52 protein-coding genes and 4 pseudogenes are annotated in these 56,294 nt (G+C 63.1%); 29 read left to right on the forward strand and 27 right to left on the reverse strand.

From position 1 onward, the window contains the following. Nucleotides 1-388 precede the first annotated feature (388 nt). From ACVWY0_RS12085 to ACVWY0_RS12135, 11 genes are all read left to right on the forward strand, one after another. A complete protein-coding gene (locus tag ACVWY0_RS12085; protein WP_485836906.1) occupies nt 389-910 on the forward strand; it encodes a hypothetical protein in 522 nt (173 codons plus the stop codon). Nucleotides 911-1,905: 995 nt separating this feature from the next. Continuing rightward, entirely contained in the window at nt 1,906-2,334 is a 429-nt protein-coding gene (locus tag ACVWY0_RS12090; RefSeq protein WP_485836907.1) for a hypothetical protein, read from the forward strand. Between the two features lie 64 nt (nt 2,335-2,398). After that, nucleotides 2,399-2,746, forward strand: coding sequence for a DUF3846 domain-containing protein (locus ACVWY0_RS12095; protein ID WP_485836908.1), 348 nt, complete (start codon nt 2,399-2,401; stop codon nt 2,744-2,746). Between the two features lie 825 nt (nt 2,747-3,571). Beyond that, on the forward strand, nt 3,572-4,933 hold the full coding sequence (locus ACVWY0_RS12100; RefSeq protein WP_485836909.1) for a ParB/RepB/Spo0J family partition protein: 1,362 nt from the start codon (nt 3,572-3,574) through the stop codon (nt 4,931-4,933). A gap of 775 nt (nt 4,934-5,708) precedes the next feature. Further along, the gene (locus ACVWY0_RS12105; protein ID WP_485836910.1) at nt 5,709-5,987 is read left to right on the forward strand and encodes a glutaredoxin family protein; all 279 of its coding nucleotides are present in this window, start codon (nt 5,709-5,711) and stop codon (nt 5,985-5,987) included. Between the two features lie 54 nt (nt 5,988-6,041). After that, entirely contained in the window at nt 6,042-6,590 is a 549-nt protein-coding gene (ssb, locus tag ACVWY0_RS12110; protein ID WP_485836911.1) for a single-stranded DNA-binding protein, read from the forward strand. A gap of 78 nt (nt 6,591-6,668) precedes the next feature. Beyond that, nucleotides 6,669-7,298, forward strand: coding sequence for a DNA-binding protein (locus tag ACVWY0_RS12115; RefSeq protein ID WP_485836912.1), 630 nt, complete (start codon nt 6,669-6,671; stop codon nt 7,296-7,298). Then, nucleotides 7,295-7,558, forward strand: a complete 264-nt coding sequence (locus tag ACVWY0_RS12120) for a ParB family protein (RefSeq protein ID WP_485836913.1) — start codon at nt 7,295-7,297, stop codon at nt 7,556-7,558. Before ACVWY0_RS12115 ends, ACVWY0_RS12120 begins: the two co-directional genes overlap by 4 nt. Before the next feature lie 2 nt (nt 7,559-7,560). Further along, entirely contained in the window at nt 7,561-7,848 is a 288-nt protein-coding gene (locus ACVWY0_RS12125; protein WP_485836914.1) for a helix-turn-helix domain-containing protein, read from the forward strand. Continuing rightward, on the forward strand, nt 7,848-8,105 hold the full coding sequence (locus ACVWY0_RS12130; RefSeq protein WP_485836915.1) for a chemotaxis protein: 258 nt from the start codon (nt 7,848-7,850) through the stop codon (nt 8,103-8,105). Before ACVWY0_RS12125 ends, ACVWY0_RS12130 begins: the two co-directional genes overlap by 1 nt. Nucleotides 8,106-8,110: 5 nt before the next feature. Next, nucleotides 8,111-8,593: a hypothetical protein gene (locus tag ACVWY0_RS12135; protein WP_485836916.1), complete on the forward strand. Its 483-nt coding sequence runs from the start codon at nt 8,111-8,113 to the stop codon at nt 8,591-8,593. Here the strand turns inward: ACVWY0_RS12135 and ACVWY0_RS12140 are convergent. Continuing rightward, nucleotides 8,537-8,968, reverse strand: coding sequence for a hypothetical protein (locus ACVWY0_RS12140; protein WP_485836917.1), 432 nt, complete (start codon nt 8,966-8,968; stop codon nt 8,537-8,539). The genes ACVWY0_RS12135 and ACVWY0_RS12140 overlap by 57 nt on opposite strands. Before the next feature lie 460 nt (nt 8,969-9,428). Between ACVWY0_RS12140 and mobF the strand changes: the two genes are divergently transcribed. Then, nucleotides 9,429-13,904, forward strand: coding sequence for a MobF family relaxase (gene mobF, locus ACVWY0_RS12145; protein ID WP_485836918.1), 4,476 nt, complete (start codon nt 9,429-9,431; stop codon nt 13,902-13,904). A gap of 1,011 nt (nt 13,905-14,915) precedes the next feature. Here mobF and ACVWY0_RS12150 read toward each other — a convergent pair. From ACVWY0_RS12150 to ACVWY0_RS12170, 5 genes are all read right to left on the reverse strand, one after another. Beyond that, nucleotides 14,916-16,094, reverse strand: coding sequence for an MFS transporter (locus tag ACVWY0_RS12150; RefSeq protein WP_485836919.1), 1,179 nt, complete (start codon nt 16,092-16,094; stop codon nt 14,916-14,918). Further along, a complete protein-coding gene (locus ACVWY0_RS12155; RefSeq protein WP_485836920.1) occupies nt 16,091-16,252 on the reverse strand; it encodes a hypothetical protein in 162 nt (53 codons plus the stop codon). Before ACVWY0_RS12155 ends, ACVWY0_RS12150 begins: the two co-directional genes overlap by 4 nt. A 469-nt stretch (nt 16,253-16,721) precedes the next feature. Further along, nucleotides 16,722-17,897 carry a cupin domain-containing protein gene (locus ACVWY0_RS12160; protein ID WP_485836921.1) on the reverse strand — a complete coding sequence of 392 codons (1,176 nt, stop codon included), beginning with the start codon at nt 17,895-17,897 and terminating at the stop codon, nt 16,722-16,724. Between the two features lie 39 nt (nt 17,898-17,936). After that, a complete protein-coding gene (locus ACVWY0_RS12165; RefSeq protein WP_485836922.1) occupies nt 17,937-18,917 on the reverse strand; it encodes an ester cyclase in 981 nt (326 codons plus the stop codon). Nucleotides 18,918-19,028: 111 nt separating this feature from the next. Further along, entirely contained in the window at nt 19,029-20,024 is a 996-nt protein-coding gene (locus tag ACVWY0_RS12170; RefSeq protein WP_485836923.1) for a LacI family DNA-binding transcriptional regulator, read from the reverse strand. A 127-nt stretch (nt 20,025-20,151) separates the two neighbouring features. Between ACVWY0_RS12170 and hisD (ACVWY0_RS12175) the strand changes: the two genes are divergently transcribed. From hisD (ACVWY0_RS12175) to ACVWY0_RS12185, 3 genes are read left to right on the forward strand one after another with little or no spacing between them, the layout of a single operon-like run. Continuing rightward, entirely contained in the window at nt 20,152-21,483 is a 1,332-nt protein-coding gene (hisD, locus tag ACVWY0_RS12175; protein ID WP_485836924.1) for a histidinol dehydrogenase, read from the forward strand. Next, entirely contained in the window at nt 21,480-22,238 is a 759-nt protein-coding gene (locus tag ACVWY0_RS12180; protein ID WP_485836925.1) for an SDR family NAD(P)-dependent oxidoreductase, read from the forward strand. The genes hisD (ACVWY0_RS12175) and ACVWY0_RS12180 overlap by 4 nt, the downstream gene beginning before the upstream one ends. Continuing rightward, on the forward strand, nt 22,235-22,999 hold the full coding sequence (locus ACVWY0_RS12185; RefSeq protein WP_485836926.1) for an HpcH/HpaI aldolase family protein: 765 nt from the start codon (nt 22,235-22,237) through the stop codon (nt 22,997-22,999). Before ACVWY0_RS12180 ends, ACVWY0_RS12185 begins: the two co-directional genes overlap by 4 nt. Nucleotides 23,000-23,095: 96 nt before the next feature. Here ACVWY0_RS12185 and ACVWY0_RS12190 read toward each other — a convergent pair whose 3' ends face one another. The 6 genes from ACVWY0_RS12190 to ACVWY0_RS12215 all read right to left on the reverse strand — a co-directional run bounded on the left by ACVWY0_RS12190 (nt 23,096) and on the right by ACVWY0_RS12215 (nt 29,460). Further along, entirely contained in the window at nt 23,096-23,818 is a 723-nt protein-coding gene (locus ACVWY0_RS12190) for an alpha/beta fold hydrolase (RefSeq protein WP_485836927.1), read from the reverse strand. Nucleotides 23,819-23,839: 21 nt separating this feature from the next. Continuing rightward, nucleotides 23,840-24,730, reverse strand: coding sequence for a carbohydrate ABC transporter permease (locus ACVWY0_RS12195; protein ID WP_485836928.1), 891 nt, complete (start codon nt 24,728-24,730; stop codon nt 23,840-23,842). Beyond that, nucleotides 24,727-25,599, reverse strand: a complete 873-nt coding sequence (locus ACVWY0_RS12200; protein ID WP_485836929.1) for a carbohydrate ABC transporter permease — start codon at nt 25,597-25,599, stop codon at nt 24,727-24,729. The genes ACVWY0_RS12195 and ACVWY0_RS12200 overlap by 4 nt, the downstream gene beginning before the upstream one ends. A 91-nt stretch (nt 25,600-25,690) precedes the next feature. Next, complete coding sequence (locus ACVWY0_RS12205) at nt 25,691-27,007, reverse strand: ABC transporter substrate-binding protein (RefSeq protein WP_485836930.1); 1,317 nt, start codon at nt 27,005-27,007, stop codon at nt 25,691-25,693. Nucleotides 27,008-27,085: 78 nt separating this feature from the next. Then, entirely contained in the window at nt 27,086-28,438 is a 1,353-nt protein-coding gene (gene hisD, locus ACVWY0_RS12210) for a histidinol dehydrogenase (protein ID WP_485836931.1), read from the reverse strand. A gap of 146 nt (nt 28,439-28,584) precedes the next feature. Further along, on the reverse strand, nt 28,585-29,460 hold the full coding sequence (locus ACVWY0_RS12215; protein WP_485836932.1) for a carbon-nitrogen hydrolase family protein: 876 nt from the start codon (nt 29,458-29,460) through the stop codon (nt 28,585-28,587). 223 nt (nt 29,461-29,683) lie between these two features. Between ACVWY0_RS12215 and ACVWY0_RS12220 the strand changes: the two genes are divergently transcribed. Together ACVWY0_RS12220 and ACVWY0_RS12225 are read left to right on the forward strand one after the other, a co-directional pair. Continuing rightward, a complete protein-coding gene (locus ACVWY0_RS12220) occupies nt 29,684-29,998 on the forward strand; it encodes a hypothetical protein (RefSeq protein WP_485836933.1) in 315 nt (104 codons plus the stop codon). Nucleotides 29,999-30,164: 166 nt separating this feature from the next. Then, on the forward strand, nt 30,165-31,391 hold the full coding sequence (locus tag ACVWY0_RS12225) for an ATP-binding protein (protein WP_485836934.1): 1,227 nt from the start codon (nt 30,165-30,167) through the stop codon (nt 31,389-31,391). A gap of 398 nt (nt 31,392-31,789) precedes the next feature. Here the strand turns inward: ACVWY0_RS12225 and ACVWY0_RS12230 are convergent, their stop codons facing one another. Then, nucleotides 31,790-32,704 (reverse strand): LysR family transcriptional regulator, encoded by a 915-nt coding sequence (locus ACVWY0_RS12230; RefSeq protein ID WP_485836935.1) that lies wholly within the window; start codon nt 32,702-32,704, stop codon nt 31,790-31,792. Between the two features lie 142 nt (nt 32,705-32,846). On the opposite strand from ACVWY0_RS12230, the gene ACVWY0_RS12235 reads away from it, so the two are divergent. The 5 genes from ACVWY0_RS12235 (at nt 32,847) to ACVWY0_RS12255 (ending at nt 37,632) form a co-directional block, all read left to right on the forward strand. Beyond that, complete coding sequence (locus tag ACVWY0_RS12235) at nt 32,847-34,142, forward strand: cytochrome P450 (RefSeq protein ID WP_485836936.1); 1,296 nt, start codon at nt 32,847-32,849, stop codon at nt 34,140-34,142. A gap of 29 nt (nt 34,143-34,171) precedes the next feature. Further along, nucleotides 34,172-34,495, forward strand: coding sequence for a 2Fe-2S iron-sulfur cluster-binding protein (locus tag ACVWY0_RS12240; protein WP_485836937.1), 324 nt, complete (start codon nt 34,172-34,174; stop codon nt 34,493-34,495). Between the two features lie 17 nt (nt 34,496-34,512). Next, nucleotides 34,513-35,751, forward strand: a complete 1,239-nt coding sequence (locus ACVWY0_RS12245) for an NAD(P)/FAD-dependent oxidoreductase (RefSeq protein WP_485836938.1) — start codon at nt 34,513-34,515, stop codon at nt 35,749-35,751. A gap of 95 nt (nt 35,752-35,846) precedes the next feature. Next, a complete protein-coding gene (locus ACVWY0_RS12250) occupies nt 35,847-37,232 on the forward strand; it encodes an MFS transporter (protein ID WP_485836939.1) in 1,386 nt (461 codons plus the stop codon). A 229-nt stretch (nt 37,233-37,461) separates the two neighbouring features. Then, nucleotides 37,462-37,632, forward strand: coding sequence for a hypothetical protein (locus ACVWY0_RS12255; protein WP_485836940.1), 171 nt, complete (start codon nt 37,462-37,464; stop codon nt 37,630-37,632). A 203-nt stretch (nt 37,633-37,835) separates the two neighbouring features. Here ACVWY0_RS12255 and ACVWY0_RS12260 read toward each other — a convergent pair whose 3' ends face one another. Continuing rightward, nucleotides 37,836-39,002: an AAA family ATPase gene (locus ACVWY0_RS12260; RefSeq protein WP_485836941.1), complete on the reverse strand. Its 1,167-nt coding sequence runs from the start codon at nt 39,000-39,002 to the stop codon at nt 37,836-37,838. 137 nt (nt 39,003-39,139) lie between these two features. On the opposite strand from ACVWY0_RS12260, the pseudogene manB reads away from it, so the two are divergent. Then, nucleotides 39,140-39,415 (forward strand): annotated as a pseudogene (manB, locus tag ACVWY0_RS12265) (phosphomannomutase/phosphoglucomutase); the annotation flags it as partial. A 131-nt stretch (nt 39,416-39,546) separates the two neighbouring features. Here the strand turns inward: manB and ACVWY0_RS12270 are convergent. The 4 genes from ACVWY0_RS12270 to hisD (ACVWY0_RS12285) all read right to left on the reverse strand — a co-directional run bounded on the left by ACVWY0_RS12270 (nt 39,547) and on the right by hisD (ACVWY0_RS12285) (nt 43,306). After that, nucleotides 39,547-40,413: an amino acid ABC transporter ATP-binding protein gene (locus ACVWY0_RS12270; RefSeq protein WP_485836942.1), complete on the reverse strand. Its 867-nt coding sequence runs from the start codon at nt 40,411-40,413 to the stop codon at nt 39,547-39,549. Next, the gene (locus ACVWY0_RS12275) at nt 40,406-41,059 is read right to left on the reverse strand and encodes an amino acid ABC transporter permease (RefSeq protein ID WP_485836943.1); all 654 of its coding nucleotides are present in this window, start codon (nt 41,057-41,059) and stop codon (nt 40,406-40,408) included. Before ACVWY0_RS12275 ends, ACVWY0_RS12270 begins: the two co-directional genes overlap by 8 nt. 90 nt (nt 41,060-41,149) lie before the next feature. Beyond that, the gene (locus ACVWY0_RS12280) at nt 41,150-41,962 is read right to left on the reverse strand and encodes an ABC transporter substrate-binding protein (protein ID WP_485836944.1); all 813 of its coding nucleotides are present in this window, start codon (nt 41,960-41,962) and stop codon (nt 41,150-41,152) included. A 24-nt stretch (nt 41,963-41,986) separates the two neighbouring features. Next, nucleotides 41,987-43,306 carry a histidinol dehydrogenase gene (gene hisD / locus ACVWY0_RS12285; RefSeq protein WP_485836945.1) on the reverse strand — a complete coding sequence of 440 codons (1,320 nt, stop codon included), beginning with the start codon at nt 43,304-43,306 and terminating at the stop codon, nt 41,987-41,989. 246 nt (nt 43,307-43,552) lie between these two features. On the opposite strand from hisD (ACVWY0_RS12285), the gene ACVWY0_RS12290 reads away from it, so the two are divergent. Continuing rightward, a complete protein-coding gene (locus tag ACVWY0_RS12290; RefSeq protein ID WP_485836946.1) occupies nt 43,553-44,476 on the forward strand; it encodes a LysR family transcriptional regulator in 924 nt (307 codons plus the stop codon). A 31-nt stretch (nt 44,477-44,507) separates the two neighbouring features. On the opposite strand, the pseudogene ACVWY0_RS12295 reads toward ACVWY0_RS12290, so the two are convergent. From ACVWY0_RS12295 to ACVWY0_RS12325, 7 genes and pseudogenes are all read right to left on the reverse strand, one after another. Next, nucleotides 44,508-44,669: pseudogene (locus ACVWY0_RS12295) on the reverse strand (acyl-CoA thioesterase); the annotation flags it as partial. Nucleotides 44,670-44,804: 135 nt separating this feature from the next. Beyond that, a complete protein-coding gene (locus ACVWY0_RS12300) occupies nt 44,805-45,149 on the reverse strand; it encodes a DUF202 domain-containing protein (RefSeq protein ID WP_485836947.1) in 345 nt (114 codons plus the stop codon). A gap of 2 nt (nt 45,150-45,151) precedes the next feature. Further along, nucleotides 45,152-45,550, reverse strand: a complete 399-nt coding sequence (locus ACVWY0_RS12305) for a YidH family protein (protein WP_485836948.1) — start codon at nt 45,548-45,550, stop codon at nt 45,152-45,154. Between the two features lie 32 nt (nt 45,551-45,582). Beyond that, entirely contained in the window at nt 45,583-46,581 is a 999-nt protein-coding gene (locus tag ACVWY0_RS12310) for a formylglycine-generating enzyme family protein (RefSeq protein WP_485837014.1), read from the reverse strand. 103 nt (nt 46,582-46,684) lie between these two features. After that, nucleotides 46,685-47,237, reverse strand: a pseudogene (locus ACVWY0_RS12315) (GMC oxidoreductase); the annotation flags it as partial. Nucleotides 47,238-47,465: 228 nt separating this feature from the next. Beyond that, nucleotides 47,466-49,820, reverse strand: a complete 2,355-nt coding sequence (locus ACVWY0_RS12320) for a sulfatase-like hydrolase/transferase (protein ID WP_485836949.1) — start codon at nt 49,818-49,820, stop codon at nt 47,466-47,468. Nucleotides 49,821-49,878: 58 nt separating this feature from the next. After that, nucleotides 49,879-51,261, reverse strand: a complete 1,383-nt coding sequence (locus ACVWY0_RS12325) for an MFS transporter (RefSeq protein WP_485836950.1) — start codon at nt 51,259-51,261, stop codon at nt 49,879-49,881. 599 nt (nt 51,262-51,860) lie between these two features. Here ACVWY0_RS12325 and ACVWY0_RS12330 point away from each other — a divergent pair. Further along, nucleotides 51,861-52,676: an IclR family transcriptional regulator gene (locus ACVWY0_RS12330; RefSeq protein ID WP_485836951.1), complete on the forward strand. Its 816-nt coding sequence runs from the start codon at nt 51,861-51,863 to the stop codon at nt 52,674-52,676. An 18-nt stretch (nt 52,677-52,694) separates the two neighbouring features. Here the strand turns inward: ACVWY0_RS12330 and ACVWY0_RS12335 are convergent, their stop codons facing one another. Next, the gene (locus tag ACVWY0_RS12335) at nt 52,695-52,820 is read right to left on the reverse strand and encodes a hypothetical protein (protein ID WP_485836952.1); all 126 of its coding nucleotides are present in this window, start codon (nt 52,818-52,820) and stop codon (nt 52,695-52,697) included. Here ACVWY0_RS12335 and ACVWY0_RS12340 point away from each other — a divergent pair. From ACVWY0_RS12340 to ACVWY0_RS12355, 4 genes are all read left to right on the forward strand, one after another. After that, nucleotides 52,819-53,019, forward strand: a complete 201-nt coding sequence (locus ACVWY0_RS12340; protein WP_485836953.1) for a hypothetical protein — start codon at nt 52,819-52,821, stop codon at nt 53,017-53,019. The two genes, ACVWY0_RS12335 and ACVWY0_RS12340, sit on opposite strands and share 2 nt — an antisense overlap. A 360-nt stretch (nt 53,020-53,379) precedes the next feature. Next, the gene (locus ACVWY0_RS12345; RefSeq protein ID WP_485837015.1) at nt 53,380-54,480 is read left to right on the forward strand and encodes an ATP-binding protein; all 1,101 of its coding nucleotides are present in this window, start codon (nt 53,380-53,382) and stop codon (nt 54,478-54,480) included. A gap of 33 nt (nt 54,481-54,513) precedes the next feature. Beyond that, nucleotides 54,514-54,948: a hypothetical protein gene (locus ACVWY0_RS12350; RefSeq protein WP_485836954.1), complete on the forward strand. Its 435-nt coding sequence runs from the start codon at nt 54,514-54,516 to the stop codon at nt 54,946-54,948. A gap of 468 nt (nt 54,949-55,416) precedes the next feature. Continuing rightward, a complete protein-coding gene (locus tag ACVWY0_RS12355; protein WP_485836955.1) occupies nt 55,417-55,584 on the forward strand; it encodes a hypothetical protein in 168 nt (55 codons plus the stop codon). 154 nt (nt 55,585-55,738) lie between these two features. Here the strand turns inward: ACVWY0_RS12355 and ACVWY0_RS12360 are convergent. Continuing rightward, nucleotides 55,739-56,042: pseudogene (locus tag ACVWY0_RS12360) on the reverse strand (DUF4193 domain-containing protein). Between the last annotated feature and the right edge of the window lie 252 nt (nt 56,043-56,294).

Genomic DNA, 56,294 nt, shown 5'->3' on the forward strand with positions numbered 1-56,294 from the left:
CACACCGACACTGGCGCTCACCCACGCCAATCGGGATTCCGACCACGGCGCTCACCCGCACTACCTCTGGACCCCCTGAAGGCCAATATTCACCATAAGAAGCTACATCAGTAGCGTTATGGCTTGAGAGAAGGTGTGCCGCGCCTGTATGCGGTCCACTGAGCCGTCTCCGGCTTCAGCAGCCAAGGTAACTTCCACTCAAAGGGGCGGCTTGTGAAAAAGTGAAATATCCGACGCTAGAGCGATATTTCGCGAGAGACGAACGGTAGTCGCGAAGTTCGAACCTATCGCGCTGAGTATCAGGAAGGAATCGAGTCAGTCGAGAACCAATGCCCTGGACCCCGCGGGCCTACGTTCTGAGCGCGCACCCGCCGGTAGGCTTCGAGGCGTGAATGATGCGGAAGTTTTCTGGCAGGCTGTGGCCGCCTCCGTGGCCGCGGCCACTGCCCTCAGTACCGGACTAGCTTGGGCCATTGGCAACTGGGCGCGGAACAGGTCACGGGCGGAAGCAGACTGGGCATATACGGTCCACGCTTACGTCATCACTAAGGGAGCCAACAACGACTACGGCACTGACGGCGACATTTCTGTGAAAGGAAGCTTCGCTAACGCTGGCGATGCCAAAGCTTTCCGCCTCACTATGACCCCAAGCTCTGGAAAGGGCGGCCTAATCACGCCAAGCGGGAGCATGTTCGGACCCAACTCCCACGAGTGGATGGCGGTCATGGACCCGGGGATGCAAGTCAATTTCTGGTGCGAAGTTCCGGCGGACGACTGGCAGGACTTCGAGATAACACTTGACTGGATCACGACTCCAACGCGGTTGAAGAAACACATCCAGTTCGTGTTGAAGCCCAGGGAGATCCTCCCGACCCCTCAACGGATCAAGGCCTGGTCTCCAGAGGGCTGAGCTGCTCTTACTTTGGTGTTGGCTTGTGAACTCGTCGAATATCCGACGCTGAGCCGTGGGGCGTCCGGTAACGATCGTTCGCAAGACACCGTTTGAGATCCCTCCCAGCCCAAGGAACACAAGGGCTCGCCGTGTAACGGTTGCCGCGAACGCACCATCGCAACGGGCACCTCCCTTTGCGATACACCAAATCCGCGAAGGACTTCTTGGCTACGAACCGGCCCGGTCGCCAGGGCCGACGGCTGATTTCTGGTGAATACTCGCGCTAACGTCGGATATTTCACTTTTTCACAAGCCGCCCCTCAAAAGCCATTGGGGGGAGTCTCGACTTCCGCTGGGTCCAGTTCGGGTCGCGCACGCTGAAACGTGAGCGGGTGCCTGAATGACCCGGCCCGAAGGTTGACAACTATAGAAGGGTCAAACGCCCCCGAGCTGGAACTCGGAAGCGTAAGCGTAAAGCAAGGAAGGTGTACAGGACTAAGCCGGCCCGGCCGGGCCTGCCCACCACGGCAGGCCCGGCCGCCGGGACGTCCCAGTGGCAGGATCCTCGCTCTGCGGATCCGTGGGTAGTAGTGCAGGCTCGCGGGGGGCTCACCCTGGGTTTCGCTTCGCTGCACCCAGAAGATGGTCGTCCGCTAGCGCTCCCGCCTGTTGGGTCCAGGCCCGGGCGTCGCAGAGCTCCGCCGGTCCCGGCCCTGTTGTCTACGTCTTCGACGTTTTTTGGTTGCTGTCCTTCGGATTCTAGGCGTCCGCTCCACCCCGTCTAGCCCCTCCTTCGTCGGGGCCTGCGGCCCAGGAATTGCCCCAACGCGCTCGTTCCTCGCTTATTCCGCCGGGGAATTTCCTGACCCTGGCCCTGCGGGTAGACAGGGCTCCGTCGGCCGCCGAGCAAGCGAGCTTGCCAGCAACCAAAAAACAACGGGGGAGAAAGAGGGGCAGCTGGCACGGTTACGCCGTCCCCTCACCCCCACGTCTCGGACAAAAGGACACACACCATGAACGCGATCACCACCGCAACGATCACCACCAAAGACACCGCCGAAGTTCTCTTCAACGTCCCGGTGTTGGGGGATTACCACATGAACACCGGCTACGACTGGATGGAGGACATCGAACCCGCTGGCTGGGTTGTCCTCCCCTCGTGGGGCTGCGATGGCTGGGACGTTGGCCAGTGGCCTTATGTGATGTTGGCGCTGCTGCGCACGAACGACGCCGAGGGTGAACTGTTCGCCATGGCCACCTACACCGAGGGCGACGTGAAAACCACGTACTACAGGTCCCAGTCGGCCCAGTGGGCCGCGATCACCGCCTACGCCTTCTGGCAGTGGAAGCACGGACAGGCTCAAGGCCCGGCAGACCTCCCGGAAACGCTCGAGGAACTGCCCAACCAGTACCGCACCCCGTACACGGTCACCGGCCACTAACCACCCCCAACCGGTGGGCGGCCCACGGGCCGCCCACCGCCCACACTTTTTCAGGAGACAAACCATGAGCACCTGCCATGCCCTCATCATCCCCGCCGACCAGGCCCAGCCCGCCCGCCTCGAAACCATCGACACTGACCTGGAGACCCTGCAGACTCTCGTTCACGGCAACATCGAAGCCGTCAGCGGGAAAGACTGGCACTCTTACCTCAACGAGGAAGGCAAGATTCTTGGTCTGATGCCCAACGTCCGTGCCGCGTCCCTGGTGTGGGAACTGACCGGTGCCCTCACGGATGTTTACTGTGGTGACGTCGTGTTCCTGGGCGACGACGCCCAAGGCGAGGAAGCCGATCTTCCCGCCTACGTGATCGCCATCTGGGAACAGACCCGAATCGACCAGCCCACCAGTTAGCCACGAGGGGAGCGGGGCAGGGAGTACCCGCCCCGCTCCCTTGCCCGTCCCGCCGAAAGTGCGGGCGGACCACCGCCAACCGTTCCCGGCACATGTGGTGGTCACCGGACGGCGGCCCGCCAATCACACCTGTCCCATTCCCCGGCCCGGGGTGCCGTGCTGCGCCCTGACAGACCGGACAGCTAAGCTGATAACCGTTCCCTTTCCAGCGCGGGAACCCGAGAGCCGGCATAGCCCCCTGTGCCGGCTCTCCACCTAAAACAACCAGCTGCAGCAAGGACGCTGCAAGCCATCAAAGTTTCCTTTGTCCGAGGAAAACGGTTGAGGCCGGCACCCCACCAGGTGCCGGCCTCTCCGCTCTTAAGCGGGCCGGGATCCCGGTGCACCATGTCAGCGCCGGCCTGGTGCAGGCTCGCAGGGGCTCGCTCTGGGTTTCGCTTCGCTGCACCCAGAGAATGGTCGTCCGCTAGCGCTCCCGCCTGTTGGGTCCAGGCCCGGGCGTCGCAGAGCTCCGCCGGTCCCGGCCCTGTTGTCTACGTCTTCGACGTTTTTTGGTTGCTGTCCTTCGGATTCTAGGCGTCCGCTCCACCCCGTCTAGCCCCTCCTTCGTCGGGGCCTGCGGCCCAGGAATTGCCCCGACGCGCTCGTTCCTCGCTTATTCCGCCGGGGAATTTCCTGACCCTGGCCCTGCGGGTAGACAGGGCTCCGTCGGCCGCCGAGCAAGCGAGCTTGCCAGCACCCAAAAACAACGGGGGAGTCAGGGAGCAGCTGGCACGGTTACGCCGTCCCCTCACCCCGAGTCGATGAAACAAGGAGAACCACCCAATGACTGCAATCGCAGACAAGCCCGTTGCCACCGCGACCGTGCTGCCGACGCTCGAATGGCTGGACCCGGCCACGCTGACCGTGGAGACGAACGTGCGCAAGGACGCGGCCCTGACACCTTCGTTCATTGCCAGCATCAAGGAACACGGCGTACTCGAACCCGTCATTGCCCACCGCAAGGAGGACGGGACCGTGCACGTGTTGATGGGCCAGCGCCGCACCCGCGCCGCCGTCGAAGTCGCCCGGCCACTCATCCCCGTCATGGTAATGGACAGCCCCGAGGAAGCTGAGCGGATTCTCACGCAAGTTGTGGAGAACATCCAGCGCTCGGCGCTGACCGAAGCTGACGAGGCCGACGCTTACCACCAGCTTTCGCTGATTGGTGTTTCAGCGGCCTCGATCGCCAAGAAAACCGGACGGAACAAGACCGCCGTCGAGTCCGCTCTGAAAGCCAAGTCCTCCGAAGCCGGGGCCGCCGCCCTGGGTAAGGGCTACACCATCGAGGAAGCTTTGATCATGTCCGAGTTTGAAGGGAACGAGGACGCGACCGAGGAATTAGAGTCCGTCATCATGGATGAGCCCGATCAGCTCTTTCATGTCGCCCAGCAGTTGCGGGACCGCCGCGACCGCGCCGAAGCCCTCACCGCGCTGATCGCAGAACTCGAAGCCACCGGCAAGGCCATCGTGGAGGACGCCGGACATTACGCAGGCGAGGAAAACCTGTACGTCTCGGCCGCCCGCCGAGCTGACGGGGAGGAAGCGACCGACGAGGACGCAAACGCCTACGTGATTGCCACCAACTGGCAGGGCGAACACACCGCCAAGCCGGTGATCACCGGGTGGGAAGCGCTGGGATTTACGGCCAAGCACGAACGCTACGACGGCGGGACTGCCGTACAGAAGGGACCGAGGACCGATGAGCAGAAAGCCGAACGGCGGACCCTGATCGAGAACAATAAATTGATGAGTTCAGCCACGACCGTCCGCCGGGAATGGGTGGCGTCCCTGCTGGCGAAGAAGCAGGCCCCCAAGGGCTGGCAGTACTTCACCGTCCACGCCATCACCCACCATTCAGAGGTGGCCAGTGGCTACGAGGGGAAAGTAGCCACTGACATGATCGGGGTGAAAGTCGAAACGTCCGATGCGTGGGCGTGGAACCCGCTGAGGGACCACGTAGCCAAAACCACCACCCGGCCCGAGTTCGCCCTGATCGCCCTCGTCTGCGCAGGGTATGAAAAGACCATTTCCAAGGATTCATGGCGGACACCGCGCCAGAGCCACCGGGACTACCTGAACCAGCTCGTCACGTGGGGATACACCGCATCCGAGACTGAACAGATCATCATCGACAGCGGCCAGTAACACCCACCGGACATAGAAAAAGCGCGGACCCCAGATGTTCGTAGTATCTGGGCTCCGCGCTTTCTTCTCCCCACATTCTACCGGGAAACCTTAGGCAGAACCCAAGACCCGCAGGGTTCGGGGGAGCGGGGCCCCGGAACCGCTGAAAACGCGGGCGGTCCGCCTCACCAGGTAGCAGCTCCCAGCCTGGTCACCACCGGCGGACCGCCGTCCCAACGCGACCACCGCTTAGCCCGCCCTGGGTACAGCGCAGCAGGCCCCCGGGGGAATGCTGCTCACCACTGAATGACCCCTCGCCCACATTTGCACGGCACAAGCTCAACCTCCGGACTTTCCCGCACACACCTGGATGACGGGACCTACACTGACCGGCTGACCACAACCGCCAGGTCGCCAATAGCCGGCACGTCACCAACGAAACGCCGGCGATCATGGACAGCCTCCACCGCAGCGGGTACCGACCAGGCCAAAGACCCAAAACTTCAAAAGCTGCCGTGGACCACACAGTGAAGGTTTAGGGGCCACCAGGTGCCGGCTTGCTACGCCGGGACGCGGGGCCGGCTCTTAGGACGGCTCTATTCCGATGACCAGGAACGGGCGGCTGACGCCACTCTGCTGACGGGCCCGCCAGAGAAACCAGCTACAAAAATTGACTAAAAAACCCCTAGAATATAAGGCGAAAGGCCTATTCATTCACTTTAATGATTGGTAGAATTGAGGTAGCAAGTCAGCCAGTCGAACCTAACTAAGAGTGATACGAAACCGAGGACTGAAAATGACTCTCACCATCTACACCAAGCCCGCCGGATGCTTTGGCTGCAACAAGACCAAGCAGAAGTTCGCAGCGGCCGGCCTCGCCTTCCGTGAAGTGGATGTCACCTCCAACCCTGCCGCGCTGGAGTACATCGCCGAGGAGCTTGGCTACACCCAGGTCCCTGTTGTGGTCTACGACAAGGACGGCACCGAAAACCACTGGTCCGGCCTGAACCCGGTGCGGATCGAGCAGATCATCAGCATCGAAACCGCATCAGCAGCCCGGGCCCGTCAAGCGTAAACAAACCACCCACCTGAACCGCCCATACGAAACCAGCAGAAAAGGTACAAAACCATGTCAGGCGAAACGTCCATCACCGTAATCGGCAACCTCACCAGCGATCCCGAACTCCGCTTCACCACAGTGTCCCGTGGGTTCGGTAATTCTGAAGGCACACCCGTCGCGAACTTCACCATCGCTTCAACTCCCAGAACGTTCGATACCCAGGCCAAGGAATGGCAGGACGGTCAGACCCTGTTCCTTCGCGCCACGGTGTGGCGCGAAGCGGCGGAGAACGTCGCCGCGTCCCTGACCAAGGGCTCACGTGTCGTCGTCACCGGCGTCTTGAAGTCCCGGACCTATGAGACGACGGCGGGGGAGAAGCGCACCGTCATCGAGCTCGAGGTCGAGGAGATCGACGCCTCCCTCCGGTACTCGAGCGCGAAGCTCACCCGCACCCCCACCACCCGCCAGGACAACAGCACGGACGGCGGGGATGACGCCTACCGGCCCATCGGTGAACCGGCACCGCAGTACGCCGATGACGACGCCTGGTTCGGGCTGCATGCCAACCCTGACGGCCGTATCACCGTGCCGGACGCGGCCGCAGAGCCTGCGCGCTAAAGGGCCGGCGACAACACAAAGTAGTAGGAGTAGTATCGTTACTACTCCTACTACTTCCGATTTCGATGAGGATGGATCATGACGCAGAGCGTGAAAGACCGCGTGTACGCCGCCGCCGAGCAGATCAGCGCCGAGCGCCGCCCGACCGTCTCGACGGTTCGCGCGGCCGCGGGGGTGAGCAACGCCGACGCGACGCGGTATTTGAAGGAATGGACGGAGGAACGGCAGGCGGCGGGCAGCCAGTTGGCCGCAACACCGGCGACGTTGCTGGAGGCGGCGGCACGCCTGGCCGGCACTGCCTGGGCTGAGGCCGCCGCGTTGGCGGACGACCGGCACGCGGGGGTGGAAGTGACGTGGGCGCAGGAACGCAAAGACCGAGACGCGGAGATCGCCGAGCTCGTCGAAGATCTGGACCAGCTGACCGGGGAGAAGGACAAGGCCGTGTCCGGCCTGAACTCCCAGGTCGAGGAGCTGAAGTCACAGCTGACCGCGCTGGCCGGCGAGCTGGAGGAATCCCGGGGCGCGGAGCGGTCGGCCGCCGCCGCAGCGGCGGAGGCCGCAACGAAGCTCGCTGCCTCAGCCGCCAGGGACACCGCGATGCAGGCAGCCTATGATGCCCTGCTGGCACGCATCACCCCGCCGCAGGCCCCCGTCACCGCAGGCCAGGCAAGCGCCGGGCAGGACAAGGACCAGGCCGACGCACCATGACCATGAAAAAGGTCGCCGCGTTCACGCCGTACTACACCGAGGACCAGGCAGGGCAGGTCCGTGCCGCGTTTAAGGCGACCGGGCTTCTGGAGGGGGACGCGAGTGTGTCGGACCTGATCGTTCGGGCGAGCATGCGGGAGGTTAAGCGGCTGCAGCGCAAGTACAACGGCGGCAAGGCATGGACCCCGGTGCAGTCGGGGGAGCTGCGCCGGGGTCAGCGAACCAGGGATGAGATCCAGCACCGAAACGAGGACGCATAAGCATGGCAAAACCTACCGATGACCTGACCAACAAGACCACCGTTCCGGCTGGCACGAGGTTCCCGAAGATGCTAACGCTGGACCAGGTCCAGGAAATCCTGAACGTCGGCAAACCCATGGTCTACACCCTGGTGAAGAGCGGCGAGCTTCGCGCTGCGCAATTCAGTGGAAGGGGCATCTGGCGGGTGAGGGAAGATGACCTGGCAGCCTATATCGATGCCGCGTATGAAAAGACCGCCGAACGCATCGCGACCGGTCAGTTCTCGGCGGCCGAAGACAGCGAAGACTGATGTTCATCTTTATCTTCCTCGCAGCTTTCGCAGCTCTGTCGCTCGTCGGCTGGATCATCTTCGCCCTGACCCATCCCGTCGTCACCGGACAGGGCCTATTGATTTTCTTTTGCAAGGCAGCCGGCGTCATCGCGCTGCTCTCCGCGTTGGGCTTCTGGATCGGCCAGGGCTTCGCCCCGGCCATCCCAGGGTTCTTGTTCATGGCAGGGTTCTTCTTCGCAGCGAACAAACTCGAAGCGCGCTGGCGCAGCTGGTGAGACTGATGGAGACCACCCCCGAGGACCGGTTCTGGTTCAAGGTGATCAAAGGCCCGCGCCCGAATGATTGCTGGCTCTGGACCGGGGCTGTCTCCGATGACGGATACGGACGCTACTGGATCCAGACAGGGGACGGCGGGCAGCGCGCGGTCCGCCCACAGAGGCATGCCCACACCCTGCTGACTGGTGAGCAGCTGGCGCCGGAAACAATTCTCATGCACTCCTGCGACATTCCCCTGTGTGTCCGGTCCACCGGGGGCAGTGACAGCCACACCTACCCAGGGACGCAGGCGGATAACCTGGTGGACCGTTCACAAAAGAGACGCCACGCCAACGCCCATACATGGCGTTGGCGTGGCGTCGGCCGCGCCAACTTCGCCGCTCAATCGCGCCAGCTGCGCGACGCGCTCAAAGCGCACGGCTGGGACGAGTCAGTGATCCGACCCCTCATGTCCGGCCACGACCCCGACGCCCCAACTCTCTTCTGACCCGGCCACATCCGTGCCGCCCTGGTCACCGCCTGTCTTCTTTTTGCCCGCTGCTACGTCGATGCTGCGCACATAGGAGACGCTGACGTCCAGGAGCTCGGCAACGCCTTGGCGCGTCTCACCGGTAGCGAGCATCTTGACCACCGTCGCCTTCGCGTCTTCGCCGGCGGATTCGGCCTCCCGTTTGGCTGTTGCGATCAGCTCCGCAGCCTGCTTCTCCGCATCCTCAACCATGGCATCGGCCGTCAGCTTTGAGGCGTGGTAGTCCGTGGCAAGGGCTTGCAACGTCGCCTCACGCTCGCGCCGCTTCGCCGCCAGTTCCTCCGTCTTCCGACGTGCCTGAACCATCATCGAATTGCGTGTCTTGACTGCCATCACGGCCCCCTTGGTGTGGTGTGCGTTGAAACTTCCCTTGCTGCCATTCTGGCAGAGAACCCCGACCTTCGGCACCTAACGGTTACACGGCCGACTTCCGGCGCTTGAGCCAACCGGGCCGGGACGTGCGGTATCGGTCCGAGGGGGTGCGCAAGTACCGATCACGGAGCGGACGGGAAGAACACCCGCGCCTTCCCAGAAGCAGTGAAGGCTCAATCCACAGCTTGCCCAGGGCGGGAATCTCACCAGAGTCATTGATCGAGTTGTGGATTGAGCCTTCAGCGAGTTCCCACAATCAAAGCGATGCTTCTCATGATGGAAACTCGCATCCTCACTGATGGACCAGATATGACGTTTTTCGAACCCTAATGCTCGCCAGCTCCCATCAGCTCAAAATCTCATATCCAGTCACACCTCTTGCATTTCGAATAAACGAGGCCGAATCCGCTAGAATCGGTCCATGATGTCGCTGCACGTACTCAGTGCTGGCACCGGTTACCTGTACTACACGCAGGAGACCGCCAGCGGTGACACGCTGCGCGCAGAAGACCGCCAACTGGGCGACTACTACACCACTGAGGGTCTTCCCCCGGGCCAATGGGTTGGCCGCGGAGCCGCCGCCCTGGGTGTGAGTGGGAACGTCACAGAAGCGCAAATGGCCAACCTCTTCGGCAAGGGCCGGCACCCGGAATACGAACAGATCCTTGAAGAGAAGCGCGCCTCCGGATTGCCCGAAAAGCAGGCCACCAAGGAAGCCGATAAGGCTGCCAAACTCGGCCGGAAGTTCTACGAATACAGCCCCAAAGACAACGCCCTCGCACAAGCCATCAGCGTCCGCGAGAGCGACTTTGAGCGGATGAAGCACCGCAAGCCCACAGCAGAAGAACGGCACCGCATACGCGCCACCGCAGGGGCTGTGATGTTCCGCGAGGGCCACGGACGCAACCCTGCCACCAAGGAAGAACTGGGTAAGTTCATCACCGCCCAGCTCCGCCCCCAGCAGGACGCCGTTGCCGGATATGACCTGACCTTCACCCCCGTCAAAAGCGTCTCGGTCCTCTGGGCACTGGGAGACGCGGACACCCGCCGCATGGTCGAAGACGCCCAACAGGCAGCCCTTGCAGACTCCCTCGACTACCTCGAACAGCACGCGCTGGCCACCAGGTCAGGAACCAACGGCATCGCCCAGACCTCCGTCAGCGGGGGCCTGACAGCAACGAGCTTCCGGCACCACGACTCCCGCCTGGGAGACCCCAACCTGCACCACCACGTCGTGGTCTCCAACAAGGTCCAGGACGAGGCAGGGAACTGGAAGACCATCGACGGCAAGCTCCTGCACCGTTCGGCGGTGGCCGTCTCGGAGAACTACAACACCCGACTCCAAGCCCACCTTGAAACAGCCGGCGTCCAGTTCGAGGCACGCACCGTCAACGGATCCAAACAGCCCGTCATGGAAATTGCCTCAGTCCCCAGGGAACTGACTGCCATGTTCTCCAAGCGCAGCGAAGGCATCCGCGCGAGCCTCGCCGAACTCCGCAAAGCCTACGAGGAACAGCACGGCCACGCCCCCGACACGGCGGCCCTGATCAAACTCGCGCAGGCCGCAACGCTCAACACCCGCCCCGACAAAGAAGCAGCCAAAACCCTCGAACTGCAAGCCCGCCTGTGGCGCGACGAAGCCCACACGCTCTACAGCGAACAGGAACTCGTAGCGCTCACCACTGCCCGGACCAGGCCGGCGCTGGCCACTGCCACGGGCATCGACGTGCACGCCGCGGCCCGGAGCATCGTTGCCGCCGTTTCGGATAAGCGCTCGACCTGGACCGCGCAGAACGTCATGGCAGAGACCAACCGGTGGGCCAAGGAATACGCGTCCGCCCACGGGCCGGTGCCGGCCGATGCCCTCGAAGATGTTGTGTCCGCGAGCCTGGGAACCGCGTCAGTACGCATCACCCCGGACCAGGTACACGGCCGCTTTGAAGCACTGACCCGCAACGCCGGAACAGCGGACTTCAACCACCGCACCGACACCCTCTACACCTCCACCAAGATCCTCGAAGATGAAAACCTGCTCCTGCGGGCAGGAACAACAGACGTCATCCCCGCAGCGTCCATGGAAGACTTTGAGAGGGCCGTTGCCGCCCACAACCACGCCGTGGCCACCGGCGAAAAATCCCACCCACTGGATGAGGGACAGATCGCCCTTTCCCGCGAATTCGTCACGTCCTCCAAACTCCTGGCCGTCGGCATCGGCGCAGCCGGCACCGGCAAATCAAGCTCCATGGGACTCGTCCGCGCCGCCATCACCGGCGCCGGCGGCCGCGTCATCGGCCTGGCACCCTCGGCCGTCGCGGCAGCGAACCTGGGCGAACAGCTCGGCATCACCGCAGCGACCACGGACAAGTTCCTGCACATCAACCACGGCTCCGACCCCGCGCACCCGCCAGCGTTCCCCGGACCGTTCACCGTTACCCCCGGCACCCTCGTCATCGTTGACGAAGCCGGAATGCAGGGAACCGGCAAACTCGCGGACGTCGTCCGCGAAGTCCAAGCCCACGGCGGCCTTATCCGCTTCCTCGGGGATGACCGGCAGCTTTCCGCCGTCCAGGCCGGCGGGGCACTGCGGCTGCTGATCAACGAAATCGGCGCCACCGAACTCGAAACCATCCACCGGTTCACCAGCACCGAGGAAGCAGAGGCGTCCCTGCTGCTCCGCACCCCCACCGAGAACGAAACAGACCCGTTTACCTGGTACAAAAACAACGGCCGGGTCCAGGCCGGGAACATCGAAACGATAGAAGGCCTCGCCTTCGGCGTGTGGCAGGAACGCCTCAACGCCGGCGACGCGGCCGTGATGATGGCACCCACCAACGAAAGCTCACAGCGGCTCTCCGAACGCGCCCAGGCCTACCGGATCGAAACCGGCGACGTCGCCCGCGCCGGAGTATCCGTGCAGCTGCGCGACGGGTCCACAGCCTGGAGGGGGGACACCATCGTGACCCGCTCCAACGACTCGACCCTGAAAACCAAGCGCGGCCGGGACGTAGTGAAGAACGGCGACCTGTGGGCCGTCGAAGAAGCCCACGAGGACGGGTCGCTCTCCGTCTCACACCTTGGCCACGGCGGCAAGGTACGGCTCCCGGCAGAGTACGTCACCGACCACGTTCACCTGGGCTACGCCCTCACCACCCACCGCGCCCAAGGCATGACCAAAGACGCCGGTATCCCCATCCTCGACGCTGCCACCACCCGCGAAAACGCCTACGTCGCCGCCACACGCGGCCGGGACGAGAACGCGCTCTTCGTCGCCGTCGAAGACGGGCAGGACCGGGACACGGTGCTGGCCGCCATCGCCAACAACCACAGCCGCGAAACCTCAGCCCACGAAGCCCTGGGCACCGAGTACGAACGCATCAACAACCCCCTGACCCTGGCCGACCAATACCGCTACATCACCGAAGAAGCCAACAAGATCCGCATGGCCGCCATGGCACGCGAAGTCCTGGGCGAGGCCGCCGAAACCTTCGTGGCCACCGAATCCTGGGGAGCCGTGGCCACCAACCTGGCCAAAGCCGAGCACGAGGGCTGGGACCCAGCGAAGCTCCTGACCAACGCGGCGACGCAGCGCGAGTTCGACGGGGCCGAAGACAAATCAGCGGTGCTGTCCTGGCGGATCGAATCCATCGTGGACAAGGCCCCCGAAGTCCTCGCCGCAGCCGGCGAGAGGCCCCTGGCCAACCTCACCGATGCTCAGCTGGCCGCCCTCAAAGCAGACGTGGCCCAAGCCGGCCAGGACCGCGCGAAGGCGCTGGCAGCGGCTAAGGCCACCGAAGGACCCCAGCCGGCCGATCACTGGACGAACCGCCGCCACGGGGCCCTCACTGACGGCGAGCTCGAACGCCGCATCTTTACCTCCCGTTTCACCGCCCGGGAACAGGAAGCCATCAACAACCCGGCCATCGCCCGCCGGAACCAATACCGGCTCCGCGCCCTCGTCGAAGAGCAGAAGATCCGCACCGAGCAAGCCCGCACCGGTCAGAACCCGACAGAGGCGGCCGAACGCGGTCCGCGCAGCCAGTACGCGAAGAACGCACCAGGTGTGGCCACCGAACAAAGCCGCGCCCTCTCACACCAGGTCATCGCCGCCCGCGTCCGTGCAGAGGAACGGTTGCGCTCCCTGACCCCCGGCACGCCTGTACCTGCCGGGACGGCGGACCGGTTGCCCGAATGGCTCGCACCGGCACGGCCCGCAAACAGCGCATATCTGCCGCAGGAATGGCGTGAAGAACTCACCACCCGCCGTGAAGTCCTCACCGCCCGCCTGGACGAGCGAGGCCACCTTCTCGCGGCCGAACCGCCCGTGTGGGCGCAGCAACTGGGCCCCGTCCCCGAAAAGCCCGAAGCCGCGCAGCAATGGCGCGACACCGCCGCCGAGCTCGAAATGTTCCGTGCCCGCTACAACGTCCCCGAAACAGAGCAGGTACCCGTGCCCGAAAACCTCCGCGCCGAAGAGATTGGCCGTGACCTCCACGACCGGGCCGTGACCGTCAGCAAACGCTCCCGCGCCCTCGCCGACCACGCGACCGAACAGGACCGCCTCCAGGCGGCAGCTGAGGCGCTGGAACGCAACAAGGACACCCACGCCCCAACCGCCCCGGCACAGGAAGCCACAGACAAGGACCGCCAGACCAACGCGCAGGAGCAGGCCGCCGTCACACCGGTCCAGGTGGAGAAGCCCCGCGTCATGACCCGGCTCCAGAAACTCGTCGCCGAGCAGCAAGCCAAGAAAGCCGCCGAGCAGGCACCAGTGCAGAAGAAGCCAGAGACAGATGCCCAGCGCCAATCACGGCTCGCGGCCGAACGGGCCCAGCGGGAACAGCGGGAACAGCAACGAACCGCGGCCGAAGATCTGCGCGGCCCCGGCCTAGGACTATAACTACGCCTCTTGGCACCAGCCATTGCAGCGCCGGCCACGGTCCCGTCGACGCGCCTGAGAATGTCAATCTGGTTTGAGCCCAGGTTGGCGGTAAATCGCAGTCTCATTCGGACCCAGGTCATAGGGTCCGGAGATCGCATCCGGCTGGTGGAGCGTTGTCATCCGGCCCAGTCATGGCTTCGATTGGAGTCGGAGAAAACCGCTGAACCCCGCGGCGCAAGGCGCCTCGAACGCATGGCACGGAATTCCGAGGGAGAGGCTGCATGATTTATCTGATGAGATACGCAGAGTACAAGCTTCACATATGCGCTGTTATCGGCGGAAAGGTGAAGCACACGCACGTCAATGAGCTCGGGCTGGCAATGTCGACTGTCCGATTTCATCTAAGTTGACGCAGATTCACTACATCTGACGCATTCTCATCGATTGTTCATTACATCTGTCGCATCGCAGGTCAGGAGGTGGGTCCACCAGGGAGCCCGTGGATGGATATTGAGAGACCGGGCCGTTTCACTACGGTTGTCGCATCGCAGGTCAGTGGCCTACAGCTGCGTCAAGTTAGATGGATACGGACATCGACTCGGCCCCGAGCTCCGATAGGTATTTTCTTCCAACCGCCGCTCTAGCCACAATCTGAGCTCCTCCTGATCAACCCGGCGATGACCGGGTACGCCTGGAATGGCCTTCCGAGGTTGTCACCGTAGCCCACGACGCCGGCGGGGTCATCGATCCCAATGGCTACCTCGCCCCCGCCGCGGTCATGGAGGGGGCCGCCGAAGACGACTAAGAGCGCCATCAATAGGTTCGGAAATGCCGCCGTCAGGCACCCAGGGTCGGCAATTGAATGCCGCTGTCACACTTCGTCCCGGGAAGGCCAAGGGCACCGGCGGTATCGACGAGTCGTTCCATACCCATAGTTGAGTCAACGGTGGACTGGGAACGCCTGCTGTAGACGCGGTCGCCGGGCTGGACGAGGCTGGAGCTCATTTCTTCGACCGAGTAGCTCGTCAGTTAGTCGATGTGCTGCTGCTGCATCGGCTTGATGAGAGCGACGTCTTCCGGGAGGTCGCCGGCGACGGCGTCGATGAGGCGGTTGTCCGCGGTGAGGTGCAGGCCGTTTGGTGAGAGCGGTCTGGCGGCATGGGTGGTCAGCAGCGAGGCGATGACCACGATCCCGATGGCCAGCAGGGCGTAGCGGATGGTGAAGTGGTCGCCCAGAAAGCCGAGCAGCGGCGGCCCGGCCACGTACGCCGCGTACCCGATTGTGGACACGACCGAAACACGGGAGGCGGCCCGAACCGGGTCGTCGGCGGCGGCGGATATGCCCGTCGGGAATCCGAGGGCCGCGCCGGCTCCCCAGAACACGGCTCCCAGCCCGGCCAGCCAGACGTTGGGACCCAGTACAAACAGGAGCAGGCCGGCCAGGGCCGCTCCCAGGCTGGCGTAGAGCACGGGAACCCGGCCGAAGCGGTCGATGAACCGGCCACCCACAAACCTAAACGTGGTCATCGACGCCGCGAACGCGGCATACATCAGGGCCCCGGAGGCTTCGGTGGTGTGCATCCCGTCCACCGTGGCCTTGGCAAGCCAGTCATTGGCGGTGCCGCTAGTCAGGGCCGCGCCCAGGACGACCAGGCCGACCAGGAGAGTACGCCCCTCTTTCCAGGCGTTGGGTCCGCGCGGCTTCGTCCTGCCCGCAGGCTTCGGCGGGGAGTGCGGGTGCTCCGGCAGATAGTAGCGGGTAGCCACCAGGACCAGGGCAATCACGACGGCGGCAACCCCCATGAGTTGCATCGGCAGCCCGATGTTCAGGCCCGATAATCCGGTTCCTAGCAGCGCTCCTACGAAAGCGCCGCCACTGAAGGCGGCGTGGAACTGGGGCATCACGGTGCGGGCTAGTTGCCGTTCCACCTCCGCACCCTCAATGTTCTGCGCCACGTCCCACAGTCCGATCCCCGCGCCGAAACAGAACAGCCCCAGGGCGGTCAGGGGCACCGAGGCGAGCAGCAGTGCCACCGAGATGATGATCCCGCCGGCCGCGGCCACCATTCCGCCGGTTCGGACGGTGTTCGCCGTGCCGACATGGGATACCGTGCGTCCGGAGAGCGGGAGGGCCACCACGGAGCCGGCGGCCCCGATCAGCAGCACGGCACCCATTTCACCGGTGCTGAGGTCCAGGATCCGGGTCACGGCTGGGATCGGGCGGCCCAGCTGCCGAAGGCAAGGCCATTGATGCCGAACACCACAAACGTGGCCACCGAAGCGCCACGGACCTGATCCGCCCGTGTACGTGGTGCGGTGGTCCCATTGCCGGTGAGACCGGGTCGTTCAAGGTAGCGGGACATCATGGGATAACTTTCACGGGGCTTCTGCGATGGAGTTCGTGCGCTCTATCTGGTGTTGACCGAAATTTGTCGGCGAGGGGCTGATAGAGGTCGTGTGCCGATCAAGTAGGGCATCGTCGAACTGGCTATGGAGGGTTCGTTGCTTTTCTTCCATGAATGGCTCGCCGGACACGGCACGCGGGGCTTTTCTGTCGACGACCCGGCCCTGCTCGTCAGCGATGCATGAGCAGCGCGTCCACCAGCAAGGAACGACATGCAACGATCAGATCATCCGCCGACCACCCGGTTTCAGTGCAGTGCTCGCCGGTGCGCAGGACGTGCCCGGGGCTGCTTCCCGGGCGGATAGTAACTGGAAGTTGCATGGCTGTTCCTTGCGCGGGTCTGGTGAAGAGGCCGAGAGCAGCTGGGCCCCGGCTGCAAGGGGGAGGCCGCCGTAGACCGCGGCGGCCTCCCCCTTTCGATCGGTCTGGCGTCAGTCGTCCTCGGCGGCGCCTTCCATGACGGCGGTGGGTGCGACGTAGCCGTTGGGGTCGATGACCCAGCCGGCGTCGTGGGCCGAGCCTGCCACGTCGGGCGCCCAATCAAGGCGTACGCGGTCGTCGCCCGGGTTGATCACCAGGAGCTCACCGGTGCCGGGCGTGGCTGCGGACTCGCCGCCCTCAAGGCAACGGAACGCCCGCCAGGCGTTGGCAGGAACGGAGAATGAATCGGACGGGCCCAGCTCCAGCGTGGTGCCCTCGTCCCCGTTGAGCGTGACGGCCCAGCGTCCGGACTTAACTAGCACCACCTGCGGCCGGTCGTGGCGGTGCCGAAGCATGCCTTCGCCTGGCTGAGCCCGCAACCAGGCAAGGTTGAAGCTGTGCGGCTCGTGGATCGGCGGGACCTGGCGGCGGTCCTCGGACATTCCGTAGCCGATCACGGGGCTCAGTTCCGCGCCGCCGCCCGGCAGCGCGTTGCACAGGAGCGCATGCCGGCTGTACGTGCGGTCCCCGGGCTGGACCACGCGGGAGCGCATCTGCTCGGGAGAGTAGGTGGTGAGCTCATCAATGAAATGCTGCTGCATCGGCTTGATGAGTGCCACGCCTTCCGGAAGTTCGTCGCCGGCGACGGTGTCGATCAGGCGGTTGTCTGCCGTGAGGTGCAGCCCGTACGACTCGGCTTCCCGAAGCACGGACGGCCCCCAGATGATGCCACCGGTATCGTCCCTGCCCAGAACGGTGTAAAGAAGCCCCTCGTCGGGTCCCTCGTTGGTGAAGCCGCGGAAGATCCAGGTCGGGACGGAGATGATGTCGCCGTCCTTGGCGACGTACTCCCCCTGCTTGCCATCGACACCCCAGCGGAGGCGGAACTCCCCGCCAAGGTTGATGAATACCTCGGCGGTGAAGTGCAGGTGGAGGTTGTTGCTGATGCCCTTGGGCATCCCGGCCGCTCCGGTGTTGAAGCCGTGCGGCTGGGTCAGGTTGACGTACTGGTTGGGGTTCTGGGACACGCCGGGGCCGATGAAGGCGTAGTTCTCCTTCATATCCGATCCCGGGGTCCGGCAGTCGATGAAGGCCGCGTTGCATGCGACCCAGTCAGTGCGGCGGATGGTCCGCCGCTGGATCTCCTGACTGTCAATGGTCAGTTCGGAGGCGGTGGTGCTGGTCATGATGGTCCCTTCCTCGAGGAAGCTGCTTGCAGGGCTGGGTCAGTAGATATTGGCGGACGGGTCCGGGCCGTCGCCGCGGGTGGCATTGATCTGCGCCCGGAGGGCGATGTCGTCCCAGAGCTTGACTTCGTTGACGATCCGGCCGTCCTGGACGAGGAACTGCGAGATACCCAGAACGTCCACCGGCTTGCCGGTGACGGCGCCGTACCGGGCGTGGCCGATGTAGTCGCCCGTGAACTTCCACGTCACGGCAATCCGAAGGCCGCCATAACGCGGGTCGTTGTGGGTCTGGATGTCGCGGACCTCGAACTGGCCGCCGGGGAAAGCATCCAGGAATCGCAGCAGCTGCCGGCGGTAGCCTTCGGGGCGGATGATGAGATCGTTGCCGACCGTGTGCAGCGTCAGGTCCCGGACAAAGAAGCCGTCCACCTTCTTGAGGTCACGGTCGTTCCACACCTGCTGGATCATGGCGAGGACATTCTCGATCTCGCCGCGGTAGTTGTCCGGCCGCGGACCTGAGTCGCCCACGGCGATGACGTCTGCCGGGGCCGGCTGGGTGAAAGAGCCGGTGTAGCCCCGGAAAGCCTTAGTCCGCGCGACCTCGTCGGGGTCGAGTCCGCGGCGGAGGGCGTGGGCAAGTTCGTCACGGACCACCCATTCTTCGACCATTCGGCCACGGCGGTACAGGCAGTTGGCGATCGTAGAGCCGACAACCTTGAAGCCTTCCTCACCGGAGAGGACAAGGTGGGAGCTGAGGAATGCGTCGTTGCCCCGGCCTTCCCAGATCACGTCGCCGGCCTGGCCGATGTGCTCCGGAGCCTGTGAGACGCGCATCAGGCATCCTTCGATGACTTCCTGGCGTGTTGTCGACGTTCCGTAGGAACCATGAACGATGGAGTCGGGCTCGTAGTTGTCGCGGATGAAGCCGATCTGGCGTTCGACCCAGATGAAGTCGGTGACCTCACGGATAAAGTCGTCGGGGTCGCTGTAGGGCTGGTAGGCAACGGGGTCGAGGGACACGCTTGCACTCGCTTTCAGGAGGACTGGTTTCGCTACGGATGTAAGCGAGTGTATGCGTATGCACAACGCGTTGGCAACCCCTTTTTGCTGAACTTTTCCGTCAGCGACGGGTCAGTGGATGCGTCCGAGCGTGTCGCGCATGACCAGCCGGGACTGGAAGGCGGACTCCTCGAAGGGCCGGCCGGGGCTCTCGATCCGCTCGATGAGCAGGTCGGCTGCCCGGCGCACCATGGCATCCAAATCGTAGGAGATTGTGGTCAGCCGGATGATGGGCCAAGAGGCGGAAGGAAGGTCGTCGAAGCCGACGATCGACACGTCATTGGGGACATCGGCGCCCGCGCTGCACGCGGCATTGAGGGCACCGAAGGCGACGACGTCGTTGCCGCAGACGATGGCGGTGGGCGGCTCGGGCGTGTTCAGGAAACGCTCCGTGCCGGCCTGGCCGGTGGCCGTGTCGAACGGACCTCGATGGACATAGTGCGAGGGGATCGAGATGCCATGCTGGGCGAGTGCCTCGCGCAGTGCAATTTCGCGGTTAATGGCGGTACTCGTGTTGGCCGGACCGAGGATTGCAGCTATCCGGCGGTGGCCCCGCTCGAAGAGGACGTGGGCGGCCTCGCCCATGCCCTGCGCGGGATCCACCACGGCCGAATCAGCCTGGACGGCCGCGGATGTCCGGTTGAAGTAGACGAAGGGAAGACTGCGGTCACGCAGCCTGAGCGGCACCACAGAGTCGATCGTGGAGGTCGCCAGGATCACGCCGTCGAGCCCGTTGGAAATGAGCCGCTCCGCGACAACGTCGTTATCCGCCGCCTCGGTGTGCAGCATGAGCTGATAGCCGCGCGACTCCAGCTGGTGGAACGCGGGCGCGATGATGTGCGGATAGAACTGGTTTTCAAGGTCCGTGAGCAGGAGCCCGATCCGCCTGGTCCGCCCGCTGGACAGGGCCCGTCCGGCGTCGCTGGGAACATAGCCGAGCCGCTCGGCAGCCGTGCGGACGCGCTTCTTGGTGGCTTCGGAGACCCGCGGATCGTCCCGCAGGGCGCGGGACACGGTCGGCTGTGAAACGCCTGCGAGCTGCGCGACATCACGGCTGGTGACAGTCATCTACTTCTCCCTCCGCTCTTTGGCGCCACGGACGCCGCAAGGTTCTATCGAATCAGACTATTGACCTCCGTGTTGGCCCACTCCTAGTATAGACATACGTATGCAACAACGAGGAGTAATTGTGGTCATGTATCTGAAGCAAGCACCGTCCAAGTCCTTTGCGGATTCGAGCCACGCCGACGTGGCCGAGCGCGTCAGTCAGATCATCGCGGACATCCGGGCGGACGGCGACGTCGCCGTCCGCAAGTATGCCGAACTGTTCGACAAGCAGACCCTTGATTCGTTCCGGCTCTCGGACGCCCAGATCGAAGAGATCATGGGAACGCTCGACCAGCAGGTCATCGACGACATCGCCTTCGTCCAGAACCAGGTCCGCACGTTTGCCCAGGCGCAGCGGGACTCGATGCAGGACGTCGAGATCGAAACCCTGCCGGGTGTCTTCCTCGGCCACCGGCACGTTCCGGTGCAGGCCGCCGGCGCGTACATCCCGGGCGGCAAGTACCCGCTCACGGCGTCGGCACACATGACGATTATCACCGCAAAGGTTGCCGGCGTCCCCCGGGTCGTGGCCTGCACGCCGCCGATCCGCGGTGAGATCCCTGCCGCGACGATCGCTGCCATGAAGCTTGCCGGTGCCGATGAGATCTACCTGCTGGGCGGCGTCCAGGCGGTGGCAGCAATGGCGCTCGGCACCGAATCGATCAACCGCGTGGACATGATTGCCGGTCCTGGCAACGCCTACGTCGCCGAGGCCAAGCGGCAGCTTTTCGGTGAGATCGGCATCGACCTCTTTGCCGGGCCGACCGAGGTCCTCATCATCGCCGACGCCGATGCCGACCCGTTCGTTGTTGCCGTCGACCTCCTCTCCCAGGCCGAGCACGGACCTGACTCACCGGCGATCCTCGTGACAACCTCCGAAAAGGTGGCCCGTGAGGCGCTCGAGCATATCGAACGCATCCTCCCTGACATGCCGACGAAGGACTTCGCCGAGCCTGCATGGCGGAACTGGGGCCAGGTCATCGTCGTGGACGACCTCGACGAGGCGTACAGTGTCGCGGACCAGTTCGCGGCAGAGCACGTGCAGGTCTTCACCGCGGAGCCCGCGGCGGCGCTGACCAAGATGCACAATTATGGTGCCCTCTTCCTTGGCGAGAACACGTGCGTATCCTTCGGCGACAAGGTCATCGGGACCAACCATGTCCTGCCCACCCTCGGTGCGGCAAGGTACACGGGCGGCCTGTGGGTGGGCAAGTACCTCAAGACCGTGACATACCAAACGATCGAGAACGCCGAATCGTCCGCCGAGCTGGGCAGGATCCTGGGCAGGGCCGCTCGCGTTGAACTTTTCGAGGGACATGCCCGCTCGGGCGACGTGCGCGCCTGGCGCCACGGCGGCGAACGGTTCGAATGGATCGACCGCGCCCTGTCGGGCACCACCCCCGCAGGCGGGACTCGATGACATCGCTCACCGGCCGTACGGCGCTCATCACGGGGGGCGGTACGGGACTGGGCGCGGCGATTGCCCGGGCCCTTCACGGCGCCGGCGCCGACGTGGTGGTCGCAGGCCGGCGTCCGGAGCCGCTTCAGGAAGTGGTGTCCGGGCTGGGGGACGGCGCGAGCTGGCACCTCGTGGATGTCGCCGATCCCGTCTCGGTCGGCCAGCTCGAAAAAAGCCTGCGCGGGACTGACGTGTCGATCCTCGTCAACAACGCCGGGATCGCCGGGCCTGTCGCACCGCTGACCGACATCACGCCCGATGAGTGGGACGAGGTGTTCGACGTCAATGTCCGCGGCACGTTTCTCATGTGTCGGGCCTTCCTGCCTTCCATGGTCAGCCGCGGCAGCGGAGACGTCATCAACCTCGCATCGGTCTCCGGCAAACGGCCCCTCATTCGCCGGACACCGTACTGTGCCTCCAAGATGGCCGTGATCGGGCTCAGCTCTACCCTGGCCTTTGAGGTCGGGCCCGCAGGGGTCAACGTCAACACCCTCTCGCCGGGGCCAGTGGACGGGCCCCGGATGGACCGAAATTTCCGACTCGAGGCCGAGAGGACCGGGGCGAGCTACGAACAGGCGCAGGACCACTTTGTCTCCCGCGCCGCCCTGGGCCGGATGGTGACCGAGGGAGAGGTGGGCGCTGCGGTGGTGGCGATGCTGGGCATGCCCGGGCTTTGCGGTGCCGACGTGGACCTCTCTGCGGGGATGGTCGCATGAGGGGGCAACGCCGTGCCCTGCGCGCGCGCGTCCTCGCTGGCGAGCGGGTCTGCGGCGTGCTCCTTCGTATGCCCTCGGAGGAGCTGGTTGAGATGCTCGCCGTGGCGGGTTTCGACTTCATCCTGATCGACTGTGAGCACGGGCCGGCCGATGCCGTGCCTCTGCGCCAGCACATCGCTGCGGCCGCCATGCACGGCGCGGACGTCCTGGTTCGCGTCGGGGAGGGCGAGGACGCCCTGATCCTGCGCGCGTTGGACAGCGGGGCTGCAGGAGTGATCGTGCCGCATCTGGACAGCGCGGACCAGGCGCGGGACGTCGTCGCCGCTGCGCACTATCCCCCGCGCGGGCGGCGGGGCTTCGCCACCTATGGGCGTGCCGGGTCCTACGGCGCCGTCAGTGGCCCGGACCACAAGGCCCGGCTGGCCGAGGAGACCCTGGTGATTGGCATGATTGAGTCCCCCCTCGCGGTATCGGCGGTGGACGGAATCGTGGCCGTCGAGGGACTGGACGGGCTGATGGTCGGCGCCGCTGACCTGGCTGCCTCCAGCGGCCCCGGGGACCTGTCGGTGCCGGAATCGCGTGTCCGGGTTAACGCCGCGGTTGCCTCGGCCGGATCGCTGCGGCTGGACCTCGTGGGTGATGCGGAGGCCGCTGCGGCTGCCTATGCCGATGGCGCTCAGATGGTGGCGTACAACCTGACCCAGGCGCTGATGGCGCAGTTTGCCGCGCTCCTGGAACCCCGCCCGCTCACCTCTTCCTAGCCAGCCCGGCAAGAGAACCGGCTACCCCGGCCCGCCGTTTCAGGCGGGGCGGGGTGGCCGGTTCTTTGCTTCCCTACCGCAGCGTTCCGGACGTTGCTAGGCGTCCAGCCAGGACCTGAGAAGCCGGCCGACCTCGTCGGGGCGTTCCATGGGTGAAAGATGGCCGGCGTTGATGGAGGCCAGCTGTGCCCCCGGGACCGCCGACGCGATGTCCTGATGGAACTGCGGCGGGCAGATCGTGTCGACCGTTCCCGAGACGACGAGTACAGGCATTCGCAGCTCCGTGAGCGCAGATGATTCGTCGGTCCTTGTGGCCTGCATCCGCAGTTGGGCATCGAGCCGTGCCGTGCCGGTTTCATCGCCCATGCGCAGTACGCGTTCCACGAGGCGAGGATCCCGGTCCTGGGCCGGGCCGCTCAGGAGCGCGTCGAGGATGTCGCGCTGGAGGTCCCTGGGGGTGTCCCCGGCCGCAAGGCGGTCCCGCCAGGTGCCCCAGCCCTGGCGCTGCGTCTCCGTAGGGGCCTTTGAGTTTGTGGACATGAGGCACAGGCGCGTCACCCGTTCCGGGGCCTGCCGGCATAGCGCCATGCCAACGATCGCACCGAGGGAGAGCCCGGCAAGTGCGAAGCGCTCCGGAAGGATGTCGAGCAGAGCCTCGACCTGGTCATCCACGCTCGGCTCATCAAGGGTGGGCATGATGGACCCCTCGAGCCCGCATCCGGACCACAGGCCGGCCGTGCAGTTCATGCCGGGGAGCAGGACAAGGGGAACGCGGAAGTCCGCCGTCGGTGACGGCGGACGCGCGGTTAATGACGGCATCGCTTCCTTATAAGCCCTCGCTTAGCCCTTGACGGAGCCGTCGCTCAGGCCGGCCACCAGGTACTTCTGGGCGACGAAGGAGATGGCGATGACCGGCAGGGTGAGAAGCATCGCCGCTGCCCCGGCTTGCTGGAGCATGGGAAGGGTTTGGCCAAGCTGCGTGGTGATGAAGACGGGCACGGTCTTCGATGACGTGTCTGTAAGCACGAGTGCGGTCAGGTACTCCTGGAAGGCGAAGAGGAAGACGAAGATCCCCGCGGTGAGGATCCCGGGCTTCATGAGCGGGATCATGACCCTGCGGAGCGTGCCCAGCCGGGTGCACCCATCAATCATTGCCGCCTCGTCGAGCTCCTTCGGGATCTCGGCGAAGAAGTTTCGGAGGAGCCAGATGCTGAACGGCTGGTTGATGGCGACGAGGGCAGCCGCCAAGGCGAACGTCGTGTCATAGATTCCAAGCGATTTACTGATCTCGTACATGGGCAATACCACGGAGAAGCGCGGGAGCGACCGGAAGACGAGTGCCAGCAGCAGCAGGATTGCCGAAACATACCCCGGGAAGCGCGAGAGCGCATAGGCCGCGGGGATGCCCAGGACGAGAGCCACGATGGTCGAAATGACGGCCACCACGAGGGTGTTGATGAGGTACTGGGCGAAGTAGGTGGTTTCCCACAGATCCTGGAAGGCTTTGAGCGTTGGTGTGTAGCCGGTGAGGACGGGTGGGTTGGCGAACGCGACGTCCGTCGGCTTGGTGACCGAGAGCGCTGTCCAGATGAAGGGAGCCAGCATGATTATGGCTGTCAGGATGAGCAGGGCCGCGGAGATGCGGCTCGCAACCGGCCGCCGCCGTCGTGCTGTGGGAGCCGCTTTGATGACGCTTCCGGCAGGGGCCTTGATGGTGGTGTCGGCGATCATGCTTTGGCTTTCGCTTCCTTGAGGAGTCCCCGGATGAACGGGAACAGGCAAACCAGGATGAGGAGGATGGCGAGCACGTTGATCGCGCTGCCGAGGCCAAGTTGCGCGGACCCGTCGCGGAACGCCGTGTCAAAGACGTAGAGCATGATCGATTCGTTGCCGATGGCGTCCGCCTGCGGGGACAGCGGAATGAGGTTGTCGAAGGTGCGCAGCACATCCATGATGGTGATCAGGCATACGAAGCCCAGGATGCCCCGGATGGTGGGGATGATGACGTAAAAGTGCGTCTTTCTCCCCGATGCGCCGTCGATGATGGCCGCCTCGCGCAACTCTTTGGGCACGCCCTGCAGGCCGGCAAGGATCATGAGCATGGAAAACGGCAGCAGGTGCCACACCGTGTGTGCCATGACCATGATCCGGTTTGGCCACGTTTCCGTGAACCACAGGATGTTCTGGCCGGTGAGCGCCTGGATGACGTAGTTCACCGCGCCACCAAAGTTCTGGTCGAACAGCCAGGAAAACGAGACCGCACCGACGATGTTCGGCAGGACGTAGGCCACGAGCATGGCGCCCAGGATGTATGGGCGGAGCTTTCCGAGGCCGTTCATCCCGGTGGCAATCAGGTAACCGAGCACGAGGATCGTTGCGGTCACGATGACCGTCAGCAGCAGAGTGAAAAGCACTGCGCGGCCCAAGCGGGGATCGCTCAGTGCGTGGGTGTAGTTGGACAGCCCGATGAAGTCTCCCGGGGATCCGTATTCCACTTTTTGGAAGCTCCATTGAATGGTGCGGACCAACGGAACCACCAGGAGGCCCAACATCACGAGCAGGCTGGGGCCCATCAGTAGCGCGAATTCGCGTCTACGCATCGTTCAATTCCTCTCGATTGTGTCGAGTATGTCAGCGGTGTTCGGCCGTGGCCGGCGGACTGCTGGGCAGTCCGCCGGCCACGGCGCGCCGTCAACTGCCCGCTATGGTCTTTTCGGCGATGCTCTGCATCTGTTGCATGCCCGCTTCAATGTCCAGTTGGCCGGTGATGACCTGTACCACAATGGGCCGGATGGCGTTGGTGACCGGAGCCGCCGACGGGTTTCCCGGCGTCGGCATGGACTTGCCGATCGTGGCGTTCGCAGCTGCCGCGTACTTCGAGCTGTCATCGCTGACCATGCCTTCCCGGGCGGGGTAGGCGGCCGGCACGGAAGCCTTCGAGGCGTCCTCGCTGACAGAGGCCGCCATCATCTGGAAGAGCATGTCCTTGTCCAGCTTGGTGTTCTTCGGGATCGACCAGCCATCGACCGAAAGTCGGCTGTAAAGGTACGGAGCGCTGCCTTCGACAGCGGGGGGAGCGGCGAACGCAAACTTGTCCGCGAGCTTCGTGTTGGCCGGCAGTGTGAGGTCGTTCATGCGGCCTGAGAACATGATAGCCATCGCCGCAGTACCGTTGAACATCTGCTGCTGGACCTTTGGCTGGTCAAACGTCGTCACCTGGGGATCCATGTAGGGCAGGAGGGACTTCATCCCCTCCAGCGCCTTCCGCGACTCGTCGGACGCAAACTGCGGCTTGCCGGACGAATCCAGGAAGTCCTTGCCGTTGGAGTTCATCGCCGCCTGGTAGTTCGTTGTGATGTCGGCGGTTGCGTTCAAGGGCAGGGCGATCGGGTACTTGATCTCTCCCTTTGCCTGGATGGCTTTCGCGGCGTCGATCATCTCCGCGAAAGTAGTGGGCGGCTTGAGCCCCAGCGAATCGAAGACGTCCTTCCGGTAGGCGAGCACGTACATCTGTGCCTGCATGGGAAGCCCGTAGAGCTTGCCGTCGTAGGACATCGCCGAGCGCATTTGTTTGCTCAGTGCGTTGAGCTTGTACTTGTCGGCGTACTTGGCGACGTAGTCATCGAGCGGTTCAATATTGCCCTTCGCGGCGAAGCCGGGAACGACGAAACTGTAGGTCTCGAGGATGTCGTAGCTGCCCGAGCCTCCGGCGAGGCTCGCCGTCGTCTTGGTGACCTGGCCGCCGAAGTCGATGGGGTCGTGCTTGAGCGTGACCTTCTCGCGCGTGCAGCTCTTGACCATCGTGTTGGTGAACGGATCGATCGACGACGAGTTGTAGGCCAGGACGTTCACGGTCGTGTCGGCGGCGGGCATCGTGTAGTCGCATGCCACGGCTGTTGCGGCCTGCTCACCGGTCTTCGAACCTGCGCCGCAGGCCGTGACGCCGGCGAGACTGGCCACGACGGCAAGCGCCACGGCGCCCGTCCGGAGGTGTTTGTGGAATCGCATGATATTTCCTCTCCTGATGCTGTGCTGGCGGGAGTGGGGCAACTGTGACCCACTCTAAGTGTTTATACGTATGTATGACTATGGTGCTGCCACAAGGCCGCTCGCGTCCTGCGCACGGATAAGGTCGAGGCGAAGCTGGGCGCTGTCCCGGTGGCCTGGCATCTGTTCGAAGTCGGCGATGGTGACCACCGGCCCGGCCTGCGCCACGGTGGCCTCCCGTGTGGCGCGCTGGTAGGTGAGCTGCTTGAGGAACCGGGCCACCGACAGGCCCTCCGTGTACCTGGCGCCACGGCCGGTGGGAAGGACGTGGTTGGTGCCCGACATGCCCTTGTCGGCGTAGGCAACGGTGGACCACTCGCCAAGGAACAGCGATCCGTAGTTCCGGAGGTTGTCGAGGTAGTAGTCGGGATCCGCCGTCAGGATCTCGAGGTGCTCCGGGGCCAAGGTGTCCATGACCTCGATGGCTGTTTGGGGGGAGTCTGCAACGTAGATCGAGCCCCAGTCGCGCCAGGCGGCGCCCGCAATCTCGCCCGTGGCGAGTCCCCGGAGCTGCCGTTCAATCTCTATCTCGACCTCGGCGGCGAGGCGGTGCGAGGTCGTTACCAGACACGCGGGAGACGTCGGCCCGTGCTCGGCCTGGGCCAGCAGGTCGGCCGCAACCATGGCTGCGCTGGCGGTGTCGTCCGCTATGACTGCCACTTCGGAGGGACCGGCAAGGACGTCAATGCCCACCGTTCCGTAGAGCTGCCGCTTGGCTTCGGCGACATACGCATTGCCGGCGCCGACGATCATATCCGCCGGGCTGGCGTCGAGGAGTCCGAAGGCCATCGCGGCAAGGGCCTGCACGCCGCCCAGGGCGAAGATGCGCTCCGCTCCGGACACCCGGGCAGAGTAGAGGACGGCCGGGTGGACCTGACCGTTGTTGGAGGGCGGGGTGCATGAAACGATGTTCGGCACGCCCGCCGCCCGGGCAACGCCAACGGTCATGAAGGCGCTGGCGAGCAGGGGGAACCTTCCGGCCGGCAGGTAGGCGCCCACAGTGCCGACCGGGACGTATTTCTGGCCGCAGACAACGCCCGGGATAACTTCGTCCTCGAAGTCTGTCAGGCGCGCCCGCTGCATGTGGGCGAAACGCTGCGTGCGCTCGGCGCCGGCGTCCAGCGCTTCGCGCAGGTCGGCGGGGAGGTCCGCGGTGAGCTTGTCGGCGTCGGCAGGGCTAATTTCAAACGCCGTGCCGCCCTTCCAGCCATCGAGCCTTTCGGCATAGTCGCGCACGGCTTCGATGCCCCCGGCTTCGATCGTGGAGAGCATCGCGGAGACGGTGGAGATCACCTTGGGATCGGACTGCGCAGCCACATCCGGACGGTTCGGTTCGCGGACGACGGTCACGGTGCCGGTGAGGCGTGATTTATCTGCATAAGTTAGGTGCATACGTATACAGTAATGACTCGGGGCGCCTGTGACAAGGGGCACATCAATGCGATTGCGGCCAGGCCATCCGGCGGCTTGCCTGTCCCGCTGTTTGTCCATCGTTTGTCCTGCCGCTTGCCCGAACGCACCCCGCCCGGCCCCCGGGCTCAGGAACGCGGGGCCGGCGGCCAGGTTGCCGGGTCGATGCGGCCGCCGTAGACGGGCAGCTCGATGGCAGGCTCTCCGGGCTGGAACTGGGACCACATGCGGGTCACTCCAGCAGTGCCCTCCGCCCGCACCCGGTCGACCGCACCGAGGTCTAGGTTTGCCGACAGGAGGGTCGGGGCCGCGTCGGGTGCCTCGGCGATGACGGCGCCCTCGGGGTCCACGATGATGCTGCGGCCTTCCCCGGTCGGGCCGCCGCAGTTGACGCTCACGACGAAGACCTGGTTCACGATGGCGTTCGCCCGGGCAAGCACCAGTTCGAGGGCGCGGTCCGGCGTCGTCGTCTTGACAACGTTGAGGATGACGTCGGCACCCATCCAGGCGAGCTGGCGGGTAGCCTCCGGGAACCAGGCGTCGTAGCAGATGTTGAGTCCCACCCGTCCTGCCCCGCCGAGGTCGACGACGACAAACTGGTCGCCGGGGTCGTACGGCTCGTGCGGGCGCCAGGGGAACATCTTCCGGTAGCTTCCTGCGAGTTCGCCTGAGGGCGACAGCACCACCTGGGTGTTGAACAGCTCGCCGCGCGGCCCGGCTTCGCATAGGCTTCCCGGGACGAGCCAGACGCCCAGCCTCCGCGCCAGGTCCGCAAGGCCCACCATGCGGGGTCCGTCGAGTGGCTCGGCGGCGGCGCGGAGAGCGTCGGTCCGGTGGCGATCGGGAGAGCCGTCGCCGAAGAGATGAAGCTCGGGAAACACCAGGAGCTTCGTGCCCGGATTGCTCTCCAGGGCCCTGGCGGCCTCATCGGCAAAGGCTTCAAGGGGAGCTCCGATGAGCTGCGGCGGAGCCTGCACGGCGACGAGGGAAAGATTGCGTTGCACGGGGAACCTCGATTCATCTGCTGCAAGAACTCGGCGAATCATCGTTGATCCGCCGAGGGGCACGGTGCGGGCAAGCGCACACTCCGAAGGGAACGACTGAGACAACAGCAGGTCCAGTCGAAAGTCTAAGCCTTGATCCACCGACGTTGGCGGCGTCACCCTGACGCCCGATCAGGAACGGGAAGAACAGGTTACTGGTACGGCCCGCAAGGTCCGTGAGAACATGCACGGCCGCCACGGTGCACCGGCGCCGGAGGCTCCGGAAGCCGTCGACGCGGCGTTGCAGGACATTGCCGCACTCCGGGAGGCAGAGCGCTCCACCGGCGAAGCTGCCGGCGGGGACGCCAGGAAGCCGTGGCAGGAACGGCTGGCAGCGGCACAACAAAAGCGGCCGGCCGCCAGCAACGACTTTGCCGAAAAGTTGACCCAAATCCGTAAGGCCCAGGAAGAACAGGCCGCGGAGCAAGCCCAGCGTAAGGCTGCACACCGCGGCCCCAGCGCCGGACCCGACCAGGGACGCCGAGGCCCCACTCTGTAGTGACGCGTCCAGCGCTTCACCTGCGGCTTCCTCCCACAGAAATACGCCCAGTCAGCGGGCCCGCGACGAACTTCAGCACTTCCGTGTGGCTGCGGGATAGTTTATTGATGTATCCGAGTTTTATTAGAAATCAATAAAGTGAGATAACTCTTGTAAGATCGTCCATATGGACCCCGTGAACAATCCCTACACTCCGAATGCAGGTGCCACTCCGGAGATTGTCATCGGGCGTGACGATCTCCTGGAGGACTTCCGGATCCTCCTGCGGAGGCTCGACAAGGGCCGCACCAATCAATCCATGATCGTCACCGGACTTCGAGGTGTGGGCAAAACCGTTTTGCTGGGGGAGTTCCGTCAGATAGCCGAAGAGTTCAGGTGGAAGGTGCTGGAGCTCGAGGCCAGCAAACACGATGACGACCACTTCCGCCGGACTATCTACTCGCAGCTGCGGGCCGCGCTCTACCAGATTTCACCACGAGCCAAGTGGGGAGACAAAGCACGGAAGGCTGCCCAAGTCCTGCAGTCCTTCAGCCTTTCCATCGATCCTTCCTCGGGTATCCCGACCCTGTCACTCGATGTCGACGGCGCCGAAGGATTTGCCGATCACGGCAGTCTTACCCTGGACCTGACGGACGTCCTGGTTTCGATAGGCGAAGCCGCCAGGGAACACGGGACGGGCCTGGTGCTGCTGTTCGACGAGGTCCAGTTCCTGAGCCAATCACAACTCGAAGCCGTCATCCAAGCGATCCACAAATCGGTGCAGAGAAAACTCCCGGTAACGTTTGTCGGTGCAGGGTTGCCCCAGATCGCCGAGCTTGCCGGCGACGCAAAATCCTACGCCGAGCGGCTCTTCAAGTTCCCCAAACTCGGATCCCTGGATATCGAAGATGCCAAGAAAGCACTGGCCGCGCCAGCGCACATCGAACATGTCCATTTCGAAGACGATGCACTGGTCCGGGCCTTCGACCTCACTGAAGGCTATCCATACTTCGTGCAGGAACTTGGGTATCAAGTGTGGGCAGTCGCAGACGGCGACTCCATCACCTTGGAAGACGTTGAGGATGCAAAGGACGCCTACGAGGCAAAACTTGATTCCTCGTTCTTCCGCGTCCGACTCGACAGGGCCACCCAGCTGCAGATCGCCTACATGCGCGCCATGGCGCAGCTGGGCCCCGACTCCCAAAAGGCCGCCGACGTCGCCGCCATCATGGGTCGCGAGTCCACCCAGCTGGCCCCTACACGATCCGAACTCATCAACATGGGCCTGCTCTATACGCCCGCCCACGGCTACGCGGGCTTCACGGTGCCGCACTTTGACCGGTTCATGCTGCGCGCCGTCCCGCACCTGGACGTCCCCCCGGTGCAAACGAGGCGCACGAAACCGAAGAAATAAACCGCCCGTCCAGGCCCGGTCGAATACTGGCGCGACGTGATTCACCGGGCGGGAACAACAAGTCCCAGCGGGAAGCGACACCCCGCTGGGATTCACAGGCCCATCAGTCTTCACCATCCTCCAGACTGCAAACCCCGTCAGATTGGCATCTAAGAGTGGTGCCGAGGGCGTCTAGGAAACGCCTTCCGGACCCTATTCTGACGGTGTTTAAGTGGCAGTCTGACGTCAGGTTGGGGTGTGTCCCAGCTTGACCACCTGTCCGCAGTGGAGAACCTGAGCTTCGAACCCGCCCTCGAGACAAGCACCTGGTGGTTCCAACCACGCGAACCCCGCAGGCGAGATAATGCACTACGTCACCACCGCCTTGTCTTGGTGCTGCTTTCAGCCGCTGTCAGCAGCTATTCCGGTTCGATGGCATCTAGGATCTCGACTGCATAATGGGTAACGGCTGCCGCTCGGGCAGATAACGTCGTTTCTTTTGGCCATACTGCGACGACGGAGGTTTGGCCGGCACGGGGACGAAGGTGTCGGGTCACTAGCCCCTTGCCCTCAGTTGAGATCGGGATTTGGTTGGGGCGGGACATGAGGAGGCTGTAGCCGAGTCCGCGGCCGACCATCGCCCGCACGAGGTCGATCTGTGGGACAACTGCGCCTATGTTTGGTCTTAGCCCGCGCTGGGCAAACATCAGCTGTGTGTATTCGGTGCTTGGTGCCGTTTTGAGCATGATGAGTGGCTTGGTTACCAGGTCCGCGAGGTCTATGTCGGCTTCTTCGGCGAGTGGGTCGTTTGCCGCGAGGACGGCCATGGCTTCGGTTTTGTAGATGACCATCCGCTCCACATCCGTTGGCAAGCCAATGTCGTAGACGATGGCTGTGTCCAGGTTTCCATGTTCGAGTGCTCGCAACAGCTCGGAGTGGTCTCCTACCGTGATGCTGATTTCGACTTTGGGGTGCACTCGTGCCATCCCCTCCAGCACGGCGGGGAGGACGTTGCTGGCGAGGCCCGTGTAGCAGCCCAATGACACAGGTCCTTTCAGCTCGCCGCGCAGCTCACCCAACCCGTCCGCCAGAGCATTGGCCTCTTTCAGGAGTTCCGCGGCCCGCTTTGCGAAATGGCGCCCCGTGGGCGTCAGGTGCATTCCTCGGGCCTTCTTCCGGATGCAAAGTTGTTCGCCCAATGCTGCCTCCAGCTCGCTGATGGCGTGCGATAGCGCAGATTCTGAGATGTGGAGCTGTTGCGCCGCCGATCCCAGAGTTGTGTGTTCCGGTAGTGCGGCGAAGAGTTCGAGCTGGCGAAAGGTGAACTTACGCATACAACCCTTCTTCTAAGAAATCGAAATACTTTCCCTGTTATTCACAGTTTACTAAACAAAGCTGCGGTGTGACACTGATTACACAAAGGACTTGCCAGTAGGACTGGAAACACAACGAAGTGTCAGTAGGAGTATGAAAATCATGACCACAGCAGCCTCGCAGTGCCCGTTCCACGCAGACTCCGAGAATTCCGGGGTAAACGCGGACGTGCTGAGCGGCAGTAGCGACCAGGCTCGCACCGCCGCTTCGCAGGACGCCGCTGACTACCCTGTGGCGGACTGGATCGACATGGCCGCACTTGCCGCAGATCCTTACCCGACCTACGCCCGGCTTCGGGCGGAATCTCCCGTCGTCTGGGTTCCACAGCTGAACAGGTTCCTTGTCACGAACTACGCCGGCTGTCACGACGTGGAGCAGGATCAGGAAGTTTTCAGTGCGAACGTTTCCGGAGCAACAATGACCCGGGCCATCGGCGCTCAGCCGATGCTGCGCAAGGACGACCCGGAACACGCAGTAGATCGGGCACCGGTTAACCCCGTCCTCCGGCCCAAGAACATCAAGGAAGCCTGGGGACCGGTCTTTGAGCGCAACGCCGAAACTTACCTTGAGAAAGTTGCCGAGCTCGGCCCCGATGAAGCAGACCTCAACCGCGATTACGCCGCCCCTGTGGCCTCGCAGAACCTTATCGACCTGCTGGGGCTGAAGGACGTCACCGTTGAGCAGGTACGCCGCTGGTCCCAGGACTTCATCGCGGGCATGGGCAACGTGCTGGAGGATCAGTCGATCTGGGACCGGTGTGACGCTTCAACCGAGGAAGCCGACCGCTTGCTTGAGGAGCTGATTCCCTACTACCGGCAGAATCCGGACACCTCGATGATATCGGCATTCGCCAACAGCGGGTTGCCGACCTCCAACGTCGCAGCCAACGTAAAACTGACTATCTCCGGCGGCATGAACGAACCCCAGCACATGGTGACCAACATGGTCTGGGCACTCAGCAACCACCCTGAGCAGCGCGAGCAGGTTCTCGCAGACCCCGCGTTGTGGGCGTCGGTGTTTGACGAGGCTGTCAGGTGGCAATCACCCATCGGCATGTACCCGCGTGAAACGACTCGGGAAACCGTCCTCGAAGGAGTACGCATCCCGGCCGGAGCCGGCATAGGTGTGGTCGTCGGATCCGCAAACCACGACACCAATCACTTCGGCGATACGGCAGCAGACTTCGACATCCACCGGCCAAAGCGCCCCCACCTTGCCTTCGGCAGCGGTGTCCACCTCTGCGCGGGGCACTGGGCCGCAAAGACCTCCATCGGCCAGATCGCCGTACCCATGGCCTACAAGCGCTTTTCAGGGCTGCGCGTAGACGAGCGACGGAATGAAAGCTGGGACGGCTGGGTCTTCCGCGGCCTGACCAGCCTGCCCGTCACCTGGAACTAAAAGCACCCCTTAGATACCAAGGAGCAACGATGCCCACCGTTACCTACACCCAACCAAACGGCAACCAGCAAACCCTCCAGGTCGAGGCAGGCACAACACTGATGCGCGCCGCCGTCAGCAACGGCGTGGATGGCATCATCGGCGAATGCGGCGGACAGGCCATGTGCGCAACATGCCACGTCTACGTGCGGCCGGAGTACGCTCAGGCGCTGCCCGAAATCAGCGACGACGAAGACGAAATGCTCGACTGCACCACCGCCGAGCGGACGGACAGCTCCCGGTTGTCATGCCAGATCAAAATCGACGCAGAACTGTCAGAGATTGTCGTCGACATCCCTGCCGGCCAACTCTAGAAGCGGAGACAGAGGACATGAGCGTTGTCATCATTGGTGGCGGACAGGCCGGCCTGCAGGCCGCTGATACGTTGCGGACCGAGGGATACGACGGCAAAATCGATGTGATCGCCGAGGAATCCGGTCTGCCCTACCAACGTCCGCCGCTATCCAAGGACTACCTCGCACCGGGCAAGGAGGCGGCTCCCTTGCCGCTGCGCGGCGCATCATTCTTCACCGACAAGAACATCACACTCCACGAAGGCGTCCAAGCACTCGCCGTTGACCGGGTCGAACGGAAGGTGAAGCTCACCGAAGGTTCACTCGACTATGACCACCTGGTCTTCGCGACCGGCGCCCGCAACAGGATGCTGAACTGCCCGGGCGCGTCCCTGCCTGGCATCCACGGGCTGAAAACCCTGAAGGATGCAGAGGGACTGCACGCGGCTCTGCCCACCGCCCGGAACATCGTCATCATCGGCGCCGGATTCATCGGACTGGAATTCGCCGCCGCCGCCCTGGCGCACGGATGCGATGTAACTGTCCTGGAATTCGCGCCACGCCCGATGGGACGTGCACTGACCCCGGTCATGAGTGGCTGGTTCGCAGGCATCCACCGCACACAAGGTGTCAACCTGCGCCTGAGCGAAGGCATTGACCGCTTCGAGCCCGGCGCAGATGGCCGCGTCGGAACCGCAATCTCCACCACAGGGGACTCATACCCCGCGGATCTCGTCCTCGTCGGCATCGGCGTACAGCCCAATGACACACTGGCCTCCGAAGCAGGACTCGAAACCAGCAACGGCATCGTCGTCGATGAAACGCTTCGCACAGCTGACCCTGCTGTTCTGGCCATCGGCGACTGCGCCAGTTTCCCCAGCGCACACGCCCAGGCCCGCCTGCGTCTTGAGTCAGTCCAGAACGCCACCGACCAAGGCCGCAACGCCGCACGGACCATCCTCGGAGCCACCAGCCCCTACACGGAACTGCCATGGTTCTGGTCCACTCAGGGCCCATACAAGCTGCAGATGGCAGGACTCTCACGGCCCGATGACGACCTTCTGATCCTAGGGGACCAGGCGGCCGGAAAATTCTCCGTCCTCTGCTTCAGGGACGGCATCCTCGCGGCCGTGGAATCGGTCAACATGCCCGCAGACCATATGGCCGCCCGCAAACTGCTCGCCGCAGGCACGGGCATCACCCGCACCGAGACAGAAACCGAAGGGTTCACCCTGAAGACTGCCGCCAGTTCTCGGGTCATCCCAATCACCGCCTGAGAAAGCTCCTCCATCTCGACCCCGATTAATCTGCACCACTGTTCGACCCCCAGGGCTTCCCCTGGGGCCACCCCGCTCACATCAACTGGAGAATCATGAGCCTGTCCACGCACAGTTCGAAGGCGAACCAACGTCGTGTCGCCTTCGCTACCGTCATCGGCACCACCGTTGAATGGTACGACTTCTTCATCTACGCCACGGCCGCCGGGCTGGTGTTCGCCCAGCTGTTCTTCCAACCAGCAGGCGAATCCATCGGCCTGCTGCTGTCGTTCGCCTCCGTCGGCATCAGCTTCCTTTTCCGACCCCTCGGTGCCTTCCTGGCCGGCCACTACGGCGATAGGATCGGCCGCCGTGCCATGCTCGTCATGACTCTGGTCCTCATGGGCGCCGCAACCACCTTGATCGGTTTCCTCCCCACCTACGCGACCGCCGGCGTTATCGCCCCCGTCATGCTGCTGCTGCTGAGGATCCTGCAAGGCATCTCCGCTGGCGGTGAATGGGGCGGAGCCGTCCTGATGGCAGTTGAGCACGCCCCCAACGACCGCCGTGGACGGGCAGGGGCCTTCCCCCAACTGGGCGTCCCGCTGGGGCTACTGTTGGCCACCGGCGTCACAGCGCTCATGACAGGTGTAATCTCGCCCGGGGCAGCCTTCCTCGAATGGGGATGGCGCGTACCTTTCCTGCTGAGCATCGTTCTTATTGTTGTCGGCTACTTCGTCCGCCGCGCGGTGGATGAATCCCCCGTCTTCCAGGAAATCGCGGCAGCCAAGAAACAGCCCAAAACACCGATCGTGGAACTGTTCCGCCGTCACGGACTGCTCGTGATCGTCGCTGCCCTGATCTTCGCAGGCAACAACGCTGCAGGCTACATGGCAACAGGTGGCTTCATCCCCAGCTACGCCTCCGGCCCCGCTGTAGGACACGAACGCACTGACGTCCTCGTAGCGGTCGCTTACGGTTCGGCCGTCTGGCTCGTCTTCACCTACCTCGCCGGGTACCTCTCGGACAGGATTGGCCGCAAAAACACCTACTTCATAGGATTCGGCGCCCAACTGCTGGCCTGCTTCCCGCTGTTCTGGATGATCAACACAGGATCCCTGCCGATGCTCTACCTGGCCATGACCATCTTCACCGTTGGTCTGGGTCTGGCGTACGGCCCGCAGGCTGCCCTGTACTCAGAGATGTTCCCTGCCTCGGTACGCTTCTCCGGCGTCTCCATCTCCTACGCCCTGGGTGCAATCCTCGGCGGCGCCTTTGCCCCCACCATTGCCACAGCCCTCGTCCAAGCCACCGGCGGAACAGACGCCGTTTCCCTGTACCTCGTAGGGATGACGCTTGTCTCCCTCGTGGCCGTCGCACTCGTCCGGGACCGCTCCGGGATCGACCTCTCCATCCGGAACCAGGCCGAACAGGAAGTCGGAGCCCTCGTCTTTGACCGCCGAACCGCCAACACCTCAGACCAACCCGTGAGCCCCAACTGATCACCTAGTCGTGTGGGGCCGGGAGTAGCTAAGAGCACCCGGGCACACCCAGCAATCGGCGGCGACCGTGGGTGGCAGCAAGGATGACCCTGATGGGGTGCTCGAGGTTTTGCGGGATGCATAACTTGAGGTTCTCAACTCGAGGCAAAGTCCCAGTGACCGATAAAAGAGGACCAGCGGAACAGAAAGCCGCCTGGAAGGACCTTTTCTAGCCCGGAAAGAGCTCGCTTTGTGGCCGCTGACCGAACTGGTCCAGCACCTGAAGAAACGCTCAGCGTTCATCAACATCACGCTCGAGGACATCACTAGGATCACCGACCGCTACCAGACCATATGCAGCGTCGACACAGACCCTCAGGCCGCCCCGCCGCCCGCCGAGAGGACCCTCATTGGCAGGTGAATTGGGTCTTTTCTGACCCGTCCCCCGGTCGATTCTAAATAGCCGATAACCAGCCTTATGTCAAGTTGACAGTATGATAGGACATTAGAAGGGCCTAGTTAAGGCTAGCATTCCCCGCCCGAGCGGGTCCATCCTGGCTGTGTTGGAGCAAGTTCGGAGATGAGAACGTCGTGGTGTCCTGTCATCTCACGGCAGCTCAACGCTCAATTGGATTGGCGTTTGATGAAGGAGGCCATTCCTGGGACAGTGAAGGCGATGACGCCATGTTCGGGAGCGTAGACGAGGCCCTTCGCGATCAGGTTTGCTCGAATCGGGCCGAAACTTGCCGGACTACGTCCCAGGCGCGCTGCTATTTCCCCGGATGAGCTACCTTTGTCGCTGTCTTCGGCCATGGCCCTGAGGTAGTTCTGTTCGGCTCGGGTTGCCCGGTCCCATCGGGCGCGGAAGAATCCGCTGTCCAGGGCTGCCCGGCCGTTAGCTGCACCGACGCGGGCGTCCTCGTATGTGATGCTCACGCCGGTGGCGGCGTTCCATGTGTCCTGTCCGAATTGTTGCAGGAAGTACGGGTAGCCAGCGCTTTCGTCGACGATTAGAGCGACGGCGGAGTCCTCCCACTGGACCCCGTCCTCGGCTGCGGGCTTCGTCAATGCTTCCGAGGCGACAGGTCCGCGGAGTTCCTCGATTTTTTCGTAGTTGAACCGTTCGGCATAGGATTTCGCTTCCGCGAAGACTCTGGGCAGGCTCGGCAGGCCGGCAAAGGCGAAAAGGACACGCCAGTCATCTTGGGCGGCGGCGTGGGCGATGGCGCAAAGCGCCACCAGTTCGGCCTGATCAAGATCCTGAGCTTCGTCAATCAGGATGGCCAGGCCCACGTTCTCCTCCTCTGCAGCTAATGCCAGGTCGTGGATGAGCTTGCGGAGGTCGGTTTCGAGGACGCCAGTGTCCGCTCCCCCGCCGGAGACTCCTGCAAGGTCCAGACCGAAGTTCCAGGTTCCGCTCTGGTCATAAGATGCTTTGAAGCTGACGGCTGTCTTCAAGGCCTTGAGTAGTCGGCGCCCGGCCGACGGGCGTGCCAGATCGGCAAGAGGCGCGTGAAGGGCTTCTCCCAGCGCCTCGCGCAGTGCCTTGCCGGCGCCCGCTTCGACTTGTGCGACCAGCCAGTCCCGGTCGGACGCGGACCGGCGGAAATCCGAGAGCAGAACTGTCTTGCCCACTCCCCTCAACCCGTAAAGAACGAAAGGCTGCGCCGTCCTGCCTGCTTCAACACGTTCGATGGCAACCTGCCAATCCCGGCGGGGCTGGTCGCGTCCGACAAGGGCCGCCGGTTTTCGTCCTGCTCCGGGCGAGTAGGGATTCGATACAGGGTCCATGCAGCCTCATCTCTACGAATCTCTAGTCAAATATATAGAACTATAGCAAAATTATAGATATCGCTAGTATTGGGCTGGACCACGCTGTCGCGGAGCCCCAACTTAGAGAAGGACAAGGTTCTATGGAGCCAATAGCCGGCCGCGAATACGAGCCCTATGTCTCCTCCGGCGAGTTCAACTCGGAAATCGAGGACAAGGCCGGCGCCGTAGAGCGCGTCCGCACCGACTTTGCCGCCGAGGACATCACCGTGGACACCATGGACGGCAGCACGTTCACGGCAAATGACGGCAGCTTCTGGTTCAACCTTCGCCCGTCCAACACGGAGCCCTTCCTCCGGCTGAACGTGGAAGCAACGGACCGCGTCACGACGCAGCGGGTTCGGGACTGGGTCCTGTCAATCGTGCGGGCCTAGAGCATGTTGCTAAAGCTGGCTTTTAGCCAGACGAGCGATGCAGGAGCTGAACGGCTCCAATGAGTGGAGTCCAGGTTGTCGGCGTGGGACTCCTGCACGCTCCGGGATTGCTGTGTTGAGGCCCTTTTTTCTCAGGGTTGCCGGGGTTCTTGTCCGTCGTCTTTTTGGGGGATGATTCCGGAGCGGCTGAGCAGGGCCCTGGTTTTGGTGTGCCGGGGGTTGGTGAACACGGTCTCGGGTGGTCCCTGCTCGACGATGATGCCGTGGTCCATGACGACGATCCGGTCGGCGATTTCGCGGGCGAACTGCATTTCGTGGGTCACGATCATCATGGTTGTTCCTTGCTGGGCGATCTTCTTGATGACGGCGAGAACCTCGCCGACGAGCTCGGGATCCAGTGCCGAGGTCGGTTCGTCAAAGAGCATCACGCGCGGTTCCATGGCCAGGGCCCGTGCGATGGCAACGCGCTGCTTTTGGCCGCCGGAAAGCTTGCTGGGAAAGTTGTCCGCCTTATCGCCCAGCCCGACGAGGTCCAGGTTGGGAAGTGCGATCTGGCGGGCTTTGTCCGCGGAGAGGCCTTTGACGTCGCGCAGCGGGGCCATGACGTTTCCGAGGGCTGTTTTGTTCAGGAACAGGTTGAAGTGCTGGAACACCATGCCGATGTCCGTGCGCTTCTTCGCGGTGAGGGAGGGCTTTTCGCTGATCAGCTGGCCCTCGCGCTCTTCGTAGCCGATGAGATGTCCGTTGACGTAGATTCTGCCGCTGTCGATGGTTTCGAGTTTGTTGATGCAGCGCAGCAGGGTGCTTTTCCCGGACCCGCTGGAGCCCAGGATGGCGACGGTTTCGCCCCGGTGGATGTCGAGGTTCACGCCCTTGAGGACCTCGATGCGTTTCTCCTGGTGGGCCTTGCCGGTGATGCGGTTCCAGAGTGTCTGTTTGGGGGTGAGCACAAAGGTCTTGTGGACCTCCTGGATGCTGATGATGGTGTTCTCAGCCATTGGCCCGGGCCTTTCGTTCGAGCACTACCACGATGCGTGAGAGTGGGAGGCTGATGATGAGGTAGAGGATGGCGGCGGCGGTGTAGATGGCGGTGGTCTGGAAGGTCTGGCTGTTGAGGATGTTTGCGGTCTTGAGGATTTCGGTGACGGCAATGACGGAGGTCAGGGCGGTGTCTTTGATCATGGCGATGAAGTAGTTGCCGATCGGTCCCATGGACACGACGAATGACTGAGGAATGACCACCTTCCACAGGGCCTTGTTCGGGGTGTATCCCAGCGACAGGGCTGCCTCGGTCTGTCCGTGTTCCACTGAGAGGATGGCGGAGCGGAAGACTTCGGAGAGGTAGGCGGCGTAGTTCAGGCCCAGGCCCAGGATGCCGGCCGGGACTGGCTGGATTTCGATGCCGATGCTGGGAAGGACGAAGAAGATGTACACGAGCTGTACGAGCAGGGGTGTTCCACGGATGACTTCGAGGTAAAAGACGGCGATCCCGCGGAGGAATTTAAACGTGGAGATTCTTGCCAGTGCGATTAGCAGGCCCAGGATCAGGGCCAGCGCCATGGCTCCGAGGGCCAGTTGCACGACGATGGGCACGGCCACGAGCAGTGCGGGGAACACGGCGAGTGTGTTGTTGATGAAGTCCATGATGGGTACCTAGCGTAGGGGGACGGGTTGCGGCCGGCGGCGGCTGGTCCGGCGTCATTGACCGGTTGGGGCCGCCGGCCGTACTTGCATCTACTTGGCTACGTTGTCCTCACCCAGACCGTATTTCTTCAGGATCTCCAGGTACTTCGGTGTCTTTTTCAGGTCCGCCAGGCCGGAATTGATGTCGCTGAGCAGCTGGGAATCTTCCTTGCGGACACCGGCGCCGATGATGCCGGGGAAGTACGGCTTATAGGGGGAGACAAGTTTCAGCTTCGGGTTGGGTTTCTGCACCAGGCTGTATGCAATCACCGCGCTGTCGGTGAACGCGGCGTCGACCTGCTTGTTCTCCACCGCCGCGAGCAACGCCGCCTGGGAGTCAAAGAGCTTCGTCTGGCTTCCCCCCAAGGTTGCGATGAGCTCGGTGAACGCCGTGCCCGTCTGCGCTCCGAGGACCTTGCCCTTAACATCATCCCGGGACTTCAGCGTGGAGTCTCCCGGCACGATCATTCCCTCACCCTGGGAGTACCAGGGGTCGGTGAAGTTGATCTGTTCCTTGCGTTTGTCCGTGATGTACATGGCATCGACAATGACGTCGGCCTTCTTGGCCATCAGCGCCGGGATCAGCGTGGCGAACTCGGTGGTGAAAACCTTGATTTTCCATCCCTTCTCCGCGGCGATGGCGTTGATCATCTCCCCGTCGATGCCCTTCAGTTCACCGCCTTCCTGGTCGGTGAAGGAGAACGGTGCATCGTTGGACGTGGCGATGGTGATCGTCTTCTGCTCACCGCCAGCACTGGAGCCGCCACCGCTCCCGGAGCCGCACGCCGTCATGGCCAGGGCGAGGACAACACCCATCGGCACCAGGGCCGCGAACCGTTTGCCGAGCATTTTCGTGTTGATCATGGCGTGCCTTTGTTAGTGGGGGTTCTATCGGTTGAAGCGTTCGAGCCTGAGGGTGGCGGTGGCACGGTGTGCTTCCATGCCCTCGAATTCGGAGATGGTCGCAACGTAGTTCGCAAGGCGCGGTGTCGCTTCCTTCTCGACCCGCTGGAAAGTCAGCGGCTTGAGGAACCGTGAGACGGACAGACCCGCTGAGGACCGTGCGCCTCCACCGGTCGGCAGGACGTGGTTGGTTCCGGAAATGCCCTTGTCCGAATAAGCAACCGTCGACCACTTGCCAAGGAAGATCGAGCCGTAGTTCTTCAAGTTGTCGTGGTAGTAGTTGTCATCCGTGGTCTGGACTTCCAGATGCTCCGGTGCCAGCGTATCCATGAGCTGAACAGCGGTCTCGCGGTCCTCTGCAACGTAGACGGTGCCGTAGTCCCGCCAGGCCGGACCGGCGATGTCGCGTGTGGCGAGGGTTTCGAGCTGCTTCTCGATGTGCCGGATGACGTCCTCACCGAACGCACGGGAGGTGGTGACCAGCGAGGCCGGGGACTGCGGACCGTGTTCGGCCTGACCGAGCAGGTCTGCCGCCACGAGCTCGGGGTCCGCGGTTTCGTCCGCGATGACGGCCACTTCCGACGGGCCTGCGAGCAGGTCGATGCCGACGCGGCCGAAGAGCTGGCGTTTGGCTTCGGTGACGTAGGCGTTGCCCGCCCCGACGAGAATGTCTGCGGGCTGTTCGCCCAGGAGGCCGAAGGCCATGGCGGCCAGTGCCTGAACGCCGCCGACGGCGAACGCACGGTCCACGCCGGCCAGGTACGCGGCGTGCAGGACGGCGGGGTGCCCTGCCGTCGGGCTGGTCGGCGGGGAGCAGGCAATGACGGTCGGCACCCCGGCGGCCTTGGCCACTCCGACGGTCATAAAGGCGCTGGCCAGGATCGGGAACCGCCCGGCTGGCAGGTAGGCACCGACACGGGGGACGGGGATGTACCTCTGCCCCGCAATAACGCCGGGCAGGATCTCGGTTTCGAAGTCGGTCAGGTGCTCCCGCTGCTCGATGGCGAACAAGCGGGTGCGCTCCGCGCCAGCCGCCAGTGCCTCCCGCAACGCGGGGCTCAGCTGGTCACCGGTCCTGGCCAGGTCGGCGGCACTGATCTCGATATCTGTACCGGCCCAGCCGTCCAGCTTCCGGGAGTACCTGATGACGGCATCCATGCCGTTCTTTTCGATGTCACTGAGCATCCCCGAGACGGTGTCAATAACGGCCGGGAGCCGCTGGGCCGGCACCCCGCCAATGCCCGGTGCCTTGAGGGTGGTGAAGGTACCAGTGATGTATGCCTTCTCGGCGTCGTTGATCTGCATACACCCGACGCTAAACGCCCTCGACCCATCGCACAACCCGATGTATTACGATAGGAACCACAGGATAATCCTGTATCAAATCGCCGGATAAACATGCCGGTGACCCATATCACCCTTGAAATCCCGGGAATCCTGCCGCCGGGCGCGCTCCCCGTCAATAGCGAAAACATGTCCCCATCGGGCAAAAGATTTTTCGTGAATTCTTGCGCAACCCGGGATATCAACCCGAAGTCATAGGGTGGACCTATGACGCTTACCCAGCTCCGCGCGTTTCTCGCAGCCTACGACCTTGGTTCGTTCACCGCCGCCGCGGTGTTACTGAAAACCAGCCAAGCCTCTGTCTCCGAGCTCATCAGCCGCCTGGAGCAGGAACTTGGCCTGAGCCTCTTCACCCGCGGCAGTCGACGGCTCATTCCTACCAACGCCGCGCTCGAGCTGTGCGATCACGCCAGGCAATCGGTGAGCTCCTTCGATAACGGGATCCAGGCACTGCAGTCCATCTCTTCCCTGGAGGGAGGCGTCTGTACCTTCGGCGTTTTACGCAACGCCGGATACTACGACCTCTCCGACCTCGTACAGCGCTTTCACAAGCGCCACCCGAAAGTAAAGGTGCGTCTGGTCGGCCTGAACTCCTCGCTGGTCGCCGAATCAATAGCGAACGGCGAGATCGAAGCCGGACTCGTCGTCCTCCCTGTCCTGGAGCGCGGGCTGACGATCAAACCGCTGTTCCGCGACGAGATCCTCTACGCCTCGGCGCACCGGCCCACCAGCCAAGGGCCCATGACAATCGACGAGATGGCCGCGGCAAAACTGGTGCTCTACGACGCCTACGCCGGCTGGAAGGACCCGACACGCGCTCAAATTCAGGAACGGGCCCAACTGCGCGGCCTAAAAATCGACCCCGCCATTGAAGTCGAACATGTCGAGACCGCACTTAGCCTCGTCGCAACAGGAGCAGCCGACACCATGGTCTGCAGGACAATCGCCGAGGGCCCCTCATTCCCCCCGAACATCAAGACAGTCCCATTCGCCGAACCTCTCTACGACACCATCGCACTCGTCCAGCGTGAGTCCTCCTACCTATCGCCCGCTACCCGAAAAATAGCCGAGCTCGCCGAGCGCACACTATTGGCCAAAGTAGGACCGGGGCAAAAAGTGCCGGGCCGATAACACAGGCCGCTGCGACGACCGAACGGACCTACTTCGTGACGGCCCGCCCGTTGCCGAGTTGCAGGATCGCGAAGATGGCCGCTTCCTCATCAATCCACGTCAGGAGGCTGCCTCCGAAGAGCGTGCCGTTAGCGTGGAGGTCTTCGGGCCGTACCAATTTTCGTGAGCGGAATGTCATGTCAGCCGCTTCCATATTGCCGTCTCCATTCTTCACCAAATAGGGGCGGCCATCGACCCCGGCCGTGATGGGGCATGTATGGCGGTCGTGAGTTCGTCCATCGCGGCCTATATAAGTCGGTTTGATATCAGGCTGAACGACAACTGCCGCTTATGTGAGGGGCAGGAAGAGGACGGTGTAGATCCCCAGCGCTGCGAGGAGGACGACGCTGATGGCCACTGCTGCTGTCGATGCGATGTCCGGGGTCATTCTTTCCTGTTGCATGCCGTGGATGGCGCGGTGGAAACGGTGCTTGCGGGTGCGGTTGATGGCCAGGGCGATGAAGAAGGCGGCGGCTACCAGAGTGCCGACGAACCAGCCGTGGTGGGGCATCCAGCGGAGGAAGATGGCGGCGGCGACCACCATGGACATGGTAGTGCGGCCCCAGGCAAGGTCCGTGCGTTCCGGCTGCAGACCGGAATCACCGTGCGTCGGGGGATTATTTTGTACCGGCACGGTCAGGCGGTTCGGACGAGGACGAAGACGACCATGACGGCCGCGACAAGGGCGCCTCCGGCTGCGAGGATCGGTGCGATCCAGGGCAGCGGCAGCGGGGCCTTGTGCCGCATCGCGCGTTCGATGTTCAGCCAGCGAAAGAACGACCCTCCGCCAATGACGAGGGCGAGTACGAGCAGGAGCACCGCGATGGTTCTCCGCAGTTCCGGGCCGAAAAGATTGGCCATGAAGGCTTCGACGGCGACGCCGCCGGCGAGCAGAGCCAGCGAGGTGCGGATCCAGGCCAGGAAAGTGCGCTCGTTGGCGAGGGTGAACCGCGGGTCCGGCTCGGTTCCGCCGCCAAGGATCCGGGCGGAGAAACCGCGTCGGCCACCACCGCTCCGGGGGTCAGTATCTGCCACTTAGGGTTCCCTTGTTATCGACGGTGCCTGCTTCAGTTCAACGCTACGGTGCGAAAGCCTAAGTTGCCGGAGGAAGATTCGGGCGTGTTCGAGGTGCGTGCTGCGACGCGGTACCGGTTGCAGTAGGAGTCGTGGCAGAGGTAGGAGCCGCCGCGCATGACGCGTCCGGCGCCAATGGTGGGCCCTTGCGGGTTGTCCGCGGGGGAGTTTCGGTAGTACTTGGGCAGGAACCAGTCGGCGCACCATTCCCAGACGTTGCCGGCCATTTCATACAAGCCGTACCCGTTGGGCGGGAAAGAGCCCACGGGGGCGGCACCGAAGTGGCCGTCTTCGCCGCTGTTGCTTGCGGGGAATGTGCCTTGCCAGATGTTGCAGCGGTGTTCCCCGTCCGGGGTGAGCTCGTTGCCCCAGGCGTAGCGCATCCCCTCCAGGCCGCCGCGCGCGGCGTATTCCCATTCGGCTTCGGTGGGCAGGCGCCTCCCGGCCCAGGTGCAGTAGGTGAGGGCGTCGTGGTGGGAGACGTGCACCACAGGGTGGTCCGGGATGTCCTGCCAGTTCGAGTTTGGGCCGGTGGGGTGTCCCCAGTCGGCGCCGCGGATGTTCAGCCACCAGGGCGATCCGGCAGCGGTTCCGAGGATGTCGCGCCCGGTGGCGGTGCAAAGCATGTGGAAGACTGCGGAGCAGCCATACTGCTCAGCCTCGGTGCGATATCCGGTGGCTTGGATGAAAGCGGCGAACATGTTGTTGGTGACGGTTGTGGCATCGATCCGGAAACCGTCCAGTCTGACCTCATGGACAGGCGACTCGCCGTCGGTTGGGTAGCCTTCCCCAAATGCATCGCCCATGCTGAATGTCCCCTCGGGGATTTCAACGCTGTGGTGGGATTCCCGCCCAGTCAGGCAGATGCTGCGGGCGTGCCTGTCGTTGGCAACGTCCGGCAGAAGCAGCCCACGGGAGGGCGCACAACATCCCTTCGCCTGGCCGATGGTGAGGGGTCCGCCACCAGATGAGTCTTTTGTGGAGTCAGTGATTGGCAGGTTCATATTTCCTCTTCTTGGCCGGCTATTCTCGAGGTGTGGAGGGGCATTTTCGGGGTTTCGCTGGGTCCGCACCCTCTCCAGGCGACCTTGCTGGCTAGGCGCGGCCACCCGCAGGGGGCTGTAAGTCAGACGCTTGCTTGAATAGGTTCTTCGGTGGCCGCCGTTGTCTTGGATCCCCCACCGATAAGTTCAGCTGAACGCTCCCGACCATGTAAACGGTGAGATTGGGGTTCACCGTACGAGCTCGGGCATCACTGAGGCGTCCGCGCAGGCCTGTGACTCCTGCAGCTCGGGGTCAAGCGGCGACGTCTCGTCGTCGATGGCGCCATACGGACTGTACCAGCGAGGTGGCACACGGTTGTGTGTGTGCGTCGGATGTAGTCCTGGATCTGCCCGTCGGTTTGTACGTCCACTCCGGGGAAGAGTTCCTCGCCGGCCCATTCGGCCAGCGGTTCCTGGGAGACGATTTCCTTGGCCTTCCGCAGGCCGGCGGTCATAATGCGCTGGTCGTATCCTTCCAGGCCGGTGAAGTAGCGGGGATCGACCCGCGGCCTGTCCCGGTAGTCCCGCGAGCGGAGACGCACTGTTCCCCTGGAACGGGCGTGCGTGACGTTGCGAGTCAGGCAGAACACGTTCTCCGGTAGGGGATTCCGCGGCTGCTATTAGCTCAGCCTCGGCGTGTGCTGGCTCTTCGCCGAGATACGTTCCAGACATTGCGTCCTTCCCTATTCTAAAGTTCGGTTCCCACGGGGAGGTCGGGTTCCGTGTGCCCGGGAGGGCTACTTGGTGGACGGCGTAGGGGCCCGGACGAGGGTTGTTCAGGTCCGGTCCCCTACGGTGCCCTGGGGTGGGGCTCGCCCCGCCGCCGCCTTCGGTTACTGGTGGGCCAGTGCCATGCGCTGTCGGTCTGCAGCCGTGAGGTGTTGGTCGTGGCCGTCTTCGTGCAGGTCGATGCGCACTGTGTGGATCGTGCCAGTGAACGCGTTGTCCACCGGGAGGTAGTCATCCGTGACGGGTGTGCCGCGGTCGACACCGACGTTGAGCGTCTCGTCAAAGGAGAAGTAGTAGGCGGTGGTTTGGTCTACCCTGCCTTTGCCGACGATTTTGCCATCGGCGGCGAGCCGAACTTCCGCGCCCTTGCCGATACCGCCGCCGTCATAGTGGAATTCGAGGGCGAGTTCCTGGGTTCCCGGGACGAGGGGCTCGTCCGAGCGGACAATGTAGAGGTCCCGCCCATAGCAGTTGTGGGCGTAGCTGAGGCGTCCGTCCGCCACATACAGGGACCAGCCGCCGAAACGGCCACCCTGCGCTATCAGGACACCTTCGGCACCGCCTTCGGGGACGTCCACCCGGGCGGTAACGCTGTGCGACCTGTTCTTCACGTTCAGAGTCGTCTCTTCGGTGAAGCGCCCCATTCCGGCGCGATAGGTCACCGATTTCCGGTCGCCAAGCAGGTCCATCCGGCCGGCAACTTCCGGATTCTCCCGCTCGGTGACCCGGTCATCCAGAGGGAACACGTTGTACTTGCTGGCCTCGATCAGGAAGAGCTGCTGTAGCTCCCGCAGCTTCTCCGGGTACTTGTCGGCGAGGTTGTGGGTCTGGCTCCAGTCGTTCCTTGTGTCGTAGAGCTCCCAGACATCCTCGTCGAAGGAGGGTAGCCCTTCCGGGACCATTTCCCACGGTAGGCCGTGGCGTGTCACTGCCGTCCAGCCCTCGTGGTAGATGCTGCGGTTGCCGCACATTTCGAAGTACTGGGTACGCCTGCGGTCTTCAGCTTCGGGAGCGTTGAAGGTGTAGACCATGCTTGTACCCTCGATGGGCTGCTGTGTCACGCCGTTGACGGTGACAGGGTGCGGGATACCGGCCGCTTCGAAGATGGTCGGGGCAATGTCGATGACGTGGTGATACTGATGCCGCACGCCGCCACCTTGCTGGATGCCATTGCCCCAGCGCATGATCATGCCATCGCGCGTGCCGCCCAGGTGGGAAGCCACCTGCTTGGTCCACTGGTAGGGGGTGTTCATGGCCAGAGCCCACCCGACGGGGTAGATGGCATACGTGGTTGCATCACCGAGGGCGTCGAGTTCCTGGGCCATGGCCTCCGTGCTGTCTTTGAAGCCGTGACCTACCAAGTGCTCGCGCATGGTGCCTTCGATGCCTCCCTCACCGGAAGCACCGTTGTCGCCGAGTATGTAGATGAAGAGTGTGTTGTCGAGTTCCCCGATCTCGTCCAGGGCATCAACGAAGCGCCCGACCTGGACGTCTGTGTGTTCGGCGAATCCGGCATAGGTTTCCATGAAGGTAGCCGCTACCCGGTGCTCGGTGTTGTTGAGCTCGTCCCAGTGCGGCACGACGTCGGCCCATGGGCTCAGCTCAGCAGATCCGGGGACGACGCCCAGTTCCTTCTGCCGGGCCAGCGTCGCCTCGCGTTGGGCGTCCCAGCCATGGTCGAAGCGGCCGCGGTACTTGTCCTTCCATTCGGGAGCGACGTGGAACGGCCCGTGGGTGGCGCCAAAGGCAATGTAGCTGAAGAAGGGTTTCTCGGGCGTGAGAGTCTTCTGGGTCTGGACCCAATTGATTGCCTGGTCAACAAGGTCTTCTGAGAGGTGGTAGCCGTCTTCCGGTCGGCGGGCGGGCTCCACGGGGGTTGTGCCGTCGAAGAGCTGCGGGTACCAGTGATTCATCTCGGCGCCCATGAAGCCGTAGAACTTATCGAAGCCCTCGCCTACGGGCCACCGGTCAAACGGCCCCGACGGGCTGACTTCGCGCGGCGGGGTCTGGTGCCACTTGCCGAACGCCGCAGTGCTGTATCCGTTATGGCTCAGGGTCTGGGCAATTGTGGCTGCACTGGCTGGTCGGAAGCCAGTGTAGCCGGGGGCCGAAGTGCTCATTTCGGTGGTCACCCCCATGCCCACAGAGTGGTGGTTCCGTCCCGTCATCAAGGCCTGGCGGGTGGGTGAGCATAAGGCTGTGACGTGGAAGCGGCTGTAGCGCAGCCCCTCTTCGGACAGCTTTTCCGCTGTCGGCATCTCACATGGACCACCGAAGGCACTCGAAGCACCAAAGCCCATGTCATCGATGAGGACGACTACCACGTTTGGAGCGCCGTCCGGGGCTCGAAGCGGGGCAACGGGGATGAACGGTGCCTCTTGCTGATGAATTCCCATTGCCGTCGCAACCGGCCGGCTTCTCCCCACCGGGATGGGGAGGATTTCGCGGATTTCATTCATCGTGTTTTGCTCCTGTTGTAGGGGTTGCAGAGGTTTGTGATCAGTCTCGCCGGCAGGCTCAGAGATCCGAGCCGACCTTGGAGGCTGTGATCGGTGTCGGCGGCACAACTTCAATTGCGCCAGTCTCTTCCAGGGAGCGGCTGCGGGTCTCCTCTGCCCAGGCAATGCAGGCAAGGAGGCCGAGGAAGGTGATGCCGGCCCCGATGAACATGGTTGCTGAGGTTCCGAGGGTTAATAGTGAGATCGGGACAAGGAAGGTGCCGACCGCGGCCCCAAATCGTGTCAGAGCTACCGCGACGCCAACAGCTGCGGCACGGATCCTTGTCGGAAACAGTTCGTTGGGGTAAGCCCATTCGAGGATGCTGGGGCCACCGGAGAAAAGAGCGTAAAGGCAGAAGAACCCGACAATGAAGGGGCCTGGTGCGTCGACCCATAGTCCGAGCGCAACCAGGGGGAGCACCATGAGTCCGAAAGACCAGATGATGGTCTTGCGCCGGCCGATGGTTTCCAGAAGCTTCATCGCGGGCAGGCAACCGAGCGCAAAAACCAAGTTGATGATCGCCGTTCCGAGGTTGGTGATGTTTCCTGTGCCCATGCCCAGTGAACCCAGCAATTGTGGGCCGAAGGTGAGCAGTGCGAACAGCGGGATGATGGCACAGGTGAAGAAGACGACGATGAACAGCATGCGGCGCAAGTAGATTCCACGGAAGAGGTCGATGATATTACCGCGGGATTCCACGGTCTGGGGGAGGCCGCCGGTCAACTCAGCGGCGGTAACGCGGACATGCAGGGAGTTTTCGATTACTCGGCGGGCCTCGTCCACCCGCCCGGCGCCTACCAGCCACCGGGGCGATTCAGGGGTGCCAATGCGGAGCAGGAAAACGATTAGTGCCAGGATCGCTCCGCTGCCCAACATCCAGCGCCAGCCGTCGCTGCCCATGAATTCGTTGATCAGGTATCCCACGAGGTAGGCCAGCGATGCGCCGACGTACCAGATAATGATGACCGCGCTGAACATCCCGGCCCGCCGCTTCCGTGGAAGCCATTCAGACAGCAGTGCGGTCGCGATTGGGTAGTCCGCGGCGATGGCGGCGCCGATGATGAACCGCAGTGCGATCAGCTGCCAGGCTTCGGAGGCGAAAACCGAGAGGGCCGAGGCGACGACGAGCACGAGCAGGTCAAGGGTGTACATGGGTTTACGACCGATGCGGTCAGTGAGTGGCCCGCAAATCAGGCCACCGAAAAACATCCCGATAAGGGAGGCAACGCCGATCGTTGCTTCGACGCCCGTGTCCAGGTGCATGTGGCCGGTGATCCCGGGCAACGCGATCCCAACAATGGCGAGTAGATAGCCGTCAAGTAACGGGCCGCCTGAACATGCGGCCGTGAGTTTGCGGTGGAAACCTCGGACAGGTGCATCATCAACAGCAGTAAAACTCATGGAAATGATCCTCAAAATTAGTTGTTGGGTGCGCCTCTTGCATCGCTAAGGCACAGCGAGCAAGGGCAGGCAGGCCATGGACTTACTTTTCGATCAGGCCTTTCATCGCCGGCCCCGTTCATCAGGCCGAGCTGCATCACATCGGGGAGGGACAGGGTAAGAATTAATTTCATTGTCATCATTCGCTCCATCGCGAAGTCCGACTGGTTCTGGGCGCAGTCGCCCTGAAGCAGCCGGGCAGGAGTGACATGCACTGGACGGGGCTTTGGGGACGGCAGTGCGATGGGGGACGTGATATGCGGATCCGAAACGAGGACCCGCATCTTCCTGTCCCCTTGTCGTTGCCACAGAAAGAATCCATTCAGCGGCTCCTCACCCCTGTAAAGGTGTCATTCGATTGTCGTTCGCTAGGTGCACCGCGTTGCGCTCTCCGCAACTCGTGAGTTTTAGTGTTATCTGTATCACTGCAGAGGTCAAGAGTTTTTCGAAAATTAGGAGCGGTGGCCGCCACAAACGCGGTGCCGGCTGCCAGCTCAACATGCTGCAGAGCGGCGTTTCTGACGTCGCCGTGAGCCAAGACAATCTGCGAGTATAAAGACATGGCTCTAGTGCATGACATTGACTCGATTAGCGACGGCGAGCTTCAGGGGGGGAATCTTCAATCAGTTGATCGTGCCATCACAGTTCTGAAGATTCTGGCCCGTTCCGGCAGTGCCGGCGTCACGGAAGTCGCCGAAGAAATGGGAGTGCACAAGTCAACAATTTCCCGGCTTCTCCGAGTACTGGAAGTACAAGGAATGGCGCAGAATAGCGGGCGGGGAAAGTATCAGCTCGGACTTGGCATCCTGCATTTGGCCAACTCAATACCGATGCGGCTGAATCTAACGAGGGAAGCTCGCCCTGTCCTCGAGGCCCTTGCCGCCAGATTCCGGGAAACCGTCAATTTGGCCGTTTTGAGCTTGAACCACGTCGTTAACATCGATGAGGCCTTTGGGCCCTCCACGCTCGCGACCACCCAGGACTGGCTGGGTCGCTTGACACCTATTCACGCTACGTCAAGCGGAAAAGTATTTCTGGCATCACTATCACCCGCACATCGCAGCCGCGTGTTGACCGACTTGGGTATGCCCGCTATAACAAAGCAGACCATCACCTCGCGGCAAGAACTGGAGGCGCAGCTTCTGGCAGTGGCGAAGTCCGGTTACGCCACGGTGCGCGGAGAACTCGAGGACGGACTCAATGGCATCGCCGTTCCTATTCCTGGCGATCACGGAACTGTCATTGGGACTGTTAGCATCTCGGGTCCGTCCTTCAGATTCGAACCTGAAAAGCTGCCCGGGTTGATCGAAGAGCTTAAACAGGCCGGACTGAAAATCAGTGAAAGCATGGGATACGTGCCACGTTCAAATCCATAAGCGAACAGGGTAGCGGGCTTAGCCGCGGACCACATCGCCGAACTGAACGAACATTTTCACCTGCTCGTCGCGCATGCCACCTAGAACCCGCTTCTGGTGGCGCTTGTAGAGCTGATGAAGGAATGGATGGCCGACGTGCGCCATGAGTCCCATTCCACCCGGACGGGCGCGAAGCATCGCTGGCAGGACACCAACGAATATATGGGCGATCAAAGCCAAAGATGCCGAGCAGGCCGAGGTTGCAATGCGCGACCACATCAGGGAAATCGAGGAAGTCGTCACCAAGACGAAAACCGCAAAGACTGAAAACAGCCCGGTTCAGGCAACAGGCGCTACCACCTGATCCGTCACAACAAACCCTTCCGCTGCGCGCTCATGAAGAAATAGGCGGCGGGAAATGTCATGTCAACCTTTCCGCGCCAAAATGCTCCGGTTTCATGATCTCTCACAGCGATGCGGTGGCCGCGTGCCAAGGACAGGAACCCGTTTCTCCTCGGCGCTGCGTCGACAGGCGCCAGCGTCACGGGCAGCTGGGCGGGCCATATTGCAGACATCGACTGTCTTTGACGCTTCCGCCCCAACTTCTTGGTTGTGATGTGGGTTGAAATACCGGTAGCGTGGTGCGTAGTTCACCAAATTCACCAACTTGTCCAAATTCACCAAATTCACCAAAGTTCACCTTGAAAGATGAAACGTGCTCGATATGGAGAACCCGTTCCGGCCTACTGCCGGCGCGACACCACCGGAAGTCATCGGCCGCTCCGGACTTCTGGATGAATTCGAATACGGCTTGCGGCTCGGCTCCGGAGCGCCCGGGCTGCTGTCCATTTTCACCGGCGCCCGGGGCATCGGCAAGACAGTCATGATCGGATCAGCCCACGACGTGGCCCGTGAGCACGGGTGGGCTGTCGTGGCGGAGACCGCGACCGGAACCTTCGTGGGACGCATCGGGGAAAAGATGCGCCGCCTGATCCAGGAACTGGGCGACCACCCAGATACCCGCCGCCACATCACCGGAGTGTCAATCGCCGGATTCAGCGTCACATCACAGCTTTCCCCAGAACGCCAGGTGGATTGGTGGGAACTGGGCGAGTCACTCCTGAAGCTTCTGGACGAACGCGGCACGGGACTCCTGATCACCGTAGATGAGATCCACGCGGCTGACCGTGCCGAATTAGCTCAGCTCGCGGCCAATGTGCAGCACTTCATCCAGGACCGACTGCCCATCGCGCTCATTTTCGCCGGTTTGCCGTCCGCCGTATCTGACTTGTTGAACGAAGGTGTCGCGACGTTCCTCCGCAGGGCGGACAAGATCGACCTTCACGCAGCGGCGATCCGTGACGTCGAGAGATCGTTCACGGAAACGTTCGCCACTGCCGGGATCACGATAACCCCGGACTTGATCCACAGGGCGGCCGCAGCCACCGGAGGTTACCCCTTCCTGATCCAACTTGCCGGCTACTTCCTATGGCGGGAGGCCGAGAATCACAACGGCACTCTCTCCCCCACCGCCGTCGACAGGGCCATTGCCGCCGCCATTCGACGGAACGAACGCGTGGTCATCGAAGCTGCCCTCGCCGCTGCTTCCGCGAAAGACCTTGAGTTCCTGCACGCCATGTCCGATGATGATGGACCGTCAACGACCGGTGACATCGTCCAGCGCACCGGGTCGAGGCCGACACTCGTAGCCAAATACCGGACCAGACTCCTGGCCGCAGGACTCGTCGAATCAACCGGACACGGAAAAGTCGACTACGCAATCCCGGGCTTGCGGGAATACCTTCACAAGAACCCGCTATCCTGAGCCGCTTCCGATAGCCTGCTCAGCAGGAACGGCATGGAGGACGCCGATGCCGCCTTCGCGCGCATGGAAGCAGCCGGCTACCTGGCCAAGGTTGACCTTGGCGACGACAGCTTCGTGTGGGAGGCGACAACCCTCGGGAACGCACTGGCCATGGCCGGCTTCGGGAGGCCGAGCAAAAGAAGAACCGCCGACCGGCTTGTCGCCGGCATGCTGGAACGCGCCCGTGAATACAACGTCGACGCCACCAGACCACTCTACGTGGAGCGGCTCAGGCTGTTCGGAAGCTACTTGGACCGCAGATTGACCCGCTCGGGGATGTCGACGTCGAATTGTCCTTCAAAGCATTCCGCTCCTTCATGGCCGACATCACCTGGCCACAACTCGAGCTCGTGCAACATCTCAAGAACCGCTCGACGGCCATCAACATTACGCTGGAAAACATCGAGAACATCACAGACCGGTCTGTGACCATCTACTCCATCGAGGGCGTCACTTCCGCGGTCCCGCCGCCCTCCGCAGCGTCGTGGCCAACGACAGACCAGGTGCGACCCGGACACACCCACAATTGGCGAAACTCCGGTCAAATAGCGGTTGACCGAAGCTTCGTTCCATTATGCCTTCGTGAACCTGAGGATTCGCTGGGAACTGCCACCCCACGTCCCAGACCGGCAACCAAACCCAACACCGGCAGGCGTGTTGCGTGGGTCACATTTCGTCTATGGTTATTCGGGGTGCCACAGCGTCGTGGCTCCCAACTGAGAACGGGGAAAATTTTCGTGACGGCAGATAAGCTTCGGGTGCTGGTCCGGGTGGACCTCGACTGCGCAACGGCCCAGGTTGCCGCGCAGGGTCATGTGACGTCCAAAAGCGTCCGCGGCCTGTATGAGGTGATGAAGCGCGCCAACTCTCACCGCCGGTATGGCGCTGGAGCTCGATATGACCCGGGCCCGGATCGAGCCCGACGCATTGGAAGAACTGCGGGCCTGCTCGCGGTCCCACCATCTGCCTGCCCGCGTCGATCCGCTCCAGTCCGACTACACACTGAGCATTTTGGCACCTGAGACCGCCGCGTCCCTGGCAGCAACGGCTACCCAGGCAGCCTGACCCGCAAAGTAATCTCCCGGGATCAGGCGCCACTCGAGCCGGGAGAAGCGGCCCCGAAGGTGACGCCTCTCCCCGGCGCTTCCTGGATTCCGCAAACAACCGCGCTCGGGAAATACGTCACGCTGTCAGATGCTGCGTCCAGGCTAGGAACTTCCTAACCTTCGCATTCGATGCAGTATGAGTGGCCGTTGCTTTCGCGTGCGAGTTGGGAGCGGTGCCGGACGAGGAAACAGGAATAGCAGGTGAACTCGTCCGCGGCCTGGGGAATGACCTGAACGATGAGCTCCTCGGCGACGATCTCTCCCCCCGGGGGTCAGGCCCTCATCGAGTGCATCCGCTTCGTCCAATTCAGTGACGACGCTGCGGGCATCCGGGGCATTGGCAGACTGCAATGCCTCCAGGGAACGGTCCTGGGATTCCTTGACGTCGGAACGGACTTCGTCGTAATCGGTTGCCACTTAGGTGCTTCTCATTTCTGACGCTTCTACGGGGTTCTTTCTGACGAGACTGCAACGTACACCAATTCGTCGTTGTTCCCATGCAATGGATCTGACGTCAGGCCAACTATTCAGCGCACCACGCCGGCGCATTCCCCGCGTTACGCAGTGCCAGAGCAATATGCCGCCGCCCTATAGTGCCACTCCCCCACAGGAGCTGCCTGATGCAGCCCCTGTTACACAGTTGCGCTGTGCCTACCGGCTGAGGCCGTT

The sequence above is a fragment of the Arthrobacter sp. UYNi723 genome (assembly GCF_054057635.1).

Bases quoted from the DNA above. Each gene is read 5' to 3' on its own strand.
- ACVWY0_RS12090 (WP_485836907.1), top strand. From the start codon at position 1,906: ATGAACGCGATCACCACCGCAACGATCACCACCAAAGACACCGCCGAA.
- ACVWY0_RS12095 (WP_485836908.1), top strand. From the start codon at position 2,399: ATGAGCACCTGCCATGCCCTCATCATCCCCGCCGACCAGGCCCAGCCC.
- ACVWY0_RS12100 (WP_485836909.1), top strand. From the start codon at position 3,572: ATGACTGCAATCGCAGACAAGCCCGTTGCCACCGCGACCGTGCTGCCG.
- ACVWY0_RS12105 (WP_485836910.1), top strand. From the start codon at position 5,709: ATGACTCTCACCATCTACACCAAGCCCGCCGGATGCTTTGGCTGCAAC.
- ssb (WP_485836911.1), top strand. From the start codon at position 6,042: ATGTCAGGCGAAACGTCCATCACCGTAATCGGCAACCTCACCAGCGAT.
- ACVWY0_RS12115 (WP_485836912.1), top strand. From the start codon at position 6,669: ATGACGCAGAGCGTGAAAGACCGCGTGTACGCCGCCGCCGAGCAGATC.
- ACVWY0_RS12120 (WP_485836913.1), top strand. From the start codon at position 7,295: ATGACCATGAAAAAGGTCGCCGCGTTCACGCCGTACTACACCGAGGAC.
- ACVWY0_RS12125 (WP_485836914.1), top strand. From the start codon at position 7,561: ATGGCAAAACCTACCGATGACCTGACCAACAAGACCACCGTTCCGGCT.
- ACVWY0_RS12130 (WP_485836915.1), top strand. From the start codon at position 7,848: ATGTTCATCTTTATCTTCCTCGCAGCTTTCGCAGCTCTGTCGCTCGTC.
- ACVWY0_RS12135 (WP_485836916.1), top strand. From the start codon at position 8,111: ATGGAGACCACCCCCGAGGACCGGTTCTGGTTCAAGGTGATCAAAGGC.
- ACVWY0_RS12140 (WP_485836917.1), bottom strand. From the start codon at position 8,968: ATGGCAGTCAAGACACGCAATTCGATGATGGTTCAGGCACGTCGGAAG.
- mobF (WP_485836918.1), top strand. From the start codon at position 9,429: ATGATGTCGCTGCACGTACTCAGTGCTGGCACCGGTTACCTGTACTAC.
- ACVWY0_RS12155 (WP_485836920.1), bottom strand. From the start codon at position 16,252: ATGATGTCCCGCTACCTTGAACGACCCGGTCTCACCGGCAATGGGACC.
- ACVWY0_RS12160 (WP_485836921.1), bottom strand. From the start codon at position 17,897: ATGACCAGCACCACCGCCTCCGAACTGACCATTGACAGTCAGGAGATC.
- ACVWY0_RS12170 (WP_485836923.1), bottom strand. From the start codon at position 20,024: ATGACTGTCACCAGCCGTGATGTCGCGCAGCTCGCAGGCGTTTCACAG.
- hisD (WP_485836924.1), top strand. From the start codon at position 20,152: ATGTATCTGAAGCAAGCACCGTCCAAGTCCTTTGCGGATTCGAGCCAC.
- ACVWY0_RS12180 (WP_485836925.1), top strand. From the start codon at position 21,480: ATGACATCGCTCACCGGCCGTACGGCGCTCATCACGGGGGGCGGTACG.
- ACVWY0_RS12185 (WP_485836926.1), top strand. From the start codon at position 22,235: ATGAGGGGGCAACGCCGTGCCCTGCGCGCGCGCGTCCTCGCTGGCGAG.
- ACVWY0_RS12190 (WP_485836927.1), bottom strand. From the start codon at position 23,818: ATGCCGTCATTAACCGCGCGTCCGCCGTCACCGACGGCGGACTTCCGC.
- ACVWY0_RS12195 (WP_485836928.1), bottom strand. From the start codon at position 24,730: ATGATCGCCGACACCACCATCAAGGCCCCTGCCGGAAGCGTCATCAAA.
- ACVWY0_RS12200 (WP_485836929.1), bottom strand. From the start codon at position 25,599: ATGCGTAGACGCGAATTCGCGCTACTGATGGGCCCCAGCCTGCTCGTG.
- ACVWY0_RS12205 (WP_485836930.1), bottom strand. From the start codon at position 27,007: ATGCGATTCCACAAACACCTCCGGACGGGCGCCGTGGCGCTTGCCGTC.
- hisD (WP_485836931.1), bottom strand. From the start codon at position 28,438: ATGCACCTAACTTATGCAGATAAATCACGCCTCACCGGCACCGTGACC.
- ACVWY0_RS12220 (WP_485836933.1), top strand. From the start codon at position 29,684: ATGCACGGCCGCCACGGTGCACCGGCGCCGGAGGCTCCGGAAGCCGTC.
- ACVWY0_RS12225 (WP_485836934.1), top strand. From the start codon at position 30,165: ATGGACCCCGTGAACAATCCCTACACTCCGAATGCAGGTGCCACTCCG.
- ACVWY0_RS12230 (WP_485836935.1), bottom strand. From the start codon at position 32,704: ATGCGTAAGTTCACCTTTCGCCAGCTCGAACTCTTCGCCGCACTACCG.
- ACVWY0_RS12235 (WP_485836936.1), top strand. From the start codon at position 32,847: ATGACCACAGCAGCCTCGCAGTGCCCGTTCCACGCAGACTCCGAGAAT.
- ACVWY0_RS12240 (WP_485836937.1), top strand. From the start codon at position 34,172: ATGCCCACCGTTACCTACACCCAACCAAACGGCAACCAGCAAACCCTC.
- ACVWY0_RS12245 (WP_485836938.1), top strand. From the start codon at position 34,513: ATGAGCGTTGTCATCATTGGTGGCGGACAGGCCGGCCTGCAGGCCGCT.
- ACVWY0_RS12250 (WP_485836939.1), top strand. From the start codon at position 35,847: ATGAGCCTGTCCACGCACAGTTCGAAGGCGAACCAACGTCGTGTCGCC.
- ACVWY0_RS12260 (WP_485836941.1), bottom strand. From the start codon at position 39,002: ATGGACCCTGTATCGAATCCCTACTCGCCCGGAGCAGGACGAAAACCG.
- ACVWY0_RS12270 (WP_485836942.1), bottom strand. From the start codon at position 40,413: ATGGCTGAGAACACCATCATCAGCATCCAGGAGGTCCACAAGACCTTT.
- ACVWY0_RS12275 (WP_485836943.1), bottom strand. From the start codon at position 41,059: ATGGACTTCATCAACAACACACTCGCCGTGTTCCCCGCACTGCTCGTG.
- ACVWY0_RS12280 (WP_485836944.1), bottom strand. From the start codon at position 41,962: ATGATCAACACGAAAATGCTCGGCAAACGGTTCGCGGCCCTGGTGCCG.
- hisD (WP_485836945.1), bottom strand. From the start codon at position 43,306: ATGCAGATCAACGACGCCGAGAAGGCATACATCACTGGTACCTTCACC.
- ACVWY0_RS12290 (WP_485836946.1), top strand. From the start codon at position 43,553: ATGACGCTTACCCAGCTCCGCGCGTTTCTCGCAGCCTACGACCTTGGT.
- ACVWY0_RS12320 (WP_485836949.1), bottom strand. From the start codon at position 49,820: ATGAATGAAATCCGCGAAATCCTCCCCATCCCGGTGGGGAGAAGCCGG.
- ACVWY0_RS12325 (WP_485836950.1), bottom strand. From the start codon at position 51,261: ATGAGTTTTACTGCTGTTGATGATGCACCTGTCCGAGGTTTCCACCGC.
- ACVWY0_RS12330 (WP_485836951.1), top strand. From the start codon at position 51,861: ATGGCTCTAGTGCATGACATTGACTCGATTAGCGACGGCGAGCTTCAG.
- ACVWY0_RS12340 (WP_485836953.1), top strand. From the start codon at position 52,819: ATGAGTCCCATTCCACCCGGACGGGCGCGAAGCATCGCTGGCAGGACA.
- ACVWY0_RS12335 (WP_485836952.1), bottom strand. From the start codon at position 52,820: ATGGCGCACGTCGGCCATCCATTCCTTCATCAGCTCTACAAGCGCCAC.
- ACVWY0_RS12345 (WP_485837015.1), top strand. From the start codon at position 53,380: ATGGAGAACCCGTTCCGGCCTACTGCCGGCGCGACACCACCGGAAGTC.
- ACVWY0_RS12350 (WP_485836954.1), top strand. From the start codon at position 54,514: ATGGAGGACGCCGATGCCGCCTTCGCGCGCATGGAAGCAGCCGGCTAC.
- ACVWY0_RS12355 (WP_485836955.1), top strand. From the start codon at position 55,417: ATGACCCGGGCCCGGATCGAGCCCGACGCATTGGAAGAACTGCGGGCC.